General features: G+C 56.9%; 47 protein-coding genes and 2 tRNA genes (1 of these 49 running past the window's edge). 15 read left to right on the plus strand and 34 right to left on the minus strand.

Annotated features, from left to right (window positions below; all coding sequences use genetic code 11):
- From EDC30_RS02955 to EDC30_RS02980, 6 genes are all read left to right on the plus strand, one after another.
- Positions 1-1282: the 3' portion of an FAD-binding oxidoreductase gene (locus EDC30_RS02955; RefSeq protein WP_132257098.1), read on the plus strand. Its footprint begins 125 nt before the window's first position; the window shows 1282 of its 1407 coding nt (coding positions 126-1407); its start codon lies beyond the left edge, outside the window; it ends in the stop codon at positions 1280-1282.
- Between the two features lie 23 nt (positions 1283-1305).
- Positions 1306-1749, plus strand: a complete 444-nt coding sequence (locus tag EDC30_RS02960; RefSeq protein ID WP_132257100.1) for a DUF4124 domain-containing protein — start codon at positions 1306-1308, stop codon at positions 1747-1749.
- 149 nt (positions 1750-1898) lie between these two features.
- A complete protein-coding gene (locus EDC30_RS02965) occupies positions 1899-2372 on the plus strand; it encodes a YbhB/YbcL family Raf kinase inhibitor-like protein (protein WP_132257102.1) in 474 nt (157 codons plus the stop codon).
- A gap of 206 nt (positions 2373-2578) precedes the next feature.
- On the plus strand, positions 2579-3220 hold the full coding sequence (locus EDC30_RS02970; protein ID WP_341539858.1) for a phosphoribosyltransferase: 642 nt from the start codon (positions 2579-2581) through the stop codon (positions 3218-3220).
- Between the two features lie 42 nt (positions 3221-3262).
- Positions 3263-4444: an SRPBCC family protein gene (locus EDC30_RS19400; RefSeq protein WP_165973705.1), complete on the plus strand. Its 1182-nt coding sequence runs from the start codon at positions 3263-3265 to the stop codon at positions 4442-4444.
- 51 nt (positions 4445-4495) lie between these two features.
- On the plus strand, positions 4496-5845 hold the full coding sequence (locus EDC30_RS02980) for an erythromycin esterase family protein (RefSeq protein WP_132257106.1): 1350 nt from the start codon (positions 4496-4498) through the stop codon (positions 5843-5845).
- Between the two features lie 69 nt (positions 5846-5914).
- On the opposite strand, the gene EDC30_RS02985 is transcribed toward EDC30_RS02980, so the two are convergent.
- Complete coding sequence (locus tag EDC30_RS02985; protein ID WP_132257108.1) at positions 5915-7444, minus strand: acetyl-CoA hydrolase/transferase family protein; 1530 nt, start codon at positions 7442-7444, stop codon at positions 5915-5917.
- Positions 7445-7626: 182 nt separating this feature from the next.
- Here EDC30_RS02985 and hpaR point away from each other — a divergent pair, with 182 nt between their 5' ends.
- Positions 7627-8133, plus strand: a complete 507-nt coding sequence (gene hpaR / locus EDC30_RS02990) for a homoprotocatechuate degradation operon regulator HpaR (RefSeq protein ID WP_132257110.1) — start codon at positions 7627-7629, stop codon at positions 8131-8133.
- A 64-nt stretch (positions 8134-8197) separates the two neighbouring features.
- On the opposite strand, the gene EDC30_RS02995 is transcribed toward hpaR, so the two are convergent.
- The 10 genes from EDC30_RS02995 to EDC30_RS03040 form a co-directional block, all read right to left on the minus strand.
- Positions 8198-9298 carry a DUF294 nucleotidyltransferase-like domain-containing protein gene (locus EDC30_RS02995; protein WP_132257112.1) on the minus strand — a complete coding sequence of 367 codons (1101 nt, stop codon included), beginning with the start codon at positions 9296-9298 and terminating at the stop codon, positions 8198-8200.
- 26 nt (positions 9299-9324) lie between these two features.
- Positions 9325-10845: a 3'-5' exonuclease gene (locus EDC30_RS03000; RefSeq protein WP_132257114.1), complete on the minus strand. Its 1521-nt coding sequence runs from the start codon at positions 10843-10845 to the stop codon at positions 9325-9327.
- A 71-nt stretch (positions 10846-10916) separates the two neighbouring features.
- A complete protein-coding gene (locus EDC30_RS03005; RefSeq protein WP_132257259.1) occupies positions 10917-12578 on the minus strand; it encodes a cation acetate symporter in 1662 nt (553 codons plus the stop codon).
- Positions 12579-12580: 2 nt separating this feature from the next.
- On the minus strand, positions 12581-12886 hold the full coding sequence (locus EDC30_RS03010) for a DUF485 domain-containing protein (protein WP_132257116.1): 306 nt from the start codon (positions 12884-12886) through the stop codon (positions 12581-12583).
- 244 nt (positions 12887-13130) lie between these two features.
- A tRNA-Arg gene (locus EDC30_RS03015) sits at positions 13131-13207 on the minus strand.
- 52 nt (positions 13208-13259) lie between these two features.
- Positions 13260-13336 (minus strand) — tRNA-Pro (locus EDC30_RS03020).
- Between the two features lie 61 nt (positions 13337-13397).
- Positions 13398-14732 carry a phosphoglucosamine mutase gene (gene glmM / locus EDC30_RS03025; protein WP_132257118.1) on the minus strand — a complete coding sequence of 445 codons (1335 nt, stop codon included), beginning with the start codon at positions 14730-14732 and terminating at the stop codon, positions 13398-13400.
- Between the two features lie 54 nt (positions 14733-14786).
- Entirely contained in the window at positions 14787-15623 is an 837-nt protein-coding gene (gene folP, locus EDC30_RS03030; RefSeq protein ID WP_132257120.1) for a dihydropteroate synthase, read from the minus strand.
- 130 nt (positions 15624-15753) lie between these two features.
- Positions 15754-17634 carry an ATP-dependent zinc metalloprotease FtsH gene (ftsH, locus tag EDC30_RS03035; RefSeq protein ID WP_132257121.1) on the minus strand — a complete coding sequence of 627 codons (1881 nt, stop codon included), beginning with the start codon at positions 17632-17634 and terminating at the stop codon, positions 15754-15756.
- Positions 17635-17802: 168 nt separating this feature from the next.
- Entirely contained in the window at positions 17803-18447 is a 645-nt protein-coding gene (locus EDC30_RS03040) for an RlmE family RNA methyltransferase (RefSeq protein WP_132257123.1), read from the minus strand.
- A gap of 37 nt (positions 18448-18484) precedes the next feature.
- Here EDC30_RS03040 and yhbY point away from each other — a divergent pair, with 37 nt between their 5' ends.
- Positions 18485-18958, plus strand: coding sequence for a ribosome assembly RNA-binding protein YhbY (yhbY, locus tag EDC30_RS03045; protein ID WP_132257124.1), 474 nt, complete (start codon positions 18485-18487; stop codon positions 18956-18958).
- Between the two features lie 183 nt (positions 18959-19141).
- On the opposite strand, the gene EDC30_RS03050 is transcribed toward yhbY, so the two are convergent.
- The 5 genes from EDC30_RS03050 to EDC30_RS03070 all read right to left on the minus strand — a co-directional run bounded on the left by EDC30_RS03050 (position 19142) and on the right by EDC30_RS03070 (position 25905).
- Positions 19142-19600 (minus strand): DUF4149 domain-containing protein, encoded by a 459-nt coding sequence (locus EDC30_RS03050; RefSeq protein WP_132257126.1) that lies wholly within the window; start codon positions 19598-19600, stop codon positions 19142-19144.
- A 2-nt stretch (positions 19601-19602) separates the two neighbouring features.
- Positions 19603-20079 (minus strand): transcription elongation factor GreA, encoded by a 477-nt coding sequence (greA, locus tag EDC30_RS03055; RefSeq protein WP_132257128.1) that lies wholly within the window; start codon positions 20077-20079, stop codon positions 19603-19605.
- A gap of 88 nt (positions 20080-20167) precedes the next feature.
- On the minus strand, positions 20168-23398 hold the full coding sequence (carB, locus tag EDC30_RS03060) for a carbamoyl-phosphate synthase large subunit (protein WP_132257130.1): 3231 nt from the start codon (positions 23396-23398) through the stop codon (positions 20168-20170).
- Positions 23391-24572 carry a glutamine-hydrolyzing carbamoyl-phosphate synthase small subunit gene (gene carA, locus EDC30_RS03065; RefSeq protein WP_132257132.1) on the minus strand — a complete coding sequence of 394 codons (1182 nt, stop codon included), beginning with the start codon at positions 24570-24572 and terminating at the stop codon, positions 23391-23393. The genes carB and carA overlap by 8 nt, the downstream gene beginning before the upstream one ends.
- A 187-nt stretch (positions 24573-24759) precedes the next feature.
- Complete coding sequence (locus EDC30_RS03070) at positions 24760-25905, minus strand: response regulator (RefSeq protein WP_424446894.1); 1146 nt, start codon at positions 25903-25905, stop codon at positions 24760-24762.
- A gap of 325 nt (positions 25906-26230) precedes the next feature.
- On the opposite strand from EDC30_RS03070, the gene EDC30_RS03075 reads away from it, so the two are divergent.
- A complete protein-coding gene (locus tag EDC30_RS03075; protein WP_243656633.1) occupies positions 26231-26683 on the plus strand; it encodes a C40 family peptidase in 453 nt (150 codons plus the stop codon).
- A 28-nt stretch (positions 26684-26711) separates the two neighbouring features.
- Here the strand turns inward: EDC30_RS03075 and EDC30_RS03080 are convergent, their stop codons facing one another.
- The 7 genes from EDC30_RS03080 to pstC form a co-directional block, all read right to left on the minus strand.
- Positions 26712-27647, minus strand: coding sequence for a patatin-like phospholipase family protein (locus EDC30_RS03080; RefSeq protein ID WP_132257135.1), 936 nt, complete (start codon positions 27645-27647; stop codon positions 26712-26714).
- Positions 27648-27759: 112 nt separating this feature from the next.
- Positions 27760-29079 carry a phosphate regulon sensor histidine kinase PhoR gene (gene phoR, locus EDC30_RS03085; protein WP_132257137.1) on the minus strand — a complete coding sequence of 440 codons (1320 nt, stop codon included), beginning with the start codon at positions 29077-29079 and terminating at the stop codon, positions 27760-27762.
- Entirely contained in the window at positions 29076-29765 is a 690-nt protein-coding gene (phoB, locus tag EDC30_RS03090; RefSeq protein ID WP_132257139.1) for a phosphate regulon transcriptional regulator PhoB, read from the minus strand. The genes phoR and phoB overlap by 4 nt, the downstream gene beginning before the upstream one ends.
- A gap of 9 nt (positions 29766-29774) precedes the next feature.
- On the minus strand, positions 29775-30470 hold the full coding sequence (phoU, locus tag EDC30_RS03095) for a phosphate signaling complex protein PhoU (protein WP_132257141.1): 696 nt from the start codon (positions 30468-30470) through the stop codon (positions 29775-29777).
- A 30-nt stretch (positions 30471-30500) separates the two neighbouring features.
- On the minus strand, positions 30501-31265 hold the full coding sequence (gene pstB / locus EDC30_RS03100) for a phosphate ABC transporter ATP-binding protein PstB (protein ID WP_243656625.1): 765 nt from the start codon (positions 31263-31265) through the stop codon (positions 30501-30503).
- A gap of 33 nt (positions 31266-31298) precedes the next feature.
- The gene (gene pstA / locus EDC30_RS03105) at positions 31299-32171 is read right to left on the minus strand and encodes a phosphate ABC transporter permease PstA (RefSeq protein ID WP_132257145.1); all 873 of its coding nucleotides are present in this window, start codon (positions 32169-32171) and stop codon (positions 31299-31301) included.
- 2 nt (positions 32172-32173) lie between these two features.
- Positions 32174-33103, minus strand: coding sequence for a phosphate ABC transporter permease subunit PstC (gene pstC, locus EDC30_RS03110; RefSeq protein ID WP_243656634.1), 930 nt, complete (start codon positions 33101-33103; stop codon positions 32174-32176).
- A gap of 91 nt (positions 33104-33194) precedes the next feature.
- On the opposite strand from pstC, the gene EDC30_RS03115 reads away from it, so the two are divergent.
- On the plus strand, positions 33195-33374 hold the full coding sequence (locus EDC30_RS03115; RefSeq protein ID WP_132257148.1) for a hypothetical protein: 180 nt from the start codon (positions 33195-33197) through the stop codon (positions 33372-33374).
- 174 nt (positions 33375-33548) lie between these two features.
- On the opposite strand, the gene EDC30_RS03120 is transcribed toward EDC30_RS03115, so the two are convergent.
- Both EDC30_RS03120 and EDC30_RS03125 read right to left on the minus strand, forming a co-directional pair.
- The gene (locus EDC30_RS03120) at positions 33549-34805 is read right to left on the minus strand and encodes a DUF445 domain-containing protein (protein WP_243656626.1); all 1257 of its coding nucleotides are present in this window, start codon (positions 34803-34805) and stop codon (positions 33549-33551) included.
- Between the two features lie 94 nt (positions 34806-34899).
- Positions 34900-37566, minus strand: coding sequence for a sensor domain-containing protein (locus tag EDC30_RS03125; protein WP_132257151.1), 2667 nt, complete (start codon positions 37564-37566; stop codon positions 34900-34902).
- Positions 37567-37739: 173 nt separating this feature from the next.
- Between EDC30_RS03125 and galE the strand changes: the two genes are divergently transcribed.
- A complete protein-coding gene (gene galE, locus EDC30_RS03130) occupies positions 37740-38765 on the plus strand; it encodes a UDP-glucose 4-epimerase GalE (RefSeq protein WP_132257153.1) in 1026 nt (341 codons plus the stop codon).
- Between the two features lie 440 nt (positions 38766-39205).
- Here galE and EDC30_RS03135 read toward each other — a convergent pair whose 3' ends face one another.
- Positions 39206-39973, minus strand: coding sequence for a TerC family protein (locus EDC30_RS03135; RefSeq protein ID WP_132257155.1), 768 nt, complete (start codon positions 39971-39973; stop codon positions 39206-39208).
- 105 nt (positions 39974-40078) lie between these two features.
- On the opposite strand from EDC30_RS03135, the gene nhaR reads away from it, so the two are divergent.
- Positions 40079-40975 (plus strand): transcriptional activator NhaR, encoded by an 897-nt coding sequence (nhaR, locus tag EDC30_RS03140; RefSeq protein ID WP_132257157.1) that lies wholly within the window; start codon positions 40079-40081, stop codon positions 40973-40975.
- 83 nt (positions 40976-41058) lie between these two features.
- On the opposite strand, the gene EDC30_RS19405 is transcribed toward nhaR, so the two are convergent.
- Complete coding sequence (locus EDC30_RS19405) at positions 41059-41328, minus strand: hypothetical protein (RefSeq protein ID WP_165973706.1); 270 nt, start codon at positions 41326-41328, stop codon at positions 41059-41061.
- Here EDC30_RS19405 and EDC30_RS03145 point away from each other — a divergent pair.
- Together EDC30_RS03145 and EDC30_RS03150 are read left to right on the plus strand one after the other, a co-directional pair.
- Positions 41327-42169, plus strand: coding sequence for a HEAT repeat domain-containing protein (locus EDC30_RS03145; protein WP_165973707.1), 843 nt, complete (start codon positions 41327-41329; stop codon positions 42167-42169). The genes EDC30_RS19405 and EDC30_RS03145 overlap by 2 nt on opposite strands.
- A 15-nt stretch (positions 42170-42184) precedes the next feature.
- Positions 42185-43036, plus strand: a complete 852-nt coding sequence (locus EDC30_RS03150) for a helix-turn-helix transcriptional regulator (RefSeq protein ID WP_132257160.1) — start codon at positions 42185-42187, stop codon at positions 43034-43036.
- Positions 43037-43552: 516 nt separating this feature from the next.
- Here the strand turns inward: EDC30_RS03150 and EDC30_RS03155 are convergent.
- The 5 genes from EDC30_RS03155 to EDC30_RS03175 form a co-directional block, all read right to left on the minus strand.
- Positions 43553-45064 carry a tyrosinase family protein gene (locus EDC30_RS03155; RefSeq protein WP_132257162.1) on the minus strand — a complete coding sequence of 504 codons (1512 nt, stop codon included), beginning with the start codon at positions 45062-45064 and terminating at the stop codon, positions 43553-43555.
- A gap of 269 nt (positions 45065-45333) precedes the next feature.
- Complete coding sequence (fghA, locus tag EDC30_RS03160; protein WP_132257164.1) at positions 45334-46164, minus strand: S-formylglutathione hydrolase; 831 nt, start codon at positions 46162-46164, stop codon at positions 45334-45336.
- A gap of 16 nt (positions 46165-46180) precedes the next feature.
- The gene (locus tag EDC30_RS03165; protein WP_132257166.1) at positions 46181-47290 is read right to left on the minus strand and encodes an S-(hydroxymethyl)glutathione dehydrogenase/class III alcohol dehydrogenase; all 1110 of its coding nucleotides are present in this window, start codon (positions 47288-47290) and stop codon (positions 46181-46183) included.
- Between the two features lie 66 nt (positions 47291-47356).
- On the minus strand, positions 47357-47632 hold the full coding sequence (frmR, locus tag EDC30_RS03170) for a formaldehyde-responsive transcriptional repressor FrmR (protein WP_132257168.1): 276 nt from the start codon (positions 47630-47632) through the stop codon (positions 47357-47359).
- Positions 47633-47730: 98 nt separating this feature from the next.
- Positions 47731-49167 (minus strand): tyrosinase family protein, encoded by a 1437-nt coding sequence (locus EDC30_RS03175; RefSeq protein WP_207907195.1) that lies wholly within the window; start codon positions 49165-49167, stop codon positions 47731-47733.
- Positions 49168-49973: 806 nt separating this feature from the next.
- Here EDC30_RS03175 and EDC30_RS03180 point away from each other — a divergent pair.
- Positions 49974-50153 (plus strand): hypothetical protein, encoded by a 180-nt coding sequence (locus EDC30_RS03180; protein WP_132257171.1) that lies wholly within the window; start codon positions 49974-49976, stop codon positions 50151-50153.
- Positions 50154-50418: 265 nt separating this feature from the next.
- On the opposite strand, the gene EDC30_RS03185 is transcribed toward EDC30_RS03180, so the two are convergent.
- Both EDC30_RS03185 and EDC30_RS03190 read right to left on the minus strand, forming a co-directional pair.
- On the minus strand, positions 50419-51018 hold the full coding sequence (locus tag EDC30_RS03185) for an AP2 domain-containing protein (RefSeq protein ID WP_132257173.1): 600 nt from the start codon (positions 51016-51018) through the stop codon (positions 50419-50421).
- A 727-nt stretch (positions 51019-51745) separates the two neighbouring features.
- On the minus strand, positions 51746-52156 hold the full coding sequence (locus EDC30_RS03190) for a hypothetical protein (RefSeq protein ID WP_132257174.1): 411 nt from the start codon (positions 52154-52156) through the stop codon (positions 51746-51748).
- Positions 52157-52309 lie beyond the last annotated feature (153 nt).

The following is a 52309-nucleotide window of genomic DNA, read 5'->3' on the forward strand; positions in this document are numbered from 1 at the left end:
GGTAAGGCCCGGCAATACCGAGGAAGTGGCTGCTATCGTGCGCCTGTGTCAACAACACCGGGTGCCGATTGTGCCGCAGGGTGGCAATACCGGCCTGGTACTGGGCAGCGTGCCGGATACCAGCGGCAATGCACTCGTTCTCTCGCTGACTCGCCTTAACCGTATCCGCGGCATCGACACGGTCAACGATACGCTGATCGCCGAGGCTGGCTGCATTCTCAAAAATGTGCAGGATGCCGCCGCCGACGCTGGCCGGCTGTTTCCGCTTTCGCTGGCTTCCGAAGGCAGCTGCACCATCGGCGGCAACTTGTCCAGCAATGCCGGCGGCACAGCCGTGCTCCGCTATGGCAATGCCCGCGAGTTATGCCTGGGGCTGGAAGTGGTCACCGCCGAGGGTGAAATATGGGATGGCTTGCGCGGACTGCGCAAGGATAATACCGGGTACGACTTGCGTGACCTGTTCATCGGCGCGGAAGGCACGCTCGGCATCATCTCTGCAGCCGTATTGAAAATCTATCCGCGCCCGCGTGCGCAATTGACGGCGCTTGCCGCCGTGCGCAATCCGGCTGCCGCCCTCGCCTTGCTGGCATCGGCCCGCGAGCACTGCGGCGACACGCTGACAGGATTCGAGTTGATGTCGGAAATCTGCCTGCAGCTCGTGCAGAAACATTTTCCCGAACTGCACTCACCCTTTTCGCAACGCCATCCCCACTATGTGCTGCTGGAATTATCCGACCAGGAATCGGAACAGCATGCTTCCCAATTGCTGGAAACCGTTATCGGCAACGCCCTGGAAGCAGGCTTGATCGAGGATGCCGTGGTGGCGACTTCTATGGCGCAATCGGCGCAGTTATGGAAATTGCGCGAACATATCTCGGCGGCGCAGGCAGCCGAAGGAAAGAATATCAAGCACGACATCGCCGTGCCGATTTCGCGCATCGGCGACTTCATCGACACCACCGATCGCTTGCTTGCCGAGGCATTCCCCGGCTGCCGGCTGGTCACGTTCGGGCACCTTGGCGACGGCAATTTGCATTACAACGTGTCCGCGCCGGAAGGCATGCCGGACGATCTCTTTCTGGCCCGCCAGGCCGCGGTCAATCGCGTCGTGCATGACAGCGTGCACCGTTATGACGGCTCGATCTCGGCGGAACATGGACTGGGCGCGCTGAAGCGGGAAGAAATCCTGCGCTACAAGTCGCCGGTCGAACTGCGGCTGCAACACGCCATCAAGAATGCGCTCGACCCGCTAAATCTCATGAATCCCGGCAAACTCATTTAATCCTCGACCAAGGAGCCTGTGCCATGCGCCTGCTGATCTGTGTTGCGATGCTCGTTTTTCCTCTCTCCGCGATGGCCGTGTACAAGTGTGAGCAGGGAAAAGCAGGCAGCGGAACCAAATCCGTGACCTACAGCGATACGCCATGCCAGGGCGGCAAGTCGGTGGTCATCGATTCCTCAGAGAATACGCTCAGCGTGGTGCATGAAACAGGCGACTCTCGCCTTGCCCATCAAAAAGAAGAAGCGCGACGCCTTGAGCAGGAGCGCCATCGTCGCGAGGCGCAACAGGACAAGGAGGCGATGAAATTCGCCCGTGCAAACGCCGCGAAGAAAAAGACATGCGCTCGGCTGGCGCAGAAACAAAAATGGCGCGAGGAAGATGCCGCGAAAGCTGTCGGCAAAAACGCCGAGCGCGCACGATTGACCGCTCGACGCGCAGCGGAAGCCTATCAACTGGAATGCGGTTAATATGCCATGCCGAAGAAAACCGCGGATTTGAGCCAGCTCAGAATCCGGCAAGGGCTGGCACGAATGCGGCAACCGGCTCCACGCATGAAGGTCCAATGGGATTGTAATAATCTGCAGCAGTATCCGATTGACCTGCTGCCACCCAAGCCATGTCACTCTCCCTTGTATCCAGCGCTTTCCGCGACGGTACGGATATGCCATCGCGCCATACCTGTGATGGCCAGGACATCTCCCCTGCATTGTCATGGAGCGGCGTGCCACCCAACGCCAAAAGCCTGGGATTGATTGTCGACGACCCCGACGCTCCCGACCCGGCCGCACCGCAGCGTACATGGGTGCATTGGGTCCTATACAACCTGCCGCCGCAATCCGGCGAACTGGCAGAGGCCGTCACATCGCACAATTTACCCAAAGGCACAAAGCTTGGCACGAATGACTGGCATCGCAACGGCTATGGCGGTCCCTGTCCGCCTATCGGACGTCACCGCTATTTTTTCAAGCTGTACGCGCTCGATATCGAACTGCCCGAATTGCCTACGCCTGACAAGCAACATCTTGAAAAAGCCATGGAGGGTCATGTCATCGAACAAGCTCATCTGATCGGGCTTTACCAGCGTTCATAAAACCAGCGTTCATAAAAATTTTGCATATTAGCGACCTATCTTGCAGAAGCATAGTCCAACAGATACAAAAACGGTGGACGTGCAGGACTGCAAGTGGATTGCGAGTTTCCTGCGGCCGGCAAAGACAGTAATGATGATGCCGATGGGGAAATTGAAAGCCTATGGTTCTCTTGCATCGATTTAAAAATCGAAGCGAGGCGGGAGCCTTGCTGGCGCAACGCCTTACTTCTTATTCGCAACGAAACGATGTCATCGTGCTGGCCTTGCCGAGAGGCGGCGTACCGGTTGCCTTTGCCATTGCTCAGGCGCTTGATGTGCCGCTCGATATCCTTCTGGTCCGCAAGCTGGGAGTGCCGGGACATGAAGAATATGCCATGGGCGCCATCGCCAGCGGCGGCTGGAAGGTCTTGCATCAGGACGTCGTCGATACCCTGGGCATATCAAAGGCAGCCATTGATGACGTAACCCGCAACGAATCGGCCGAACTCATCAGGCGCGAGCAGCTTTATCGCGGAAGCCGTCCGGCGCCCAGGCTGCAGGGGCGCACTGTCATCCTGGTCGACGACGGCCTCGCCACCGGCGCCAGCATGCAGGTCGCGCTCCAGGCAGTGAAAGCCGAAAACCCGGCGCACGTCATCGTCGCGGTACCGGTTTCCCCTCCCGAGACGCTGCAAAGCCTGCGTACCCAGGCAGATGAGATCGTCTGCCTCCTGAGCCCGGAAGCGTTTCGCGCCGTCGGCCTGTGGTACGAGCATTTCGACCAGACCAGCGATGAGGAAGTCATCGATTTGCTTGCCCAAGTCGAACGTTCGCGTGCCGGGCGCAGTGCAGGCACATCGGATCAATAAGCACACGAAAGGTTCTGCCATATCAACAACAAGGAGCACAGCATGGAAAAAGAAAAAGCCGCGAGTGGATTGGCAATGTGGTTGGCTGGCGCAGCCGTCGGTGCTGCGGCCATGTATTTCTCCGATCCGAGACAAGGCAGGCGCAGGCGTGCGCTGTTGCGCGACAAGCTGTATAGCCTGGGCCTCGATGCGCTCGATACCCGCGACGCGAAAATGCGCGATATCGGCAACCGGATCGAGGGAATGCGGGCGAAGTTCCGGAATGCGCTGGAAGGCAGCGGACCTCCTCCCAGCGAACAGGTGCTGTGCGCCCGTCTGCGCACGCTGATGGGCCGACTGGTATCGCATCCGCATGCCATTACGGTGACGGCCAACGGCGGCCACGTGGTATTCAGCGGCGCGATCCTCGCCGACGAACGGGAAATATTGCTGGCCGAAGCCTACAAGGTGCCCGGCGTGACAATGATTGAAGACCGCCTGAGCGCATACGCCAGTCCTATCGGCGTACCGTCGCTCCAGGGCCACCATCAGACGCCCAGCCAGCCAAGCTGGAACCCGGCATTGAAGGCGATGGCCGGCGCCGGTGGAATCCTTGGCGCATTCGGGCTGACGCGCCGCAGTCCAGGCGGCCTGCTTCTGGCGGGAGCCGGACTGGCGGTGCTGGGGCGGGCCTTGATTGCGTTACGCCACGATGACCAGCATTCGCCGCAGCATCTGCCGGTCCGTCATGAATCCATGCGCAGCCACCTGGAACGCTCGATCGAGGTGCTGGCTTCGCCCGAGGTCGTGTTCGATGCCTGGAGCGACTTCGATAATTTCCCCCATTTCTTTGCCAAGCTGCTGACCGCCACTTCCGTGGATAACCGGCGCTCTCGCTGGGTGCTACAGGAATCGGCGAATGCCAAGCTGGAAGCGAATGTCGCCTGGAGCAAGCGCGAACGCCCGGTCATGCTGGCATGGCAAAGCGAAGACGACACGACATTCCGGCTTGCCGGAAGCGTGACGCTCGAGCCCACCAGGCGCGGCACGCAGGTAAGGCTAAGCCTGAGCATGCCACCGAAAGCAGGCGCCGCGCCGAGCGCGGCTGACATTGCGCTGTTCAAGGGATTCGAGCGCGAGCTGGAAAAAGACTTGATACGGATGAAAAGTTTTATCGAAAGCGGCGTCGTGCCGCACCATGCAACCGGGTCGACACGGCCTGAGGGCGGGCAGCTATTGCATTGACGCCCCGCCGCTTCTTGCCGGCAGACCGCAATTTATACAGGACGATGCATCATGTCCCCTCATATTGATACCCGCATTACCGATGCGGTTGCGGCTTCGGCAATACCACTGCGCGGCGCGGCGGCGGAATACGATCCGCTGCTGCAATTGATCGGCAATGCCCGCTTCGTGCTGCTGGGAGAAGCCAGCCATGGCACGCACGAGTTCTACCGCGAACGCGCCCGCATCACCCAGCGCCTGATTGCCGAGCATGGCTTCACGGCAGTGGCGGTCGAAGCCGACTGGCCGGATGCCTATCGCGTCAACCGCTACGTGCGCGGCAACGGCGAAGATCGCGACAGCGATGCCGCGCTGAGCGGCTTCAAGCGCTTCCCAACCTGGATGTGGCGCAACCAAGATGTGGTGGAATTCGTCGACTGGCTGCATGACTGGAACCGCAAGCAGCCTTCCGGCGCAACGCGGGTAGGCTTCTACGGCCTGGACCTGTACAGCCTCTTCACTTCGATCTCGGAAGTGCTGCGCTATATGCAGCGCGTGGACCCCGAGGCGGCGCTGCAAGCCCGCAAGCGCTATGCCTGTTTCGACCATTATGACCGCGACAGCCAGCGCTATGGATACAGCGCCAGCGTCGAGGCGGCGGCGTCCTGCGAAGATCAGGTCATTGCGCAGCTTCATCAACTGCAGGATCGCGCTTTCGACTATGTCCGGCGTGAGGAAAGCGATGCCGCCGAAGCCTATTTTTATGCGCAACAGAACGCCCGCCTGGTGGTGAATGCCGAGGAATACTATCGCACCATGTTCCGTGGCCGGGTCTCATCCTGGAATTTGCGCGACCGCCATATGGCCGACACGCTCGACGCCCTTTCTCAACATTTGTCGCACACCACAGGCAAGCCTGCCCATATCGTCGTGTGGGAACACAATTCGCACATCGGCGACGCCCGCGCCACCGAAGTGGGCCAGCAGGGAGAATGGACACTTGGGCAGCTGGCCCGTGAAGCCTATGGCGACGATGCCGTGCTGATCGGCTTCTCGACTCATCACGGCACTGTCACCGCCGCATCCGACTGGGACGCCCCTGCTGAGCGCAAGCGCGTGCGCCCTGCACTTTCAGGGAGCATCGAATCGGCATTCCACCACAGTGGCATCGAGCGCTTCCTGTTGCCGCTAAAGAGCACCAATCGCGCCGTGCTGGCGTTATCTGAACCGCATCTGCAACGCGCCATCGGCGTGATCTACCGGCCGCAGACGGAGCGGCACAGCCATTACTTCTATACGCGTTTGCCCCGGCAATTCGACGCCATCCTGCATTTCGATGAGACGCGCGCCGTCGTCCCGCTGGAACCGACCGGCGGCTGGCATGCCGGCGAAGCGCCGGAGACTTATCCGGAGGGTACATAGATTCAGTATCAGAACATGAAAAAAGGCGCGGATTTCCACGCCTTCTTGTCTGGTATGAATCCGTGCTGCTTAGGCAACCTTGATCGTCGTTACTTCCGCCTCCGGCAGCATGCTGCCAGTCTGCTGGAAGCGCACATGCCACGACAATGCCTTCTCCAGCACGTGCGGTGTCTGGCCGCCGCGCGCATTGGCTTCGGCTACGTAATCCTTCAGCATCTGACGATACGGTTCAGCCACGCAATTGTTGATGATGGCTTGCGCCCTTTCCCGTGGCGCCAGGCCGCGCAGGTCGGCGAGGCCGATCTCCGTGACGAGAATGTCGACATCCTGCGAAGCATGGTCGCAATGGGCCACCATGGGAACGATGCTGGAAATCTTGCCGCCCTTTGCTACCGATTTGGTGGCGAATACCGACAGATAGGCATTGCGCGCAAAATCGCCCGAGCCGCCGATACCGTTCATCATGTTCGAGCCCATGACATGCGTGGAGTTGACGTTGCCGTAAATGTCGGCTTCCAGCGCGGTATTAACCGCGATGATGCCCAGGCGGCGAATGATTTCCGGATAATTGCTGATTTCCTGGGGACGCAACACCAGGCGATCCTTGTATTTAGTGAAATTACTGAACACATCCGCAGCCTTGCGCGGCGATAGCGTGATCGACGAGCCGGAAGCGAAATCCATCTTGCCGGCATCCATCAATTCAAATGTCGAATCCTGCAGCACTTCCGAATACATGGTCAGGTGCTTGAACGGGCTATCGATCAAGCCCGACATCACGGCATTGGCGATCGTGCCGATGCCAGCCTGCAGCGGCATGAGACTTTCCGACAGGCGTCCGGCTTTGACCTCGTTCATGAAGAACTTCACCAGGTGAGCGGCAATGGCAGCGGTTTCTTCATCTGGCGGCAAATTCGGCGACGTGCTGTCCGACCGGTCAGTGATGACGATGGCGACGATTTTTTCCGGCGGAATGTCAATGGCCGTCATGCCGACACGGTCTGATGCCTTCAATACCGGCGCAGGTTCGCGCAATGGACGCCGCTTCGGAATAAAGATGTCATGCACGCCTTCCAGGTCCAGGGAATGTGCCAGGTTGATTTCCACGATGACCTTGTCGGCCAGAATGGCAAAACTGGCGCTGTTGCCTACCGAAGTCGTCGGCACGATGCCGCCTGTTTCAGTGATTGCCACGGCCTCGACGATGGCGACATCGATCGGCGCAATCTGGCCGCTGCGGAGGAATTCCACGGTTTCGGACAGGTGCTGATCGACGTACATCACTTCGCCGCGGTTGATTGCCGCGCGCAGGGTCGGATCGCCCTGGAAAGGCATGCGGCGCACCAGCGCACCCGCCTCGGTCAATTGCCGTTCCGCGTCGCCGCCGAGCGAAGCGCCGGTAAGCAAGGTGACTTTCAAGGGCTCATGGCGCGCACGGTCGGCCAAGGCCAGCGGCACTACCTTGGCATCGCCGGCACGGGTAAAGCCGCTCATGCCGATAGTCGTGCCATTTTTAATCCACTTGGCCGCAGTGGCAGCGTCGGTGATCTTGTCGCGCAAGCGCGGAATACGAATTCTTTGTTTCAGCTGATCTGACATGCTTGTGTCCTCTTTTCGATTCATTGGCATTTCGATACCGGCGCCTGCGGCCCTGCGCTCTTTTCGCTTCTGAGTAGAGATCACTCACTACTATATTAGTAATATTAATCACTAATATCTTAACGAGTCAAGAAATATAGGCTGGATGGTCTACAATCTGACAAAAATACCAAGGAGTTCCCATGCAGCCCCGCATCACCTCTCGCAACCTGCCGCTACTTTTACTCAAGGCGCGCGACCGCCTCATGTCGAACTTCCGGCCCACTCTGAACAGCTTCGGCGTGACGGAACAACAATGGCGCATCTTGCGTGTTCTCGACGAATACGGGCAATTGGAGCCCCGCGAAATCTGCGAGATGTGCCAGATCCTCAGTCCGAGCATGGCTGGCGTGCTGGCACGCATGGAAGAAGTCGGCCTGATCAAGCGCAATCGCGTACAGGAAGACCAGCGGCGTGTCATGGTCCGCCTGGCGGCGAAAGGCGACAAGCTGATTACGGAAATCGCCCCCTTGATCGACGCGCGCTACCGCGAGCTGGAAGAGGCGTTCGGTAAGAAAGCGTTTGATGAGCTTTTCAGGGTATTGGAAAGTTTCATCGAGGCGGATGCGCAGCTGCCGACTACGGCGAAGCAGCCTCCGGCACTGAAGGAAGATGCGACTCCGGCATCGGCAAAGCGACGCAAGGCATGAACTTATACTCTATATTGTCCATCCAGTTCTCATCTCTGCCTCAACTCCCAATGCCAATTGCCGACTAAGCGCTGCCGGGATAGCTTTGCGCCAGCCGCTTCTGCAGCGCTTTCGCCTGCCCTAACGCATCCAGCAAGGCGTGCCGTTCGCTCTCATCCAATGCTACGGGATCGATGTGGTTATGCATGCTCTCGCCGCGTAATTCGCTGGCATGCTGGCATTTGAGACGCAGCCTTTCAATGAAATAGAAAGCTCCTATCCATGATTCGGCTTCATCCTGTTCGATGAGCCGCGCAGCCGCAGCGTGTCGTAGGCGGTCGGCCGTGTTACGCGCAAAGCTGCCGCAGGCGAGACCAAGCACGCGCGCCGCATCCACAAAAAGTGTCGCGGCCTGCAGCTTGAGGTCGATCGTTCCGGCGAAATCGCCATGCCTGTCCACCACGATGTTGTGCAGGAAGCCAAGAGGCACGCCGCGGCGCAAGGCATTGGCCGCCATCCTTAACAAAAAACCCGGATTATCGCGCGAGTTAGCCGCCAGCCATTCCGCCAGCAATGACGCCGGTTCATGCTTGCCATACAGCGGCCGGAAATCGAAGAAGATGCTGGCGTTAAGCAGCGCCTGCGCATCGCTTTCAAATATCCAGTCGGCGAAACGGCCGCGCCACTCGTGCAAGCCCAGGCAGCACTCAGGATTGCTTGCCATGATGTTGCCGCGGCAGAGAGTGAACCCGCAGTCGGCCAGCACATGATTGATGTGGAGCGCCAACGGCAGGAACCTGGCGCGCTGCGCATCGGCATTACAGCCTTCGGCAAAAATGATTCCGTTATCCTGATCGCTTGAAAAAGTTTGTTCCTTCCTTCCCTCGCTGCCGAGCGCAATCCAGCACCAGTCGGAGGAGTCGATTTGAAACCGCGCGCAGGCCAATTCAATTACGCGGCAAGTGAGCGCGTCGTTCAGCGTCGAGATCAGCCTCGTCAAAACTTCAGCCGGCGCCAGGTCAAGCGCCTGGTGCACCAGCTTTCTGATATTGACGCCAATCGCCGGCATCGCCGCTTCATCTTGCGCGACAGCGAGAGCCTGACGTATTTGCGTAATCTCGCCGGAAAAGAAACGAGCAGCCGCCTGGTATTCGCCGAAAGCAGCTTCAAAGTCCAATTCCTCCATCGCCGCTATCTCCGCCTCACTGCAAATCAATACCGAAGTCGTGCATACCTGGTCTGCCGCTCGGCCTCATGCGCCTGCCCGAGGGTGCGAATCCCCTTTTCAGCCAATAACGGCAGCATGCGCAAAAACACTTCCCCGGTAACGATGGCATCGCCCAGTGCCGTATGGCGCCCGACGATTTCCACGCCCATCCGGCCGGCAATCGCTTCCAGGCTATGCTCCGTCTGGTTCGGATGGAGCACCTGCGACAAGAGCAGCGTATCGAGCACCGGTTGCCGCAACCTGATTCCGGTTTGCTCTTCCTGCATTTGCAAAAAGCGCAGATCGAATGCCGCATTGTGCGCCACCAGCACCGTATCCTCCGCAAAACGGGCAAACTGCGGCAACACCACTTCGCTGCGCGGTTGATCCTTCAGCATCGTCTCGGTAATGCCGTGGATCGCGACCGACGCCTCGCTGATGGCACAGCGGGGCCGTATCAGGCAGTCGAAATATTCCTGCAGGAGCAAGCGGCCATTGACAATGCGTACCGCGCCGATGGCAACGATCTCGTCGCCCTCTGCCGGATTCAAGCCCGTGGTCTCGCTATCGAATGCGGTATAGCTGAGTTGCGCAAGCGATTGCGTAGCAAGGCTTTGCTCCAGTCCTGTCTGCTTGAACAGATCGAAATCATAGAAAATCGGGCGTTCAGTCGTTTTCGCGCGCATGACTGATGAACGGTCGATGGTCGTTCTGGCTTCGAAGCGCCCTGTCTCCTCTTCACCGATTTCATCCAATACCAATACAAACCCGTCCAGCGCCCTGGACTCATCAAGCACTGGCGACAAGCGCACCCGCAATGCCCTTCCCCCGGCAAGAATAATGACAAAGCTTGCAGAAGCTTGCGGCGGGTCTTCGTCTGTGTGTGGCTGGTTCACTGCTTCCAGCTGGTGCCGGACCTGTTCGAGCGCCTGCATTACCGATGCCCGTTCAATCATGCCGTACAGTGAGCGGCCCAGCCCAACTGGCGCGGCAGGCAGCGAAGGCTCCGCAACATGGCGCTCCAGCAGTTGCCTGGCACGACGGTTGTACAGCAGGATGCGGCCATCCAGGTTACAGACAAGGACGCCGGAGGCCAGATCGGCAATCAATGCGGCAAGGCGATTTCTTTCTTCTGTCAGCGCATGATTGGCACACGCTATTCTGGCCTGACTGTCGGCTTCCAAAGCTTGGTAAGCACAAGCAAATCCGTTGATTTTATCAATGAGATCTTGAAGTGATTGCGCGCCCAGTGGCGCAATGCGATGAGCGGGGTTCGCCGGCAGCAGTGCCAGTTCTTCAGTTAGGCGGGATAGCGAGGTCCAATAAGCAGCAAGCAAGTACTTCAGGCCGACGCTCAATATGGTGATGGTCGCAACTGCCAAGGCTGCCAGCATGCCCCAGCGTTGCGGCGGTTGCGTCCTGCTTCCGGCAATCAGCCATACCGCCGCTATTACCGCTAGCTGCAGCGCGCACAACAAGCTCAGCAACAGGGCGAAACGATATCCGGTGAACTTCCTCGCAGGCATAGTACCCCGCTTTTCACTAGGATGTAATGCCAACCGTATCGCTTGCCCTGTCGTCTCGCATCCGTCGCTTGTCAGTGACCCGAAGCAGCGGCAGCGCCGATGCCGGTTTCGGAACGCACACGCTGCGCCTCGTAACCAGCCCGATCAAGACGAGCACGTTCGCTATTGTCCAGGATCGAGAACAGCCAGATGCCGACGAAGCCTGCAATCATCGAAAACAATGCCGGCGACGTATAGGGGAAGATCGCTTTTTCATTGTGCAGCACGTCCACCCATACCGACTTCGATAGAATCGTCAGCACCACGGCGGTGATCAGACCGATGAAGCCGCCGATGGTCGCGCCGCGCGTGGTGCAATTCTTCCACAGCACGGACAGGAACAACACCGGGAAGTTGGCCGAAGCCGCAACCGCGAATGCCAGCGACACCATGAAGGCGATGTTCTGCTTTTCAAACACAATCCCCAGGATTACGGCAACGATGCCCAGCGCCACGGTGGTCATCTTCGACACCCGCAATTCGTCCGCGCTGCTGGCCTTGCCATGCTTGAACACGGTGGAATACAGGTCGTGCGACACGGCCGACGCTCCTGACAAGGTCAGACCAGCGACCACGGCCAGGATGGTGGCAAAGGCCACGGCCGAGATAAAGCCGAGGAAAATATTGCCGCCCACGGCATTGGCAAGGTGCACCGCCGACATATTGTCGCCGCCAAGGAGCTTGCCCGCCGCATCCTTGAATACCGGGTTGGTGCTGACCAGCACGATCGCGCCGAAGCCGATGATGAAGGTCAGAATATAGAAGTAACCGATCCAGGTGGTGGCCCAGAACACCGACTTGCGCGCTTCCTTGGCGCTCGGCACGGTAAAAAAGCGCATCAGGATATGCGGCAAGCCAGCGGTGCCGAACATCAGCGCCATGCCAAAGGAAATCGCCGAGATCGGATCCTTGATGAAGCCGCCCGGTCCCATGATGGCATCCTTCTTGGCGTGCACTTCCACGGCTTTGGCAAACAGGCGTTCCGGACTGAAGTTAAACTGCCACAGCACCATGATGACCATGAACGTCGCCCCTGCCAGCAGCAAGATCGCCTTGATGATCTGCACCCAGGTGGTGGCAGTCATGCCGCCAAAGAGCACGTAAATCATCATCAGCGCACCGACGATGACCACGGCAACCCAGTACTCCAGTCCGAACAAGAGCTTGATGAGCTGGCCCGCGCCGACCATCTGCGCGATCAGGTAAAACAACACCACCACCAGCGTACCGGATGCGGCAAATACGCGGATCGGCGTTTGCTGAAAGCGGTAAGCCGCGACGTCGGCAAAGGTAAAGCGGCCGAGGTTACGCAAGCGTTCCGCAAGCAGGAATGTCAGTACCGGCCAGCCGACCAGGAAGCCGATCGAATAGATCAAACCGTCATAACCATTGGCATACACGGCAGCGGAAATGCCGAGGAAGGATGCAGCCGACATGTAATCGCCGGCAATCGCCAGGCCATTCTGGAAACCGGTGATGCCGCCGCCGGCAGTATAAAAGTCGGCGGCAGATTTGGTCCTGGCTGCTGCCCACTTGGTGATGAACAGGGTCAGTACCACGAACACGGCAAACATGATGATTGCCGTCCAGTTGGTTGCCTGCTTGGTTGCCTGGCCTAAATCACCGCCCGCGGCAAGGGCACTGCCTGCGGTTGCCAGCAGGAGCAAAGAGCCGAACACGAAAGGAAGGCGCATCATCACATCACCTCCTTGCGGATGGTTGCAGCCAGCTCGTCGAATTCGCTATTGGCGCGCCAAACGTAAATCCCGGTAACAACAATGGTAAATATGATGACGAACAGACCAATGGGAATTCCCCATGTCATGACACCCTCTCCAATCTTTCGGGCAAGCAGTTCCTTGTCAAAAGCGATCAGCAGAATGTATCCGTAATAGACGATCAGCATGAGCACGGCCAGTGTCCAGCCGAAGCCTGAACGAACGGCGACGAGCTTTTGATAACGGGGATTGGATACGATTCTTCGAACGAGATCTTCTTCCATTGCCTGCCTCCAGATTATTGTGTTTTTCCTGATGGCCAGGCCTGAACATTAACCATTACAGTGCAATGCACAGGCACAAGAGCCGACATTTGTAACTACATACTACTGGCAAGCATCGACAAATTCGCAACAGGCCAAGCGCATTAATTGATATTGGACAAACAAGAGAATTGACTCTGGCAGCCACATACTGCAGTCAATATGACGCAAAAAAGAAGAGTCGAAGACAGGAAGAAGGACTGGATGGCCTGCCCAGCAGGAGTCGAACCTGCGACCTACGGCTTAGAAGGCCGTTGCTCTATCCAGCTGAGCTATGGGCAGTGGCTTGAAATGAAAACGGGCTGTCCTGGGACAGCCCGCGTTCGGGTATTACTGGTCGGAGTACAAGGATTCGAACCTTGGACCCCCTGCTCCCAAAGCAGGTGCGCTACCGGGCTGCGCTACACTCCGAGGACTGGCAATTATACAAGGGCATTACCAGCGGGTCAAACTCATTATTCACTTAATCGATTCAGGCAGCCTGGACCTTGTCCGCCAGCCGGCGTGCCAGCGTCTCCGCCACCTTGGCATTTCTCGCTTCAACCATCACCCGCAACAGGGGCTCCGTTCCCGATGCCCGAATCAGCACGCGGCCCGACTCGCCCAACTCGCGCTCGGCAATGCTCTTCTCTTCCATCACGGCCGCATTTTTTTGCCAGTCGAAGCCGGGCGTCACTTTGACGTTGATGAGCGTTTGCGGGAACATCGAAATCCCTGCTGTTGCCTCCTTCAGCGTTTTACCGCTGCGGCACAAGGCTGACAGGACTTGCAATGCCGAGATGATGCCGTCGCCCGTGGTGTGCTTGTCAAGGAACAGCAAGTGACCCGAACCTTCACCGCCAACCAGCCATCCGCGCTCCTGCAAGACTTCCAGCACGTAACGGTCGCCAACCTTGGCGCGGGCAAAACCGATTCCCATTTCCTTGCATGCCACTTCCAGTGCCATGTTGGTCATCAGGGTGCCGACCGCGCCCTGCAAGCCGCCATTGGCCATGCGATCCTTGACCATCACGTAGAGCAACTCATCGCCGTTATAGATACGGCCCTCGCCGTCGACCATGATCAGACGGTCCGCGTCGCCATCGAGCGCGATGCCGAGATCGGCCTGATGCTCCTTGACTGCTTCAGAAAGGGCTTGCGGCGCGGTCGCACCGACGCCGTCGTTGATGTTCAAGCCATTCGGCTGATTACCGATGGCGATCACTTCGGCACCCAGCTCATGGAAAACATGCGGTGCGATGTGATATGCGGCGCCATGCGCGCAATCGACCACGATTTTCATGCCGCGCAAATCCAGTTCGTTCGGGAACGTGCTCTTGCAAAATTCGATATAACGGCCCTGCGCATCGTCCAGGCGCTTGGCTTTGCCAAGCTTTTCGGATGGCACGCAGTCAATCGGCGTTTCCAGCGCTTCTTCGATTGCCGCCTCCGTTGCATCCGGCAGCTTGTTGCCCTGCGAAGAAAAGAACTTGATGCCGTTGTCGTGATAAGGATTATGCGACGCCGAAATGACCACCCCAGCCGAAAGCCGCAAGGCGCGTGTCAGATAGGCGACCGCAGGCGTCGGCACCGGACCGGCCAGCATGACATCGACACCGGCGGCGGAAAATCCAGCTTCAAGAGCAGCTTCCAGCATGTAGCCGGAAATCCGCGTGTCTTTGCCGATCAGGACGGTTTTCTTGCCGACCTCCCCCTGTGCCAGCACCTTGCCGGCGGCATAACCGAGGCGCATGACGAAACCAGGAGTGATCGGCAATTCGCCTACACGGCCGCGTACGCCATCGGTGCCAAAATATTTGCGTGACATTTTTGTATTCCCGTTTGTTCGAACTTGTTTACATTATTTTGATGAGTTGCTGCTCTACCTGGCAGCATGCCAAACCTTGATCGCATCCACTGTCGCAGCCACATCATGCACACGCACGATGCGCGCTCCGTGCTCTGCCGCCACCAGCGCAGCGGCAACGCTTCCCGCCATGCGATCCTCGACTGGCTTGCCGGTTATCGCACCGATCATGGACTTTCGTGACATGCCGGCCAGCAGCGGCACTTCGGCTTTCTGGATGAGCGACTCGAGATTTTTTAGCAATTCAAGATTATGCGCAAGGCTTTTACCGAAACCGAAACCAGGATCGATACACAGACGGGAACGCGCGATACCTGCGGCACTCATTTCTTCCACGCGTTGCGATAAATAATCGCCAACCTCCCCCACCACGTCATCATAGTGTGGCGCAGCCTGCATGGTTTGCGGATTGCGTTGCATGTGCATAATACATAGTCCGCAATCAGCATCCTTGACTGCACTCAATGCTCCGGGGGCATTAAACCCATTGATATCATTGATCATGTCTGCGCCTGCCAATAGCGCTTCCTGCATGACTTCCGGCTTGTAGGTATCGATCGACAAGGGCTTGCCGCAGTCGCGCAGGGCATAGATGACGGGGATGACACGCCGCAGTTCTTCTTCCAGGGGCACGACCGGTGCGCCAGGGCGTGTCGATTCGCCGCCGATATCGATCATGTCGACGCCTTCGGCAATCATTTGCTCGACCCGCTCCAGCGCCGATTCCAGCGGCATGAACTGGCCGCTGTCGGAAAACGAATCCGGCGTTACGTTCAAAATTCCCATGACCAGCGGACGATCTTCCCGGCCTAGCCGAAGCCGGTAACGCCCGCACTGCAAAATCTCTTGCATACCTCTCCATTCAAAAAACGAAATCTGAATACCTTTCCTTGGCAGGCTCAGCGAACCTGATTTCAAAATAAAAAGGGTGAGGACAATGCCTCACCCTAATGGAAAACACAGTTGTTTAACGCATCACGGATTAAGCCGGTGCCGTAGCGTTCGGCGAGACGCCGCCCGACGCATCGGTCGGAGTACGCTTCACCGGAATGCCAGCCTTCGGCGGACGCGGTTCGTGACCTGCCATGATGTCGTTGATTTGATCGGCATCGATGGTTTCCCATTCCAGCAGGGTCTTGGCCATCATCTCCACCTTGTCGCTGTTTTCCTCGATCAGCTTGCGGGACAATGCATATTGCGTATCCAGGATATTGCGAATTTCGGCGTCAACCTTTTGCTGCGTCGCTTCCGAAATGGTCTTGGACGTGCCGCCGAAGTAACCGTCGTTCTGGTTATCTTCGTACACCATCGTGCCCAAGGATTCGGACATCCCGTAGCGCGTCACCATCGCACGCGCCAACTTGGTCGCGCGCTCGAAGTCGTTCGATGCGCCGGTGGACATCTGATGCATGAACACTTCCTCAGCGATACGGCCGGCGAACAGGATGGCGATTTCCTCCAGCATCTTGTCCTTGTACATGTTCACGCGGTCATGCTCCGGGAGTTGCCAAGTAAGGCCCAATGCATAGCCGCGCGGCATGATCGTAACCTTATGCACCGGGTCAGCCTTCGGCAAGAGCTTCGCCACCACTGCATGACCGGACTCGTGGTATGCAGTATTGACGCGCTCCTCTTCGCGCATGACAGCGGACTTTCGCTCGGGACCCATGACGATCTTGTCCTTGGCATCCTCGAAATCCTGCATTTCCACCAGGCGCTTGCCACGGCGAGCGGCAAATAGCGCAGCTTCGTTGACCAGGTTGGCCAGATCGGCACCGGAGAACCCGGGGGTACCGCGTGCCAGAACATCGGCCTTGACGTCAGGAGCGATGGGCACCTTGCGCATGTGCACGTACAGGATCTGCTCGCGGCCACGGATATCCGGCAAGCCGACCATCACCTGGCGGTCGAAGCGACCCGGACGCAGCAATGCTTTATCCAGCACATCGGCACGGTTGGTCGCAGCGATAACGATAACGCCCTGGTTGGCTTCGAAGCCATCCATCTCGACCAGCAACTGGTTCAGGGTTTGCTCGCGTTCGTCGTTGCCGCCGCCCATGCCGGCGCCGCGATGGCGACCGACGGCGTCGATCTCATCGATGAACACGATACAAGGCGAATGCTTCTTGGCATTCTCGAACATGTCGCGCACGCGGGAAGCGCCCACGCCGACAAACATTTCAACGAAGTCGGAACCGGAAATGGTAAAGAACGGCACCTTGGCTTCGCCGGCGATGGCACGCGCCAGCAGGGTCTTACCGGTGCCCGGCGGACCGACCATCAGCACGCCGCGCGGGATACGTCCACCCAGCTTCTGGAACTTGGTCGGATCACGCAGGAAATCGACCAATTCCTGCACTTCTTCCTTGGCTTCGTCGCAGCCGGCCACGTCGGCAAAGGTGATCGCATTGTTGTTCTCATCCAGCATGCGTGCCTTCGACTTGCCGAACGAGAAAGCACCGCCCTTGCCGCCACCCTGCATCTGGCGCATGAAGAAAATCCACACGCCGATCAGCAAGAGCATCGGGAACCAGGAAATGAAGACTTGCGACAGGAAGGAAGGCTCTTCCGGCTGGCGCACGTCGAATTTGACGCCATTGTTGATCAGATCGCCGATCAGACCGCGGTCAAGATAGGTAATGGCAGTCTTGATTTTCTTGCCATCGGTCGTGGTTGCCACCAAAGTCCGCTCCTCGATGGTCGCTTCCTTGATGTGCTTGGCCTTGACCTCGTCGAGGAATTCCGAGTAGGGAATCGGCGTTGCGCCATTGGCCAGAGAACGCCCGTCGAACTGTTTAAATACAGTAAACAGCACCAGCGCGATCACCACCCACACAGCGGCTTTGGAAAACATGTTGTTCACTAGGACTCCTTCGGCGCGACATTGCGCCCATTTCGGCTTTTTACAGCGTGCATTTTTACGATTCTACTCGCAATAACAGGCGCTTGCTAGGCAGCATGTGGGGCTGAATATGTTCAAAATCAAGACTCAAATTACAACTCTGCGGCATTTCTTCGCACTTAACAACATTCAGGCAGGATTTTTGAGGGTTTTTCCCAGCAGGAATATCTCGGAAGACTTATCCCTGCTGGCTTTCGGCTTCTTCGATACGACCGTCTTGAACTCGTGCCGAAATTTTTCCAGGATCTCGTTATATCCCGTACCGTTGAAACATTTGACGAGCAAGGCACCTGAAGGTTTCAGGTGGGCCAGGGCAAAATCGAGGGCCAGATCGATAATGTGCTCGACCCGTGCGGCATCGGCCACGGCTACGCCGGACAGGTTGGGCGCCATGTCCGACAAGACGAGATCCACCTTGCGCCCGATGACCAGCTCTTCCAGCTGCGCCAGCACGGAATCTTCGCGAAAATCGCCCTGGATGAAATGCACATCGGCGATCGGCTCCATTGGCAGAATGTCCAAACCGATAATCGTGCCGTTGATGCCGCCTCCGGCCTGCCCGGCCAGCTTGTTGCGCACGTACTGCGACCAGCTGCCCGGCGTGCAGCCCAGGTCGACGATGATCTGGCCCGGCTTGATCAGCTTCTCGGCCTCGTCGATTTCCTTGAGCTTGTATACGGCCCGCGCCCGGTAACCCTCTTTCTGCGCCTGTTTGACGAAAGGGTCGTTAACGTGGTCGTGGATCCAGTTCTTGTTGAATTTATTTTTTGCCATTCGCGTAGAATACTGCTTTTAAAGGATATTTAAATTTATGCTGAACCTAACCCCAGCCGAACGCAGCGCCTTGCGCGCCGAGGCCCACGCTCTCAATCCGGTAGTCATCATTGGCGAATCCGGCCTGACCCCGGCGGTCATGAAGGAAATCGATGCCAGCCTGAATGCCCATGGCCTTATCAAGGTCCGGGTATTCGGCGACGAGCGCGAAGAGCGCATCGCGATTTACGACACCATTTGCAAAGAACTCGATGCCGCACCGGTGCAGCATATCGGCAAACTGCTGGTGATTTACCGCCCCAAGAAGGAAAAAGCCAAGGAAGCCAGCGAGAAACGCGGCAAGGGCATGCGTGAAGTTACCATCGTCAAGCCCAGCCGTACCGGCACCAAGAAGCCTTCGGTAACCAAGGTTCTTCTGAAGGGTAATGAACGCGTCACCGCGGGCGGCTCGGTCAAGCGCGCCAAGCCGCGCCAGACCAGCACGAAGAAAGCACTCTCCAGTCGCGGCTAAAGCGGTTGCAGCCATTGTGCCAACCGGGCTTTTCGCCCGGCGCACCGCGATATCGCCGCACCGGCCTGTTCGCATTGTTTGCTGCCGATATATGCTGACACGAGGCTTTCCAGCGACTGCCTTTCTACCGGGCCCGGTCCATGGACACCGGATCAGAGATACTGTCACCCACTGTTTCGCGCCCTACTTCACGCGAAACAATTTCAGAACCAGCACCAGGCCCAGCATGCTTTGCACCAGGTAGATTCCGCTCGATGCGCCATGCAGCTTGCCGAACCTGGCGGCGGTTTCTGCATTCATGACCCCGCCTGCCGGCACGCTTGCCCGTAGCTCGGCCATGAATGGCTGGATGCCGAAATGGCTGATGACAGTGCACAGCAGCATTAAGACGATGACAATCAGGAGATGCTTGCGCTGAAGCGACTCATACGCCTCGCCTGCGCGCATGACCAGAATCGCCAGCATCACTGCGCAAGCAATGGTAATCCACGCTTCGACCTGGAACATCCGGCCGGCAAGCGTTCCTGCCAGTCCGCGGTCCTCCAGGGTCGCGAACAAGGTCGGCGCGACGATATAGCCGATAGTCCACAGGCTGCCGACCCAAAGCGTGGCCAGCACCACCCGTGCGCGAGCCTCCACCATGCTCAGATGTACTTTACTTCCAGAATTTCGTATTCGCGCGGACCGGAAGGCGCATTGACCTCGACGACGTCGCCGGCATACTTGCCGATCAGGGCGCGTGCGATCGGCGAAGTCACGGAAATCTTCAATTCTTTCAGGTCCGCCTCGTCTTCACCAACGATCTGATAAGTGACTTTCTGGCCGCTTTCGAGGTCTTCCAGGTCCACCGTGGAAGCAAACACGACGCGGCCTTCCGCATCGAGCGTCGTCGGATCGATGATCTGCGCTGCGGAAAGCTTGCCTTCCAGCTCTGCGATACGGCCTTCGATAAAGCTTTGCTTTTCCTTGGCGGCATCGTACTCGGCGTTCTCCGACAGGTCGCCCTGCGCGCGTGCCTCGGCGATGGCATTGATGACGGCCGGACGCTCCTTGGTCTTCAGACGATGCAATTCCTCTTTCAGCAATTCGGCGCCGCGCTTGGTGATCGGTACTGTGCTCATATTTTTATACTCTTAAAGAAAACACAGAGGTCACAAACCGTGTCCTAAGACACTTTCTGTGACCTCTGTGAAGATATTTCAGGTTAAGTTAGTGTAAAGACTTATGCAAGCCTTGTAAATCGTAGACGTGCAAGGCATTAAGATGGCGCATGCCTTCCACCGCAGCTTCCGCGCCGGCAATGGTGGTAAAAGTCGTCACGCGAGCCGCCAGCGCCGAGGTACGGATGGCGCGCGAATCGACGATGGCATTACGCTTTTCTTCGACCGTGTTGATCACCAGGGCAATTTCATTGTTCTTGATGATATCGACAATGTGCGGACGGCCTTCGACTACCTTGTTAATCGTCGTCACTGACACGCCGGCAGCTTCGATCGCTGCGGCAGTGCCCTTGGTCGCCACGATCTGGAAGCCCATCTGCACTAGGTCACGCGCAACCTGAACAGCGCGCGGCTTATCTCCTGCTTTAACCGACAGGAACACTTTGCCGGAAGTCGGCAGCTTGACGCCGGCGCCCAGTTGCGACTTGACGAAGGCTTCGCCGAAGGTCTTGCCCACGCCCATGACTTCGCCGGTCGATTTCATTTCCGGGCCGAGGATGGTGTCGACGCCCGGAAATTTCACGAACGGGAACACGGCTTCCTTGACGCTGAAATACGGCGGCACGACTTCATTGCCGATGCCCTGGCTTTCCAGCGACTGGCCGACCATGCAGCGCGCGGCGATTTTCGCCAGCTGCAGGCCGGTGGCCTTGGAGACGAACGGCACGGTGCGCGAAGCGCGCGGGTTCACTTCCAGCACGTAGACGATGTCTTCGACCTTGCCATCCACTTCCTGCTGCTGGATGGCGAACTGGACGTTCATCAAGCCCACGACGTTCAAGCCCTTGGCCATGGCCGCTGTCTGGCGCTTGAGTTCGTCAATGGTTTCCTGCTTGAGCGAATACGGCGGCAGCGAGCAAGCCGAGTCGCCCGAGTGCACGCCGGCTTGTTCGATGTGCTCCATGACGCCGCCGATGAAGGTCCGCTTGCCATCGGAGAGGCAATCCACGTCACATTCGATGGCATCATTCAGGAAGCGATCCAGCAGCACCGGCGATTCGTTCGACACCTTGACCGCTTCACGCATATAACGCTCGAGGTCGCGCTGCTCATGGACGATTTCCATGGCGCGGCCGCCCAGAACATACGACGGACGCACCACCAGCGGATAGCCAATTTCCTGCGCCAGCTTCAAGGCCTCCTCTTCGGTGCGCGCGGTACGGTTGGGCGGCTGACGCAAGCCAAGGTCGTTCAGCAGCTTCTGGAAGCGCTCGCGGTCTTCGGCAGCATCGATCATATCCGGCGACGTGCCGACGATGGGCACGCCGTTGGCTTCGAGGTCCAGTGCCAGCTTCAGCGGGGTTTGGCCGCCGTACTGCACGATCACGCCGTGGGGTTTTTCCTTGTCGACGATTTCCAGCACGTCTTCCAGCGTCAGCGGCTCGAAGTACAAACGGTCGGAGGTATCGTAGTCGGTCGACACGGTTTCCGGATTACAGTTGACCATGATGGTTTCATAGCCATCTTCGCGCATCGCCAGCGCCGCGTGCACGCAGCAATAGTCGAACTCGATGCCCTGGCCGATGCGGTTCGGACCGCCGCCCAGCACCATGATCTTCTTCTTGTCGGTCGGATTCGACTCGCACTCTTCATCGTAGGTCGAGTACATGTAAGCGGTGTTCGTGGCGAACTCGCCGGCACAGGTATCGACGCGCTTGAATACCGGGCGAACATTGAGCGCACGGCGCTTTTCGCGCACAGCGGTATCGGTCGTCTTCAGCAACTTGGCCAGGCGACGGTCAGCAAAGCCCTTTTGTTTCAGGCGGAACAGGGTGTCACGGTCGAGCGCGTCCAGTGTCTGGGTTTCCAGCCACAGTTCGATATCGACGATTTCCTTGATCTGCACGAGGAACCATGGGTCGATCGAGGTCAGCTGATGCACTTCTTCCAGCGAGAAGCCATGTGCGAACGCATCGCCGACGTACCAGATGCGCTCCGGCCCCGGCGCGCCCAGCTCTTCCTCGATTTTTTCGCGGTCGGTGGTTTTCTCGTTCATGCCGTCGACGCCGACTTCCAGGCCGCGCAGGGCTTTCTGGAAGGATTCCTGGAAGGTGCGGCCGATCGCCATCACCTCGCCCACCGATTTCATCTGGGTGGTCAGGTGATCGTCGGCAGTCGGGAATTTCTCGAAGGCGAAGCGCGGGATCTTGGTGACGACGTAATCGATCGACGGCTCGAAGGATGCCGGGGTAGCGCCGCCGGTGATTTCGTTACGCAATTCATCCAGCGTGAAGCCCACGGCCAGCTTGGCAGCGATCTTGGCGATCGGGAAGCCGGTTGCCTTGGATGCCAGCGCCGAGGAACGCGAGACGCGCGGGTTCATCTCGATGACGATCATGCGGCCGTCTTTCGGATTGACCGAGAACTGAACGTTGGAGCCGCCGGTATCCACGCCGATCTCGCGCAGCACCGCCAGCGAGGCGTTGCGCATGATCTGGTATTCCTTGTCCGTCAGGGTCTGCGCCGGCGCCACGGTGATGGAGTCGCCGGTGTGCACGCCCATCGGATCGAGGTTTTCGATCGAGCAGACGATGATGCAGTTGTCTTTCTTGTCGCGCACCACTTCCATCTCGTACTCTTTCCAGCCGAGGAGCGATTCCTCGATCAGGAGTTCCGAGGTGGGCGAAGCTTCCAGGCCGCGCTTGCAGATGGTTTCGAATTCTTCGGCATTATAGGCAATGCCGCCGCCAGTGCCACCCATGGTGAAGGACGGACGAATGATGACAGGGAAACCGATTTCCTTCTGCACGGCCCAGGATTCTTCCAGAGTATGGGCAATGCCCGAGCGTGCCGAGCCCAGGCCGATCTTGGTCATCGCATCCTTGAACTTGGAGCGGTCCTCGGCCTTGTCGATGGCTTCCGGGGTCGCGCCGATCAGCTCGCACTTGTACTTGTCGAGCACGCCGTTGCGCCACAGGTCCAGCGCGCAGTTCAGCGCGGTCTGGCCGCCCATGGTCGGCAGGATCGCGTCCGGACGTTCCTTGTCGATGATGCGCTCCACCACTTGCCAGGTGATCGGCTCGATGTAGGTCACATCGGCCATTTCCGGGTCGGTCATGATGGTGGCCGGGTTGCTGTTGACCAGGATGACCTTGTAGCCTTCCTCGCGCAGGGCCTTGCAGGCCTGGGCGCCGGAATAGTCGAATTCGCACGCCTGGCCGATGATGATCGGGCCGGCGCCAATGATTAGAATGCTTTTAATGTCTGTGCGCTTAGGCATGTTTCTGTTTCTCCGTCTTTGCCTGCTTGGTTGCGTCCGCCATGAGCGCGATAAAGCGATCGAACAAGGGTGCAATATCAGTTGGGCCGGGCGAGGCTTCCGGGTGGCCCTGGAAGCAGAATGCCGGGCGATCGGTGCGCTCGAAACCTTGCAGCGTGCCGTCGAACAGCGACACATGGGTGACGCGGCAATTGGCCGGCAAGGTCTCGGTATCGACTGCAAAGCCGTGATTTTGCGAGGTGATCATCACCTGCTTGGTATCGACGTCGAGCACCGGGTGATTGGCGCCGTGGTGGCCGGTTTTCATCTTGACGGTCTTGGCGCCGCAGGCCAGCGCCATGATCTGGTGACCCAAGCAGATGCCGAAAGTCGGAAGGCCACGGTCAATCAGCTCACGGGTGGCAGCAATCGCGTAATCGCATGGCTCCGGATCGCCGGGGCCGTTGGACAGGAAGATGCCGTCCGGGTTCAGTGCCAGCGCGTCGGCGGCGGTTGATTGCGCCGGCAGCACCGTCACCTTGCAGCCGCGTTCGGCCAGCATGCGCAGGATGTTGTACTTGACGCCATAGTCGAAAGCGACCACGTGGTATTTCGGCGCGATCTGCTTGCCGTAGCCTTCGCCCAGCTTCCACTCCGTCTCGTTCCAGACATACGGCTTGGTGACCGACACGACTTTTGCCAGGTCCATGCCTGCCAGTCCAGGGAAGGACTGCGCCAGGTCGATAGCCTGTTCTGCTGAGATGCCGTGCCCGGCGATGATGGCGCCGTTCTGCGCGCCTTTGTCGCGCAGGAGTCGGGTCAGCTTGCGGGTGTCGATACCGGCGATGCCGACGACGCCTTCAGCCTTGAGGTATTCCGACAAGGTCTGGCGCGAACGGAAGTTCGAAGCCAGCAGCGGCAGATCCTTGATGATCAGGCCGGCCGCATGGATACGGGAAGCTTCGACGTCCTCGGGATTGATGCCGACATTGCCGATGTGGGGATAAGTCAGTGTGACAATCTGACGGTTGTAGCTGGGGTCGGTCAGGATTTCCTGGTAGCCAGTGATGGAAGTGTTGAACACCACTTCCCCGATGGTCTGCCCGGGAGCGCCGATGGAATAGCCCTGAAAAATCGACCCGTCTGCGAGAGCCAGGATGGCCGGTACTGTTTGGCCAGAAGAAAAAGGCAGCAAGGGTAACTCCTGAAATGTTACCGTCGCTGCGCCGTGCCTGCTCGACCCGTCACCGCGCACGAAAACGTGCGGGCAAAATACAGGCCGCTCGGGGACGATGGGAAGGGGGTTATGCGCTACGACGGTGGAAATTAGTTAAACCGTACGATTATAGCGCAAAAGCCCTTTTCGAGCAAAGCTGGTGGTTCTAATTCTGCCCTTGAGCTTGCCGCATCAGCAGCTCGACGAGAGGCTGCAGCTCATCAGACAATTCCTGCATATGTTGCAATACCTTGTCCTGCTTGCCTTCTTTAATCCAGCGCACCAGGGTCGATAATTCAATCGGCTCCGCCGGCTGATTATCTTGCGCGTCCTGCGGCTGATGAAATGACAGGGTGGAGCGCACAACAACCGCGCCCTGCTCTTCTTTTGTGGCGACCGGCGCCTCAACCGGAAGAACAGCCGGCAGGCGACCATCCCGGCCGAACGCCAGTTCTTCTTCGGTGCCCACTACGCCCGTAGTAGCCAGATTCAGGCCCAGTTGCGCCCGGCGTTTAGCAGTTTCTTTCAATTCCGCCAGACTCGGCCTGACTTCGCCTTCTTCGTAACGCTCCGACAGGGACGCCACTCCACAGCTGGCGATGAACGACATATGCTCGTCGCGCACCATGTTGGCATTGGAAATTGCGCGGCAGATGCGCTGGGCGAAATTGCGCGCCGCGTCGAAGTGAATACTGCCGGTCGCCAGCGTGAATTCCGCCTCGCCAGTCTGTGCAACTCGGTCGGACTGGCGGATGGTACGCTGCAATAACTGGCCAACGGCATGCACGACAGAAGGAGGCGGCATCATGACCTGGCCGTCAAGCTGGTTGTGCCGCAAGCCGACCATGACATTCAGGATGACGAAGTTCTTCCGGTTGCCTAAAGCGATGGTCAACGCCTTTTGCGCATGCGAATCCAGGCCTTCCGGCGTTGCCAGCTGCAATTGGGGGGCGGAATTGACGTTCTTGGCCAGCACTTCCAGGCTGCGCTCGAATTCGCGCTGCGTATTCACCAGCTTGGCCAGTACATCCAGGCGCGACAATAACTGCGCCGTATCGATGCCTTTGGTGATCAGATCATTGGCGCCCGCGGCCTTGGCACGATCGCGTTCGGATTGTTCGTCGCTTCCCGATACAACCACGACAGGGAGGTTACGGATCCGGCTGATTTCCGAAGAGCGGATACGCTTGAGCAAGCCGTAGCCATCCAGCCGAGGCATGGACAGGTCGGTAATGACGACGCGGATATTCGGGTCGATCAGCAAAGTTTCCCAGGCTTCTTCGCCGTTCAGCGCTTCGCGGAAGTCGAACATGCCCTGGATATGCTTGATTAGCGTTGCCCGTACGATCCTGGAATCATCTGCGATCAGGACGCGAGGCTTGACCGGAATGTCATTTGGAGGATGTCTAAGCATGCTACACGGAAACATTAACTATGCTGGCACTCTATATGGAAGGAAATTGATTGGCAACAATTTTTGACAGTAACAACGCTTTCGCTTACATTCGCTGTGTCAATTTGCATAAATTATCAAAATGATAATTTTCAATCATTCTCATCGATTTCGTCATTGCGTGCTGTATTCGGTGCTGGCGGGCGCTATGCTGGTCAGCCAACCGGCTGCGGCTGTCGAGAGCATGGATGATCCGATGTTGCCGCAGTTGAGCGCACCGGTCAGCAGATTCAAGGAATTCACCAATCGCGCATCGGAAGTAGCTTTGCAAGCCATGAGCATGATCGGCATAAGGTACAAGATGGGCGGCAATTCGCCGGAGACCGGACTCGATTGCAGCGGACTGGTACGCCACGTTTTCAAGCAAGCCTGGGGAACGGTATTGCCCCGTACGGCGGAAGAAATCAGCCGGGCCGGTGAGCAGGTGGACCGGCATGAGCTGCGCCCCGGCGACCTGGTGTTCTTTAACACCCTGCGCCGCAGCTTTTCCCATGTCGGAATCTATCTGGGAAATAACAAGTTCATTCACTCGCCTTCCGCCGGCGGCCAGGTGCGCATCGAAGATATGGATGTGGCCTATTGGAAGGCGCGATTCAATGGCGCCCGCCGCATCAACGAGCCTGAAAGCAGCAATTAAGCTGCTTTAATTTCCGACATCGCTTCCTTTAACGCTGGCGCATTGCCTGCAGTTTTTGCCTGATTTCAGCCAGCTGGGCCAGCGCCGCCTGTTCGCCGGCCAGAATCGCCAAATTGCGTCCGCCGAAATCGGCCCCCTTCATCGTACCCAGGTTCGGCTTGATCACTACGTCAGCCTCTTTCAGCTCGTACTGATTGATGCTCTGCCCCATGATTGCAAACGTCTGCAGCAAGACTTCCAGAGAAGAGGAAGCAGGCTGGACGTTCGGCTGCGAGGAAATATTCACGGCGATGACAAAGTCGGCCCCCATTTCACGGGCGATCCGCACCGGCACCGGCGAGACAAGGCCACCATCGACATAAGTATGGGTTCCGACCTGCACCGGCTGGAACACGCTGGGCACCGCCGAGGAAGCGCGCACCGCGAGGCCGGTATTCCCCTTGCGGAACACCATCGGCGTACCGCTACGCAAATCGGTAGCCACCGCACCGAAAGGAATTTTCATTTTTTCCAGCGGCAGGTCGTGCACGGCCTTATTGATATAGTTTTGCAGGGCCTCGCCTTTGAAAACACCACTCGAGCGCGAGAAGAGCGGGACGGACCAATCCGAAATGGCTCCCTCCTCCATTTCCAGCGCCATCTTTTGCAAGGTAAAGCCGTTGTTACCTGCGGCATAAAGCGCGCCGACCACGCTGCCCGCACTGGTGCCGACGACGATATCCGGAACGATGCCCTGCGATTCCAGTATCTTGATGACGCCGATGTGGGCAAACCCGCGCGCGGCTCCGCCTCCCAGCGCCAAACCGATCTTTACAGGGCGGGGAGGCTTGGGTTGCGCAATTGCTACTGGCAGCGCCGTCGACGGCGGAGCGCTCGACACGATGGGAGCGGGAGTGCTGCAGGCACCAAGTACGGCAATAAGGGAAAACAGGATAGAAAAAACACGAATGCGAACAAATAACATGGCAGCACGGCTATCGCGGAAATGCGATTAAGCAAGAAAAGAATACCTGAATTGTGCTGCGTAGAAACGAAACGCGCAATCTTGCTGTCAATGCAAGACTCCGCTCGGCGGATTATCCCTTGTGTTCCGGGAGTCGGCCATTTTCATAATAAATACTATTTTTCTGGAACTTGGCGATGAATACACTGCCTTCTTCGGCGATCGATTCAATCGCAAGCGTGGCATTGTGGCGCAGCAAGGTATGCTTGACGATGGCGAGTCCCAATCCCGTGCCCTGCGTTTCCCGTGAACGGCTTTTATCCACGCGATAGAAGCGCTCGGTCAGCCGAGCGAGGTGTTCGGGACTGATGCCAATGCCGGAATCGCGCACGGAAAACTGCGGCCCCTCCTCCGTCTCTGCCCACACCAGATCGATCTTTCCGGAAGCCGGCGTATAACGAATGGCATTCGTCACGAGATTGGTGAAAGCGCTGCGCAGTTCTTCGACATTGCCCTTGATATCCGGCCCGGTCACGGTGAGGCTTATGACATGACGACCTCCCGACAGCACGTTCGCTTCGCGATGGATTTGTTCCAGCAATGCCTTGATGTCGACCCGTTCCGCATGCAGCGGCAGATCGGCGGACTCCAGGCGGCTTAGCGTCAGCATGTCTTCCACCAGGTTCTGCATGCGCTGGCCCTGCTCGCTCATCAGCTTGATGTGCGCCTGGCGCGTGGCGGGATCGAGATTCGGCTGGGCGGCGATTTCGAGGAAGCCGTTAATCACGGTCAGCGGCGTGCGCAATTCATGCGAAGCATTGGCGATGAAGTCGCGGCGCATCTTGTCGATCCGCTCGGATTCGGTGGCATCGTGCGTCACCAGGATCTGCCGGCGATTTTCGAAGGGAATGATATGGGCCACCAGCTTGCGGCCGCGCAGGGTAAGCGTCAGCGGCTCGTCGTAACGCCCCAGGATGATGTAATCCATGAATGCCGGATGGCGGACGAGATTGGTGACGCGCATGCCCTTGTCGCGCTCCAGGTCAAGCCCGAGATGCGCCTGCGCGACGGGGTTGCACCATTCCAGAAACAGGACGTCATCCATGATGACCACGCCATCGGGGAGCAGACTCATGGCCTGCCGAAATCGCGCCAGCCATTCCGCCAGTTCGGCCTGGTTACGTTCGTCGTCGCGCCGCATCTTGTACAGGCGCGCAAAGACGTCCGTCCAGGCACCGAACCCATCCGGCATTTTTTTGCTTTCCGGATTATCCAGCCAGTTGTCGAGCCGGTTCAAATAGTACAACTGCAGAAAAGCCAGCACCGTCACAGCCAGAAAAGCAAAAGCCAGGCCCGTTATCGGGCCGAAAAATGCCCATACGATGCCTGCGCCGATAATGACTAGCAGCAGCCGTAGTGCGGCGGGAATCCAGAACAGCAGTTGCGGGTTCATTTTTCAGAAAGCATGTAGCCGACGCTGCGCACCGTCTTGATCAGGGATTCGGCATCCTTCAGCGCCTTGCGCAGGCGCAGCACATGCACATCGACCGTGCGTTCTTCAATCACGGCATGGTCGCCCCAGACCTTGTCGAGAAGCTGGTTGCGTGAGAAGACGCGTTCCGGATGCACCATGAAGAACTTCAACAGGCGGTATTCGGCATGGCCGATCTCGATCTTTTCTCCATTCAGCGTGACGGTGTGGCTGCCCGGATCGAGCGTGACCGGGCCGATGGAAATCAGGTCTTGCGCATGCTCAGGGCTCTTGCGGCGCAACAGCGCCTTGATACGCGCCGCCAGTTCGCGCGGCGAGAATGGCTTGGTGATGTAATCGTCGGCCCCCTGGTCGAGCCCGGCGACCTTGTCTTCTTCCATGCTTTTCGCCGTCAGCATGATGACTGGCAGCGACTGCAGCTGGCGGTCGGCACGGATGCGCGACAGCAGGCGGATGCCGGCCTGGTCGGGCAGCATCCAGTCCAGCAACACCAGGTGCGGCGTACGGCGCTGCAGACATTCCCAGGCTTCGCCGGCGGTATGCACGGCGAGCGTTTGCCAGCCAGCCTCTTTCAGGGTAAAACTGACCAGCTCGACGATCGAGGGTTCGTCTTCGACAATGAGAATCGTGGTTTTATCGGCCGACATAAATTTCGGTCATTGTTCCAGTTTGGTAGTGACGTAGTCGCTGTGCCGGATATCCTTGCCTTCGACGACATAAACTACGTATTCCGCAATGTTCGTGGCATGGTCGCCGATACGCTCGATCGCCTTCGCCACCCAGATAGCGTCCAGGGCCGTCGAAATCGTGCGAGGATCTTCCATCATGTAAGTGATCAGGCTGCGCATGATGATACTGTATTCATGATCGATGATGGCATCTTGCGCGATCAGCCTGGTCGCCTGCTTTTCATCCTTGCGGGCGAAGGCATCCAGCGCTTCGTGCAACAACTCCTTCGCGCGTTCGGCGATGACGCGCACGAATTCGTACTGGTTCAGCCCATTGCCGCGCTCAGCCTGGTTCGATGCTACCCGCGCGATCTTCACGGCTTCGTCGCCGATGCGTTCGAGATCGGTGATTATCTTGACGGTCGACATCACCATGCGCAAATCGTTAGCAGCCGGCTGGCGCTTGACGATGAGGTGGTTGCAGGTATCGTCAAGCAGGATTTCGAGGCGATTGACCTGCTCATCCCCATTGATCACCTGCTGCGCCAGCTCCCTGTCGCCGTTGCGGAAGCTGCGCATCGCATCCTGGAACTGGCTTTCCACCAGCCCGCCCATCTGCAAGACCCTGGAACGGATGGTTTCCAGATCCATGTCGTATTGTTTGGAAGAGTGCTCGCCCGTCATATCCCTGCTCCTTGCATCTCGTTGGCCGGCTTAACCGAAACGGCCGGTGATGTAATCCTGGGTCTCTTTCTTTACCGGATTCATGAAAATCTGATCCGTCTCGCCGAATTCCACCAGCTCGCCCAGGTACATGTAGGCGGTATAGTCGGAACAGCGGGCTGCCTGCTGCATATTATGGGTGACGATGATGATGGTGTAATCCTCCTTGAGTTCGCCGATCAGTTCCTCGATCTTGACGGTCGAGATCGGGTCCAATGCCGAGGTCGGCTCGTCCAGCAGCAACACCTCGGGCTTGACCGCCACGCCGCGCGCGATGCACAGGCGCTGCTGCTGGCCGCCGGACAGCGACAGGCCGCTCTTGTTGAGCTTGTCCTTGACCTCACTCCACAGCGCCGCCTTTTTCAAGGCCCATTCGACGCGCTCATCCATCTCGCCCTTGGAAAGGTTTTCATACAGGCGCACGCCGAAGGCGATGTTTTCATACACCGACATCGGGAACGGCGTCGGCTTCTGGAACACCATGCCGATCTTGGCACGCAGCATGTTAACGTCCAAGCCTGCATCCAGAATGTTATGGCCGCGGTACATGATCCTGCCCTCGGCACGCTGGCCCGAATACAGGTCATACATGCGGTTCATTGTCCGCAACAGGGTCGACTTGCCGCAGCCGGACGGGCCGATGAATGCGGTGACTTTTTTCTCATGGATGTCCAGGTTGATGTTCTTTAAGCCCTGGAAACCCCCGTAGTAAAAATTCAGATTGCCGATTTCGATGGTCTTGACAGTGTCAGACATCGTTGCGAGATCACTCATCATAAATTGGTCGTCTTATCGTTGCGTTTTTTGGCTGAACACCGTGCGCGCGAGAATATTCAGGGCCAGCACGCTGAAGGTCACCAGCAAGGCGCCGCCCCAAGCCAGGGAACGCCAGTTCTCATACGGGCTCATGGCGAACTGGTAAATCACCACCGGCAGATTGGCCATTGGCTTGTTCATGTCGGCGTTGAAGAATTGATTGTTCAGTGCGGTAAAGAGCAGCGGCGCGGTTTCGCCGGAAATGCGGGCCACCGCCAGCAGCACGCCCGTTACCACCCCAGCCTTGACCGCGCGCAGGCGCACCATCATCGCCACCTTCCAGCGCGGCGCACCCAAAGCAAACGCCGCTTCGCGCAGGCTGTTGGGAACCAGCTTGAGCATGTTGTCCGTCGTGCGCACCACCACCGGAATGGCAATCAGCGAAATCGCGAAGGTGCCGGCCCAGCCGGAGAAGTGCTTGACGTTGGCGACATACACCGCATACACGAACAGGCCGATGACGATCGACGGCGCCGACAGCATGATGTCGGTAACGAAGCGCGTGACCTGGGCAAACCAGCTTTCCTCGCCGTACTCGGCCAAATAGATGCCGGCGAGGATGCCGACCGGCGTGCTGATCAGGGTGGATGCACCCACCATCAGGAGGCTGCCGACTATCGCATTCATCAGGCCGCCGCCATCGCTATCCGGCGAAGGCGTCGTCTGCGTGAACAGGTCGACGCTGATGCCGCCGATCCCCTTGACCAGCAAGGTCCCGAGGATCCATATCAGAAATGCCAGTCCAATCAGCATCGCCATGAACGACAGCGCGATGCCAACGCGATGCATCAGCAGGCGCTTGCGATAGACTGGATTGCCTATGCGCGAATTGAATGTGCTGCTCATGCTCAAGCTCCTTCCTTGCGCGCCATGCCCAGCAACATCAGTTTTGCCGCCGATAACACGATGAACGTAATCGCAAACAGGATCAGGGCCAGCGCAAACAGCGATGAAATATGTAGCTCGGAGGATGCTTCCGCGAACTCATTGGCCAGGGTCGACGCGATGCTGTTCCCCGGCGAGAAGAGCGACCACGACAGCTTGTGGGCATTGCCGATGACGAAAGTGACGGCCATGGTTTCGCCCAGCGCGCGTCCCAGGCCCAGCATGACGCCGCCGACCACGCCGTTTTTCGTATAAGGCAGGACGATCTTGCGCACCACTTCCCACTTGGTGCAACCGAGTCCATATGCCGATTCCTTCAGCATGGTGGGTACGACTTCAAACACGTCGCGCATCACCGAGGAAATGAAGGGAATGATCATGACCGCAAGGATGAGTCCGGCAGTCAGGATGCCCATGCCCATCATCGGCCCCGAAAACAGCACGCCGACTACCGGCAATTGTCCGAGCGTGTGTTTCAGAAAAGGCTGGGCATATTCGGCAAACAGAGGGGCGAATACGAACAAGCCCCACATGCCGTAAATGATGCTGGGCACGCCGGCAAGCAATTCGACTGCGGTCCCGAGCGGGCGCTTCAGCCATGCCGGACAAATCTCTGTCAGGAAGAGCGCGATGCCGAAACTCAAAGGAAAGGCGATCAACAGCGCGATGATAGAGGTGGCCAGCGTACCGGCGATGGCGATCAACGCGCCGTACTGGTCATTGACCGGATCCCATTCGACGGTGGTAATGAATTTCAAGCCGAATTCGCGAAACGCAGGCAAGGAGCCGATCACCAGCGAGACAATATTCCCGGCCAGCACCAGCAGCACCAGCAGGGCAAAGCCCATGGTAATTTTATGAAACAGGAAATCCTGCCAGCGCTGCCGTCGCATGACACCGGCTAGCGCGGCGCTGCCGATGCCGGAACGCTGAGCAGGAATGGATGGCTTGGACGCTGCCATGCTGAAAGAGGAAGGATCGTTCATGATCAGCCTGCTTGCTGACTGCGATTCGGCCGGCATGGATTTACCCGACGGCCTTGCCGAAAGCAATTACTGCCAGGGATTTGGTATAGGAAGCGAGTCGCATGGAGTACACCTGAAAGAAGATTGTTCTTTGACAGGAGGTACTCTAAATGGCAAATATGACGACTTCATGACATGAAAATTACCGGAAACGGCAAGATGACAAGCCAGCAAAGACTTGTCATCTTTCTGTCATATGTCGACTTCGGCATTTTTTCCGCGCTGGCATGGCATCCAGGGCCATATTTCCCGCTGCAGGCACTTCGGCAGAATGGCAGGCCGGCAGCAATTACGTTGCAAGAAACTCCGATTACTAGCCAAGCACCATTGCGGCAAGATGCAAAAACAGGCCGACCAAGCCCCCCACCACCGTGCCGTTAATGCGGATATATTGCAGATCCTTGCCCACATGGACTTCTACTTTTCGTGAAATCGTGTCGGCATCCCACTTATTGATCACCCGCTTCACCAGCTCGGCAATTTCCCCGCGCCGCTGCACAATCGTTTCGGTTGCAAAGGTCCTGATCCAGCGGTTCAGTTTCTCAGTGACGGCCTGATTCTGCTCCAGCGCACGTGCAAATGCAGTCAATGCCTGCTCCAGGCGCAGCACGGCCTTGGAATCCTCTTCGCCTGCATCGCGCATCAATCTTTCCTTGATGTCGTGCCATAGCTGGATCAGGTAGGCGCGGAATTCTTTCTGTTCCAGGGTCTGCCTGACCATGCGGGCCAGATTTTCTTCGTATTCCGGCGAAGTCTTCAACTTGTCGATCAGGTCTAGCGTGGCAATTTCAAAGCGCCCGCGCCATTCGCTGTCCTCGTCGCGCATCTCGTCAAGAATATTGTTCAACTCTTCCAGAAGGCGCTCGAAGAATTTTTCATCGATCGAACGCGGCAGCCAGCGTGGCGAGGCGTCATGGATCTTTTGCCGGATGTACGGACGATTATGGTCGAGCGCATCCGCCGCCAGTTCGATGACATGATCGAACACGCGCTGGTGCTGCCCCCCTGCCCTCAGGATTGCTAGCAATTCGCCCAGGAGCGGCGCGAACTGGACTTCTTTCAGTGCGGCCGTGGCACGCTGTTGAATGAACTGGCCGATGTCCTCATCCTCGACCATGCGCAACAGGGCTGGAATGGCGCCGGCAAGATGACGCGCCAGGTGACGGCTGTTATCGGGATGCTCCAGCCACACGGTCATCGCGGCAGCGAAATTCACGTCACGCAATTCGTCACTGATCACATCGCGCGTCATGAAGTTATGTTCGAGGAAGTTGGCGATGCTGGCGCCGATGCGGTCCTTGTTTTTCCTGATGATGGCGGTATGCGGGATTGGCAAGCCGAGCGGATGCTTGAACAGCGCCGTCACGGCAAACCAGTCCGCCAGCGCGCCGACCATGGCAGCTTCGGCAAACGCCCGCACCAAGGAAATCCAGGGATATGCCACCTCGTATCGCTTGGCAATGATATAAATCACCGCCATTAGAATCAACAAGCCGGTGGCGAAACGGCGCACTTTCGCCAACTGAGCAAACTGTTCCTGCTCAAGGATAGAAACGGGATCCATGTTCATGGGGGATGACGCTCTCTGCAATGAAATGGGCGATCAACAAACCGCCCGATGCTGCAATCAGTGCTGAAGCGTGCGAGGCTTGCCGGCTGAACCTTTACCGGCCTGCCGCCAGCAAGCGCGCGAAGTCTTCGGCCGCAACCGGCTTGCTATAATAGTTACCTTGCATTTCGCAACAACCCGCTTCTTGCAAGAAACGCATTTGCTGCTCATCCTCGACACCTTCAGCTGTTACCGTCAGTGTAAGCGCGTTAGCCATGGCAATGATGGTTTGGGTCAAGGCAACGGAATCCCGGTTGGATGGAATACCGTTGATAAAGGAACGATCAATCTTCAGATTGGAAATCGGAAAACGCTGGAGGTAAGAAAGCGAGGAGTAACCTGTGCCAAAATCATCCAGGGAAAACACCACGCCGAGTGCCGTGAGAGCATCGAACATCGGCTTGAGCTTGTCCGTATCGCCGATCAACAGGCTTTCGGTAATTTCCAGTTCCAGCGCATGAGCAGGCAGGCCTGTTTCCCGGATTAAATCACCGATGACCTCAACCAGTTGGTCATCCTGGAATTGGCGCGGAGAAAGATTCACGGAAATTCGCAAGTCAGGTGCAAAATCGCGTCGCCATGTCGCAGCCTGCCGGCATGCCTGTTCGAGTACCCAGCGGCCGATCGGCACAATCAGGCCGGTCTCTTCGGCGATCGGAATGAAATCCTCGGGAGATACCAAACCAAGGTCCGGATGATTCCAGCGCAACAAGCCTTCGGCGCCAACAATCTTCCCGTCTTGCAAGTTGATCTTGGGCTGGTAATGCACTACGAATTGGCCGGTGCTTAATGCATGCCGCAAATTCTTTTCCAGGTGATACCGGCGCTGGCTGCGCGCGTTCATTTCCTGCGTATAGAACTGATAATTATTGCGCCCGCTTTCCTTGGCCGCATACATGGCGGAATCTGCACATCGCAACAGGGTCATGCCATCGTCGCCATCGTCCGGATGCACGCTGATGCCGATCGACACCCCCAGATAATATTCATAACCGCGCAAGCGGAAAGGTTCCGATATGGCGCTCAAAATGCGTTCGGCCAAGCTGGTGAGATATTCGGGATCATCAAACCCTTCAGCCAGCACCACGAATTCATCACCGCCCAGGCGAGCCAGCGTATCCGTCTCGCGGATACATGCCGACAGTCTTGACGTGACGGTTTGCAGCAACTGGTCGCCGGCTTCATGGCCGATCGTGTCGTTGACATGCTTGAAGCGGTCAAGATCCAGGAACATCAGGGCGATCCGGTGGTTCTGCCGCTGCGCCAGCGACAGGGCATGCCCCAGGCGCTCGACCAGGAACGCGCGATTGGGCAAACCCGTCAGCGTATCGTGCGTCGCCAGGAACTTGAGGCGCTGCTGCGCTTCCTTGACGGCGGTAACGTCGGTAAAGGAAATCAGCACCGAACTGACTTCCTGTTCGCCGGCCTGCCTGATCGGCAAAACGTTCTGCGATACCCAGACCGTGGCACCTTCGGCGGTTTCCACGCCCATGGTCAAATTCAGAATCGCCTCTCCGCGCCGCAAGGCCACGCGGCTGGGCAAGTCTTCCTGCGAAATCTCGTTGCCATCCTCGGTGAACATGCGGCGCACGCCGAGGAGCTTGTTACCGATCACGCTCCCTGACGGCAACCGCAGGATGCGCTCGGCGCTCGGGTTGCAGGCGACTATGGTGCCATCGCGCGACTGCACCATGATGCCTTCGGCCAGGCAGTTCACCACCGAACGATAGCGCTCTTCGCTTTCCTGCAAGCTGCGTTCGACACGGTCTTTTTGAATCGCGACACCGACGAGGTGGGTAATATTGCTGACGAAATTCAGCTCTTCTCGTCCGGGGGCCTGCGGCTCATAGAAATACGCATCCAGCGCTCCCAGCACCGCGCCGGACGCCGCCCTGATCGGCACCGACCAGCAGGCGCGTAAGCCATGCGCCAGCGCATCGCCACGAAACTCTTCCCATCGCGGATCGCTTGCTATGTCGGAGGTGATGATCGGCTGATTCAGGAAAATCGCGGCGCCTGAGCAAGCCGCCTGCGGTCCGATCGCCATGCCATTCATCACCTTGACGTAAGCTTCCGGCAGCGAAGGCGCGGCGACGACCTGGATATGATTGCCTCCGGCATCAAGCAGGGAAATCGAACAGCAGATTTGCCCGACGATCCATTCAATCCCGAGACAGACTTCACGCAGAATATCCTTGAGCGGCTCATCGAGCGCGATCATTTCCAGGATAATTTTCTCGTGGTGCAGAGAGTCTTTTGCGCGCGTCGCTTCCAATGCCGCCTGGCGATGCCGTTCTTCGCTCAGATGCAGCGCCTGCTCGGCTGCCTTGCGCGCCGTGATATCGCGTGCCAGCACCTGGATCGCAGGCTTGCCAAGATACATGAAAGGCGCAGAGCGAACTTCGACATCGATCGCGGTGCCATCCCGCTGCATATACTTCTGTTCGATGGAAGGCGCCTGCTTCCATGTGCTCAGCATCTTGGCTACCCGCGCCTCGGATTTGGCCAGATAATCGGGGTGCAGCATGTCTGCCATCGGCATGCCAAGCAGTTCTTCCACTGACTGGGCCTTCAGCAGACGCACGCCGGCGTTGTTGACGTATACCAGCTTGCCATCTTGCAATAGATACAAGGCGTCCGGTGACAGTTGCACCAGCATCTCATAGCGATCGTCATTGGCGAGCGTTTCTGCTGGCAGGGAAAGATTCTGAGTAGAAGCCATGCTTGGATTCTATCTCTTGCCTTTCGAAAATTGTTAATGAGAAGGCAAAAAGCTCCTATGAGAATGGCTTTGTTTTATTTTTACTAAGATCCCCTGTTGCTTTTCGTCTAAACTTTGACAATCGCCGTTCATTCTTATATAGACACGTAGCGCACAGCTATCCACTACTAAACATGACTGCAAAGAAAACCATCCTCGTCACCGGTGCCACCGGCTACATCGGCTCCCATACTTGCGTAGAATTGCTCGAAGCCGGCCATGCTGTCATCGGGCTCGATAATCTTGCCAACAGCTCGCGGGCATCGCTGGAGCGCATCGAGCAAATTACCGGCACATCCTTTCCCTTTCATTGCGCCGATGTGCGCGACCGGGCAGCATTGGACGCGATTTTTACGCAGTACCAGATCGATGCGGTCGTGCATTTCGCCGGATTAAAGGCAGTTGGTGAATCGGTGCAGATACCGCTTGCCTACTTCGATAACAACGTCAACGGCAGCCTCACCCTGCTGCAAGCCATGCAGCAGGCCGGCGTGCGCAAGTTTGTCTTCAGCTCTTCCGCCACCGTCTATGGCGACCCGGAGAGCGTGCCCATTGCAGAGACGGCCCGTCTTTCGGTCACCAATCCATATGGCCGCACCAAGCTCATGGTGGAGCAAATCCTGGGGGACCTGTCGCAGAGCGATTCCTCGTGGGCCGTCGGCGTGCTGCGCTACTTCAACCCGGTAGGCGCGCACCCGAGCGGTTTGATCGGTGAGGATCCGGCGGGAATCCCGAACAACCTGATGCCTTTCGTTGCCCAGGTCGCGGTGGGACGGCGCCCGCGCCTGTCAGTGTTCGGCGGGGATTATCCGACCCCGGACGGCACCGGCGTACGGGACTATATCCATGTCGTCGACCTGGCGCGCGGTCATGTCGCGGCGCTGGATCGCCTTTTTGCCGCAAACCAGGGATTTACCGTCAACCTTGGCACCGGGCAAGGATATAGCGTGCTGGAAATTGTGCGTGCGTTCGAAGCCGCCAGCGGTCGTCCTGTGCCGTACGACATTGTCGGCCGGCGCCCGGGCGATATCGCGGTGTGCTATGCAAACCCTGTCATGGCCCGCGAAGTCCTCGGGTGGCAGGCGAAGAAAGGTTTGGAAGAAATGTGCGCCGATAATTGGCGCTGGCAAAGCATGAATCCCCAAGGATTCGGCAAATAAGGGCAAAGCAAAGCCGGCGTGCCGTAACGCCAGTGAATTGACTCATTTCCCGTGCAATCAATAGCTCAGCAAAGTCCCTTGATCGCTTGGGTGGGTGGGCAATAACCTTCTTGCCCCGGTTTTGCCGCGCCGCCATGAGGAATAAGCGGAGCGGCTTCGCGCGTTGCACATGCAGATAGCAGGCTGCCGACCAAGACCAGCAGAACCGTAAGTTTTGTCATAAATAAATCCAGAATTGGCACTGGCTTGTATCTAGCCAGTGCCAGCAATCTTGCCAAACAGCGAATACCTATTCGACTTCCATCACCGCAGACGGCGCACTACGCGAATGGCCGTGCGCCGAGTCATTTCTGCCGAACGATATTTTCGTCCACCAATACTGGTTCTGCCAACCGTTTTTTTGCAAACAACCCGATGATTTTCATACGCTTTTTACAATATCAAGCTTGTTTATCCGGGACATTTTCACTTGTATAAGAAGGATGCAAATGCACCGGGTTAGCCGAACGTTTGCGCAGGCGAATATTCAGCATCTCGACCACCACTGAAAAGGCCATCGCGCTGTAGATATATCCTTTTGGAATATGATGATCGAATCCTTCCGCGATCAGCACGACCGCCACCACGACCAGGAAAGACAGCGCCAGCATCTTGATTGTCGGATGCGCCGAGACGAATCGTCCGATCGGCCCGGCAAACAGCATCATCAGGCCAACGGACACGATCACCGCAGCAATCATGACTTCAACCTGGTCGACCATGCCCACGGCAGTAATGATCGAATCGAGGGAGAACACGAGGTCCACCACCATGATCTGCAAAATCACGGCAGTCATCGTCGCTTTCACCGCCTGTGAAGCAACTCCCTCTTCTCCTTCCAGTGACTGATGGATTTCACCCACGCTCTTCCACAGCAGGAACAAGCCACCCGCAATCAGAACCAGGTCGCGGCCGGAAATCTCTTGCCCGAAGATGGTTAAGAGCGGCGCGGTGAGCCCTACAATCCATGACAGAATCAACAGCAGGCCGATTCGCATAAACATGGCGATGAACAAGCCGAGCTTGCGAGCGAATTCGCGTTTCTCCAGCGGCAACTTGTCCACCAGGATGGAAATAAAAATAATGTTATCGATGCCGAGTACGAGTTCCAGCGCCGTTAATGTGGCAAATGCGATCCATACTTGTGGGTCCGCTAATAATTCGATCATTGTGTTAGTAAATATTTTTTAGGAAAGGCGCAATCGTAATCTACTTGAATTTCATGTAAAAGCGAAGATAATAGAATTCTTGCTTCGAAAAAACCGAATAAATCAATGAAAACCACCGGATTGAATTATCGCCACCTCTATTTCTTCTGGGTGGTCGCCAAGGAAGGCAGCATTACACAGGCAGCAGAACGCCTCGGATTGGCAATTCAGACAATCAGTACTCAACTGGGTTTGCTGGAACAATCCCTCGGCAAATCCTTGTTTGCTCCGCAGGGGCGGCGCCTTGTCCTCACCGAAGCCGGACGCCTGGCATTGCGGTATGCGGACCAGATCTTTTTACTTGGCGAACAACTTCAGGAAGCGCTGAGCGATTCTGAAATCGGCCGCACCATGCGCCTGACCGTTGGCTTGTCCGACTCCCTGCCTAAGCTGATTGCTTCCCGTGTTTTGCAGGCAGCTTTACGGTTGCCCGAAAAAATCAAGCTAGTTTGCTACGAAGACCGTTTCGAAACCCTGCTGGGTGACCTTTCCGTGCACAAGCTCGATGTCGTGCTGGCTGACCGCCCGGTGCAATCCGGCACGACCCTGCGGGTATTCAGCCACCTGCTGGGCGAAAGCGACATCATGCTGTTCGGCGTAGCCAACCTTGCGGAAAAATACCGTCCGGGATTTCCGGATAGCCTGAATGGCGCGCCGCTTCTTTTGCCGACACGTAACAATGCGATCCGCGGGCGTATCGACCACTGGTTCGAAACCCAGAACCTGCGCCCGGATATCGTGGGTGAATTCGATGACAATGCCTTGCTGAATACATTCGGCCGTAGCGGCATGGGGCTTTTCCCAGCGCCATCCGCCTTGGCTACCGATGTGGCGGCGCAATTCGATGCCGCACCGGTCGGCTCGCTGCAGAATGTACACGAGCAGTTTTACGCCATTTCCAATGAAAGAAAAATCAAGCATCCGGCAGTGGAGGCGATCATCGCGGCGATTCATGGAGAATAAATCGCCAATGACCACCCAGATTCTTGTAGGAAATGGACTATTTGCATTGCCGGTGAATTGCAGTAGTATCTATCGCACAATTATCAAATATAAAAATTAATCAGGAGACATTCATGCTGGACGTTGCTGACCGCAGCGATTAGCCCGGTCGCCTTTTTCTCATTTGATTCCGATCGTAACCGGCACTCCGCTTGACCACAGCGTGCAGACCGGAAGGGAAAACTTGTCTGCTCAAGGAAGATGATTGCCATGAAAATTTCTGTGCCAGTATTGTTTGCTTGTAGCGGCATTAGCTTTGCACTTGGCGTTTTCGTGGCATGGCAAATGCTGCCCACGGCGGCTTCCGGCGACATGGCTGCAACTCCGGCCACGCAAACCGTCTCTGCCGCCGCAACCAATGGCAACCAGGTTGCGGAATTATGGAATGCACGCAGCACACAGCATGCAGGAACCTCTCAACCGTCGGCTTTAGATGCGCAACGCGTCGCCGCGCCATCCGGCAATGAGGAACAAAAGATGCGCGAACGGGCGCAATCCGACTCAGCCTATTTGCGGACGCTGATCCAGCGTTTCGAGAGCGAGCGCGATCCGGAAGCGCGCGAACTGATCAAGTCGGTCCTGGCTACCGTGCAGAAGCCCGAGGCGATGGCATTTTTCGCCCGCATGGCACATAGCAGCGACCCGAACCAGCGCAAGGAAGGCTATGCGATGCTCCAGCAAATGGGACCGGACACGCCGGAAATGCGCAATCTGCTGAAGCAGGCCCTGTCCACCGAACAATCGCCGGAACTGCTGGCGCAGGCGATTGCCGCGCTCCGCCCGAGTGCCACCGATCCTGCCGAAGCCGAGGCCATCCTCGCGCAACTGGGGAATCTGACGCAGCATGCCGATCCGGCCGTACGCAGTCAAAGCGTGCTGCAACTCGGGCAATGGGATAAAACCGGCGCCAATCAGGGACGACTCGCGCAGGCATTGACCGACCCGGCGCCGGAAGTGCGCCAGGCAGCCGTTTTTGCCGTCGCCCAGTCGGGCGCGCGCAGCGATGCGCTGAAATCGGCGCTGATGGGCATCGTGAATAATGCCAATGAAAGCAAAGCAGTCAAAGGCAGCGCTTTGCAGGTATTGGAACGTTTTTCTTTGAGTAAGGACGAGTATGCCCGCTACATGCAGGCACGTACGCAGGCCGGTCTTTAAATCAGGGGAGTAAATATGCCGACGACACGAACTGCTTCGGAAAAATGCATGGAAGACGATTGCCAGCAAGAGGTGTCAAGTTGCAACTCGCCGATTTTCAGCGGCGACCTCGACAAGCGCATTCTTGCTGTAATTCTGGAAAGCGCCGACGTCCAGAATGAAGTCGAATTGACTCATCTCGTCAACGGTACGCTGCGCGATGTCCTTCCGCATGAAATGCTGGTGTGCGGCATTGGCGGCATCAGCCCCCAAGGAAATTTCGTCCGCAAATTTTTACAGTTCAACTGCCCGTTCGAGTGTTATGAGTATTACAGTGAAATGCTCAATGCCGAAGGCAGGGTCAATAGTCCCCTCATTCAGAAATGGCGCGAGCGGCAGGAACCGGTGTATTTTCAGAGCGGCCGTGACGACGACCAGTTTCCGGCGGAATGGGTGCAACTGTTTAACAAGTACAAGATGCGCAACATCCTCGGCCATGGCGTCGTGGACCTGACCGGTTCGCAATCGAGCTATTTCATTTTTTCTCGCCTCGCTGGCAGTGTCGGTCCGGAACAGGCATTTTTACTTAAGATCCTGACGCCGCACTTGCACCTCGCCCTCGCGCGCGCCATCGCCAATGTGCAGGAATATCAGGCCTATGTCGGCAAGACCGGTAAGCCGCTGAGCGAGCGGCAGAGCGAAATTCTCTACTGGATGCACGAAGGAAAAACCAATTGGGAAATCGCGAAAATTCTGAATCTCACGGAATTGAACGTGAAGTATCACATCGATCAGATCTTCTCGAAGCTGGATGTACGCAGCCGCGTGAATGCCGTCGCAAAAGCTCATGAGCTCGGGCTCGTCAAGCCACCGAAAAATCAGGCCTGACACGCCGTTGACATATTTTTTATCAGCAATAAATAGAAACGTAAAAACAGTGACTTAGCGTCAACCGCCCACACTTATCCACAGATTTGTCCACGATAAATGTGGGTAAGATTGGTGAGCTTTTCGCAGTGCATCTTTTGCGCCAGCTTGGGGATAGAAGGTTTGTGTTGCGGACAAGGCACAACCCGTGGAATTTCCACACAGAAATTTATTGGCTATGCTACAGTAGTTCCAACAAACACCAAAATCGCTTGGTAATACCCGAGATGATTCAATAGAGTCGGCGCCACTTTTCACCGATAGAACTGGGTTCCGCGAATCGTCTCTGGTATTGCCAAGTTCAAAATCAAAACCTCGCCCACGCGAGGTTTTTTATTTTTGCCGGCAAGGTAAAAGCACTTGGATTTCTTGTCGATGCATATGGCACCGGAGTGACTGGAAAGGGACGTCACAATGCACAAAGGCTCCTTGCGGAGCCTTTGGAAACCGGCCTACAGCGAGCCAATCAATCTTGATTCAACGCTTGTATGGACTGCCTGCCGGAGCAGGTGCATTCGGCGTCGTGTCGTATGGCTCATCCGTCGAAGCCTCTACCCGTACTTCGCCGACTGAAATGGCGCGGCCTTTCGGCGCATTGTCGCCGCTTACCCGCACCAGCGAGACCGTCAGGTTTTTATATTCGTCTGCCGAAATATTGGCGAGCGCCTCGGTTGCCGGGAACACCAGTTGTGGCGCGCCGCTTCCGGATTGCCCTCCATGGTGAGCATGATGAGTCGCAGCCCCGACTTCAAAGGCGCCGACAGTGCCAAGAAGATGCCTGGATTCCGTATCGGAGGAATCTCCATTTTCCGGCAGATTCAGATACACCTTGTAGAAATATCCGCCTGCCTTGCCTGCCGGGAGTACCTTGATATCGTCCAGCACGATACTGATCGACTTATAACCAGTGCTTGGAAACGGCTTGCCTGCTTTTTTCCCCCGCGCTCTGATCGCAATCGTTTGTACGGTATCGGTTTCCGCTCCTCTGAGCGGCACTTGCACGCTGACCGAGTTTTCCGATAAGCCGATATCCCGCGCTCCGCCGAGCGAACGGCGGCCGGCATCGATCGCCCGCGGCCCCGTCGTGGCAAAGTCGCCGATCGGAGGACGGCCGCGCCGCCTGCCCGCCTGCGCCTGCACACGAATGACTCTGCCCTTCGTCATTGCCTGCGCCGGCAATGCAGTCGGCAACGCCGTGCTCGAATAATCGCTTCCCAACCAGTTCGGGTGATAGCACTGCGCTCTCGGCACCGCCCAGTCGGAGGTAACGCGATAGCTGCCGGACCAGTACGGCGACGATGTCCAGGGAATGCCTTTACCGTCCGGCATGGCCCAGGCATGCCACAGGCGGTCGATATTCGCATGATGGAGGAAGAACAATATATCCTGCGGCGCCTGCGCGACGGAGCCCATGATGCCGCCGATGATGTTGTGCACCGGATTATGTGGAGCATCCTCGAGCAGCGGTTCGAATGCATTGCTGGTGCCGCGCTGGAAGTTCCGTATGTTCGATGCGAATGGCGCCAGCGACAAGGCGTTGAACACATTGGTGTTCATGCGCGGCATATACAGCGGATTGCCGGTTGCCGGATCGGTGAACTCTGCCGGTATCTGCGGATTGCGGTAGTAATCCCAGTATGGCACCACCAAACTGTTATTGCCGGATACGATGCGCAACTGCTGCTCGAAAGCGTACAGGAAGGCGCGATGCCATCCGAGAAAATGCGGTGCCGAATGCAGGCCAAAGGCGCCATGTGCATCGGCCCAGTACTGCAGACTCGCCCTGCTGCTGGCATTCGTATTCGCACGCATCGTCCGAATGGCGTCAATGAATGAGGCATATGCCGACGTGCCCCTGAATTCCTGCCACTCCGGACGAACCCTGACAGCATTCTGGGCGAATGCCGGCAGGCTGGGAAGCGATGAAAGCGCCAAGGCAGATACCGAGCCCTGCAGGAAGGCCCGGCGGCTAAAGCGATGAACGGTCATGAATTACTCCTGAAACGGTAAACAGCTCTGGAAACAGCTTGTAACGAAAGCGAACAGGACACGTTGATGTATTCGCCGCCTGTCTGCCATGCCCGTATAAGGCCATGCGTATGAATCCGAGTATGTTGGATACTGGTGCTCGCGCTTTGAGTTGAGTCAGACTGCTCCCGCAGGAATTCAGGAGTAATGTAAGCAAAGATTTCAGGAAGAAGTGAAGTGCATCATTGTTGTTACACGCCGTGATGACACTTCACTAATGCTGATTTATTTCAGGCCTTGAGCGCACGGGCATGGTATGCGACGTGCTCGCCGATGAAGCTGGCAATGAAGTAGTAACTATGGTCATAGCCGGGCTGCATGCGCAGCGTCAGCGGATGCTGCACTGCTTCGGCCGTCGCCTGAAGAAGTTGCGGCTTGAGCTGCGAGTCGAGAAATTCATCGGCATCGCCCTGGTCGATCAGCAGCGGCAAGCGTTCCTGCGCCGTTTTCATCAGTTCGACAGAATCAAATGCACGCCAGGCCTCGCGGTTCTCGCCGAGGTAGGCGGTAAAAGCCTTTTCTCCCCATGGCACCTGGGACGGCGCGACGATCGGCGAGAATGCCGACACGCTGCGATAGCGACCCGGATTGCTCAGCGCGGCGACCAGCGCGCCATGGCCTCCCATGGAATGGCCGCTGATGGCGCGCACCTCAGTGACGGGAAAGTGCTCTTCCACGAGAGCCGGCAACTCGCGTGTCACATAATCGTACATGCGGTAATGCCGCTCCCACGGCGCGCGGGTGGCATTGACATAAAATCCGGCGCCGCAGCCAAGATCATAGGCGTCGGCATCGGACACATCCGGGCCGCGCGGGCTGGTATCCGGGGCGACCAGCACGACACCGTGCTCGGCGGCATAACGCTGGGCGCCGGCCTTGGTGATGAAATTCTGTTCGGTGCACGTCAGTCCCGAGAGCCAGTACAGGACCGGCAGTTTTTCACTTGCCGCTTGCGGCGGCAGGTATACGGCAAACTGCATGGTGCAGTTCAGTGTCGATGACTCATGCCTGTAGACGTCCTGCCAGCCGCCGAAACAGGCGCGGTGTTCCACTCTTTCCATGTGCGTGCTCCCGGATTTAATAATGGATCACCGTGCGAATGGACTTCCCTTCGTGCATAAGATCGAACGCTTCATTGATGCGTTCCAGCGGCAGGTTATGCGTGATATACGGATCGAGGTCGATTTCGCCGCGCATGGACTGCTCGACCATGCCAGGCAACTGGCTGCGTCCCTTCACGCCTCCAAACGCGCTGCCGCGCCAGACGCGGCCCGTCACAAGCTGGAACGGCCTCGTGCAGATTTCCTGACCGGCGCCGGCCACGCCGATGATCACGCTTTCGCCCCAGCCCTTGTGGCAGCATTCGAGCGCGGCGCGCATGACGTTGACATTGCCGATGCATTCGAAGCTGAAATCCACGCCGCCATCGGTCATCTCGACGATGACTTCCTGGATCGGCTTATCATGGTCTTTCGGATTGACCGTATCGGTTGCGCCCATCTTGCGCGCCAGCTCGAACTTGCCCGGATTCAGGTCGATGCCGATGATGCGCCCGGCCTTGGCCTGCGCGGCGCCCTGGATAACGGCCAGGCCGATCCCGCCGAGGCCAAATACCGCAACCGTATCGCCTTCCTTGACCTTGGCGGTATTGTGGACCGCGCCGATGCCGGTCGTCACGCCGCAGCCGAACAGGCAGACTTTTTCAAGCGGTGCGGCAGGATTGATTTTTGCCACCGACACTTCAGCCACCACTGTGTATTCGCTGAAGGTGCTGGTGCCCATGTAGTGGTAGATCGGCTGGCCGTTATAGGAAAAGCGCGTTGTTCCATCTGGCATCAGGCCTTTACCCTGTGTCGCACGCACCGACGAGCAAAGATTGGTTTTGCCGGATTTGCAGAATTTGCACTGGCCGCACTCGGCCGTGTAAAGCGGAATCACGTGGTCGCCCGGCTTGACGCTGGTGACGCCCTCGCCCACTTCCACCACGATGCCGCCGCCTTCGTGCCCCAGCACTGCGGGAAACACGCCTTCCGGATCGTCGCCGGACAGGGTGAAGGCATCCGTGTGACAAACGCCGGTATGCGTGATCTTGATCAGCACTTCGCCTTTTCTCGGGGGGGCGACATCGATCTCAACGACTTGCAATGGTTTGCCTGGCTCGAAGGCTACGGCAGCACGTGACTTCATGAAATTCTCCGGAATGAACTGTAGGGATGAGAAAACAACTGCCGCAGCGAACAGCGGCAGTCAGCATTACTTGAGATATGAGCGCACCAGCAAGACCATTTCATTCACCTGCCGCTCACGCACGTTCGGCGAATCCGCAGCCTGACTGAACTCTTCGCGGATATGGGCTTCCATCACTTCCGACATCAGGCCGTTGACGGCGCCGCGGATGGCGGCGATCTGCTGCAGCACCGCAGCACATTCGACTCCTTCGTTCAGGGCGCGTTCCAGTGCATCGGTTTGGCCGCGGATACGGCGCACGCGTGCAAGCACGCGCTTTTTTTCCTGAGGTGAATGCGGCATGGCTAGTCTATTTAGTATACTGGGGTACAGTATATTTCATCTTGCCTTGTTTCTCAATACAAAAAAGCCTCGCTGGCGCGAGGCTGTCCCGGATTATCTTAATTCGATGAGCGATAAGGGCTGTCGGCTGGCGCTGGCGCCGGCGGCGTCAAGTCAAAAGGTTCTTGCGTCGACAGTTCCACGCGCAATTCACCGATGGTGACCACCCTGCCGCGCGGCGAATTGTCGCCGTTGACGCGTACCAGCGAAACGGTCACTTCCCTGATGTCATTGGTCATGATGCTGACCAGACGTTCAGTCGCGGGGAAGCTTAACTGGACTGTGCCGCCTCCATGGTGTCCGCCGCCGCGATGCGATGCCGCATCGATTTCAAAAGCACCCAGGGTGCCAAGATAATAGGCTTCGGAAGAGGACGTGGCGCCACCTGCCGGCAAATTCAAATAAACCTTGTAGTAAAAGCCGCCCAGCCGCCCCGGCGGCAGGAGATTCACATTATCGAGCGTGATATCGACAGACTTGTATGTCTCCGGAGCCGCCGCTGGCGCCGCGCGGTTTCCGCGAGCGTGCGCGACGATGGTTTGCAACGCGTCGCTGTCCTGTTTTTGGACCGGCACACGCACGCTGACCGAGCTTTCCGACAGGCCGACATCGCTTGCGCCGCCGATCGAACGACGTCCGGCGCCGAGGCCTTTCGGTGCCGTGGATTTAAATGCACCTACGGGCGGGCGTGCAACGCCACGGGCTTGCTGTGATTGCACGCGAATCACCTCGCCCTTCAGCATTGCCTGAGGCGGCAATGAAGTAGGAGGCGAATTATCCGCATAATCGGTGCCGACCCAGTTCGGGTGGTAGCACTGTGAACGCGGCAGCGTCAGGTTTGGCGCATAGGTGAAATTGCCCGACCAGTACGGCGACGATGTCCAGGGAATGCCCTTGCCGTCAGGCAGAGCCCAGGCATGCCACAGGCGGTCGATATTCGCATGATGCAGATAGAAGATCGGGTCCTGCGGCGACTGCATGGTCTGCATGACGCCGCCGATGATGTTATGCACGGGGTTATGGGGAGCATCTTCCAGGAAGGTCTCGAAGGCATTGGCCGTGCCGCGCTGGAAATTCCATACGTTTGATCCGAATGGCGTAAGCGTAAGGGCGTTATAGACATTGGTATTGACTCGCGCGACATACAAGGGATTACCTCTCGCCGGGTCGGTGAATTCCGCAGGTATGCGCGGATTCCGGTAGTAATCCCAATACGGCAGCACCAGGTTGTTATTGCCTGAAACGATACGCAGTTGCTGCTCGAAGTAGTACAGGTAGCCGCGATGCCAGGCAAGGAAATAAGGGGCGCCATGCGGGCAATAGTTCACATGGACGTTGACCCAGTATTGCCAGCTGGACGGAGAGCTTGCATTCGTATTGGCGCGCATCAGGCGAATCGCATCGATGAAGGATGCATAGTTCGCGCTGTTACGGAATTGTTGCCACTCGGGGCGGACGCGAATGGTCGTCTGGGCAAACGAGAATTTGACTGGCATCGTGGACAAGGCTAACAGTGATGCCGACCCTTTGATGAATGCTCTTCGACTTAGCTGGTTAAATTTCATGTTGACTCCCGGGACATTAAGTACGCGCTGACTGAATGTATGGATGCAAGAAATGTCGTAACAGTATTGCTGTTACGACGCCAAGCGACGAGGATAAAGGGGGATAGATTTATGCACTGGAAAATATGCGAACGCTTTGCGTTCAGTCATATTTTTCTTTTTTGAAAATTGCCTTGAAGCGAAAGCACAAATGCATGCCATCTCCCATGGAACAGCACAGAGCCCGCACATACAGACTTTGCATTTCGATGATCGATGTAAAAGTTCCCAACCAAGATAAAAATTCGTTTGCTTAGAATCAAAGCCAATAATCATTGGCCACTATTACCATGATAATTATCATGTCAACAACATTCGGTTAACTGAACCATCAGGCGTGACAACTGAATGTGTCAACTGACACAAGAAGTGGAGCGATGGCTCCCCTACGGCATCACAAGAAGACGGAGATCTGTGCATGCAAAAGGAGAATCCCTCGGCGCTGCACTCCCGCATCGCTAAATCGGCTTGACCCTGATGCCAGGTGCAAGCGCCATGACTGCCTCTGCAGCATGGCCGGCAGCCGGAATACGCAGCCCGCGACTTTGTCCACGCATCCCACCTGGATCCATACGCCATCCACCTCCCCGGCACACGGCAAGCGCGCCCTGCTGGTGGTCTTGCATGGTGGAGAACAGAGCATTGACCAGCTGAAGTAATGGGGCAATCTCGCATCGGATGTCGAAGCCAAGGGCGCAGTGACTGCAATTCCCTGGATGGGCAGCTGCCAGATGGACGCCATCTCCGATAACGCCGGCTTCACTACCCAGATCGCCAGCCTGGGCTACGGGGAAATGGACAAGAATGCCGTGAGGCCGGGCTGCAGTTATTCTTCAGGAAGCACCTCCTGCCTCAGCACCTATCAATTTGTTTTGTAGCGCGTTCATGCAGTGAGGCTGGAGAAGGAAAATCCAGACCCGAGTAAAAATCGATTTCAACCCGGCGGGATAATGCCCAATCAATTTTTGAATGGCAGAAAATATACCGTGAAAACAAACAAGCGCCCCTAAAGGCGCTTGTTTGCTACATCTTTGGCGGAGAGGGAGGGATTCCTCGATGAAACAAAAAACCCTTTGAAATCAAGCTACATATTATAAGATTGAAATATCGTTTTGTACCTAAGTCATGGTTCTATTTTTGTACCTAAATGAAGTCAACATTGACTGCACTAGCCACGTGCTTTTTCTGCTTTAACGGCAGTACATAACCTTTGACTTCCTTTACGAATGCCTCGCGTGCCTCGAGCGCCAACTCAAAGGCTCGTTGCTCACCATATTTGCGAATAGAGAACAATCGTTGTTTGTTTTTGCCTGATTCAGTACGACAGTAGGCCATCCAGGCTAGCCTCCTAACCGGCTTATTGTTGTTATTTCTAATTTCTCTATCGACGCGTATTACGCCTGGTATGCCCGACGCATTGGTGCTAGCCTTGACAATTTGCACCCAGTCTCGCTTTGCCATGGGCAGATGGTTTTTGACGATTTGGTCCCGATACGCTTTGGCTGCTTCAAGCGATTTATCCTTGTCGCCGTATACATCGTCCCGGAAGGATTTGCGAAATCCCTCTCCTTGCCTTTGCAGGGTCACCCGCCATTGTGCATATTTCACATTACGGCTAACTTCCTGGCGTCCAATCCCATAGAACTCATCCAAAGCTGGCAGGCTTGAGGTATCGTTATTGTCTTTTGTCAGGAGCGGCAGTGATGGCAGTCTAAGGTAATGCTTAATATCGCGGATGGACATACCAGTTTCTTCATGCAGCCGAAGAATCAAAGACGGGCCAAACGCCAAATCTCCCTTTCTCAATTTGCATATGATCGGCGGTGTCACACCTAGCCTGATCGCCAAAGCTGCATCGTTTTCAAGCCCAATTTGGTAATTGCTTCATTAAGTAGCAAATTACAGCTGACTATCGTATTTTGGACCTGATCCGTAGCTGGCAACCGAGGCTTCATTGTGGATTCACTTGGGAGGTCGACTTTTTGACCATATCTATGGCATGCATGGTTATGACAACGCTCTCTTTTACGATAAGCGCCCAATAATCGCTGAGTTTTTCCGATTTCCTGGCTACTAGCGAGAGTGACTTACCGGGGGCTTCAGGAAAATGCAAATTACACCGCATGCTATCGCAGGAAGAAACCAGATAGTCATCATGTAAGTCAGCATGCCTTGAGAATACCTGTCTGTTACTGGTAGAAATAGGTACCTGTAAATCAGAATCAGAATAAGAATCAACGAAACAACTTCTATGTGCCACCAGAAAAAAACAGATTTCGTGGTTCTACCAAAATGCCCCTTGAATTTTTGATACAACAAGAAAATTGTTCCGATTGCACTTAACAATGTTGCAATCATCAACGCCAGACCCAGTAACCGAAAAACTAGTTCATTTTCCAATTCAATTTCCTAAAGTAGTAGGAGAAATCAATACTGCGTCGATTGTTCATCGAAGTCGCTTACTTACACATCAACTAGGTATCGTGGATGGACGATTTGCGTTTGTATCCGCAGGATTTTCTGCAATTAGTTGAGACATCCCCAGTGGTGGAGTAGGCGTCTTATTTTCTGCCTTACCCCAATCAAGCGGCATCTCTACTAGAAAGCCTTTTACTGATGTGCGAAGCTCTTTGATCGCTTTGGCGATATCGTGCTGCTTGTTAATCATATATTGCGATTGTAAGTCAGGCATCTTGGAAAAGTCATGTTCAGCTGTTGGTTGCTCCACCATCACATAAGGGTCACGGAGACGACCGCTAACGGGATCGACGCTTCCTACTGGGACACCATTGACGTCATAACGCTTTACCTTTTTCATCAGGAGCGGATATTTCTTTCGCCCTTCCAGTAAGGTTCTGAAATTGTCGCGCGGAGTATGCATAAATACTCGGTTATAAGCCATCCGGTTGACAATTGCCTGACTCAGTATGCCATTGATATGGACTACCCCCGGTTCAGTAGACAAATTCCGACCTCACGCTGAGGCGCGTTCAAACGCCTCGGGACTTACCTGGCCCAAATGGCTATGGCGCCG

This window comes from Paucimonas lemoignei (assembly GCF_004342585.1).
Taxonomy (GTDB): domain Bacteria; phylum Pseudomonadota; class Gammaproteobacteria; order Burkholderiales; family Burkholderiaceae_D; genus Paucimonas; species Paucimonas lemoignei.

Bases quoted from the DNA above. Each gene is read 5' to 3' on its own strand.
- EDC30_RS03125 (WP_132257151.1), bottom strand. From the start codon at position 37,566: ATGGCTTCTACTCAGAATCTTTCCCTGCCAGCAGAAACGCTCGCCAAT.
- EDC30_RS03135 (WP_132257155.1), bottom strand. From the start codon at position 39,973: ATGATCGAATTATTAGCGGACCCACAAGTATGGATCGCATTTGCCACA.
- EDC30_RS03165 (WP_132257166.1), bottom strand. From the start codon at position 47,290: ATGAAGTCACGTGCTGCCGTAGCCTTCGAGCCAGGCAAACCATTGCAA.
- EDC30_RS03080 (WP_132257135.1), bottom strand. From the start codon at position 27,647: ATGTTATTTGTTCGCATTCGTGTTTTTTCTATCCTGTTTTCCCTTATT.
- EDC30_RS02960 (WP_132257100.1), top strand. From the start codon at position 1,306: ATGCGCCTGCTGATCTGTGTTGCGATGCTCGTTTTTCCTCTCTCCGCG.
- EDC30_RS03120 (WP_243656626.1), bottom strand. From the start codon at position 34,805: ATGAACATGGATCCCGTTTCTATCCTTGAGCAGGAACAGTTTGCTCAG.
- nhaR (WP_132257157.1), top strand. From the start codon at position 40,079: ATGAAAACCACCGGATTGAATTATCGCCACCTCTATTTCTTCTGGGTG.
- EDC30_RS03150 (WP_132257160.1), top strand. From the start codon at position 42,185: ATGCCGACGACACGAACTGCTTCGGAAAAATGCATGGAAGACGATTGC.
- glmM (WP_132257118.1), bottom strand. From the start codon at position 14,732: ATGTCACGCAAATATTTTGGCACCGATGGCGTACGCGGCCGTGTAGGC.
- pstC (WP_243656634.1), bottom strand. From the start codon at position 33,103: ATGCGACGGCAGCGCTGGCAGGATTTCCTGTTTCATAAAATTACCATG.
- phoB (WP_132257139.1), bottom strand. From the start codon at position 29,765: ATGTCGGCCGATAAAACCACGATTCTCATTGTCGAAGACGAACCCTCG.
- EDC30_RS03070 (WP_424446894.1), bottom strand. From the start codon at position 25,905: ATGTTCGACTTCCGCGAAGCGCTGAACGGCGAAGAAGCCTGGGAAACT.
- EDC30_RS03190 (WP_132257174.1), bottom strand. From the start codon at position 52,156: ATGCATACTCCGCGCGACAATTTCAGAACCTTACTGGAAGGGCGAAAG.
- EDC30_RS02980 (WP_132257106.1), top strand. From the start codon at position 4,496: ATGTCCCCTCATATTGATACCCGCATTACCGATGCGGTTGCGGCTTCG.
- EDC30_RS03185 (WP_132257173.1), bottom strand. From the start codon at position 51,018: ATGTCCATCCGCGATATTAAGCATTACCTTAGACTGCCATCACTGCCG.
- EDC30_RS03145 (WP_165973707.1), top strand. From the start codon at position 41,327: ATGGCTGCAACTCCGGCCACGCAAACCGTCTCTGCCGCCGCAACCAAT.
- galE (WP_132257153.1), top strand. From the start codon at position 37,740: ATGACTGCAAAGAAAACCATCCTCGTCACCGGTGCCACCGGCTACATC.
- EDC30_RS03050 (WP_132257126.1), bottom strand. From the start codon at position 19,600: ATGGTGGAGGCTCGCGCACGGGTGGTGCTGGCCACGCTTTGGGTCGGC.
- EDC30_RS02965 (WP_132257102.1), top strand. From the start codon at position 1,899: ATGTCACTCTCCCTTGTATCCAGCGCTTTCCGCGACGGTACGGATATG.
- folP (WP_132257120.1), bottom strand. From the start codon at position 15,623: ATGCAAGAGATTTTGCAGTGCGGGCGTTACCGGCTTCGGCTAGGCCGG.
- EDC30_RS19405 (WP_165973706.1), bottom strand. From the start codon at position 41,328: ATGTCGCCGGAAGCCGCCGTGGGCAGCATTTGCCATGCCACGAAAACG.
- frmR (WP_132257168.1), bottom strand. From the start codon at position 47,632: ATGCCGCATTCACCTCAGGAAAAAAAGCGCGTGCTTGCACGCGTGCGC.
- phoU (WP_132257141.1), bottom strand. From the start codon at position 30,470: ATGACGGGCGAGCACTCTTCCAAACAATACGACATGGATCTGGAAACC.
- pstB (WP_243656625.1), bottom strand. From the start codon at position 31,265: ATGTCTGACACTGTCAAGACCATCGAAATCGGCAATCTGAATTTTTAC.
- EDC30_RS03115 (WP_132257148.1), top strand. From the start codon at position 33,195: ATGATCAGCCTGCTTGCTGACTGCGATTCGGCCGGCATGGATTTACCC.
- carB (WP_132257130.1), bottom strand. From the start codon at position 23,398: ATGCCTAAGCGCACAGACATTAAAAGCATTCTAATCATTGGCGCCGGC.
- EDC30_RS02985 (WP_132257108.1), bottom strand. From the start codon at position 7,444: ATGTCAGATCAGCTGAAACAAAGAATTCGTATTCCGCGCTTGCGCGAC.
- fghA (WP_132257164.1), bottom strand. From the start codon at position 46,164: ATGGAAAGAGTGGAACACCGCGCCTGTTTCGGCGGCTGGCAGGACGTC.
- hpaR (WP_132257110.1), top strand. From the start codon at position 7,627: ATGCAGCCCCGCATCACCTCTCGCAACCTGCCGCTACTTTTACTCAAG.
- greA (WP_132257128.1), bottom strand. From the start codon at position 20,079: ATGAGCACAGTACCGATCACCAAGCGCGGCGCCGAATTGCTGAAAGAG.
- EDC30_RS19400 (WP_165973705.1), top strand. From the start codon at position 3,263: ATGGAAAAAGAAAAAGCCGCGAGTGGATTGGCAATGTGGTTGGCTGGC.
- EDC30_RS03010 (WP_132257116.1), bottom strand. From the start codon at position 12,886: ATGGAAGAAGATCTCGTTCGAAGAATCGTATCCAATCCCCGTTATCAA.
- EDC30_RS03175 (WP_207907195.1), bottom strand. From the start codon at position 49,167: ATGCCAGTCAAATTCTCGTTTGCCCAGACGACCATTCGCGTCCGCCCC.
- EDC30_RS03155 (WP_132257162.1), bottom strand. From the start codon at position 45,064: ATGACCGTTCATCGCTTTAGCCGCCGGGCCTTCCTGCAGGGCTCGGTA.
- EDC30_RS02995 (WP_132257112.1), bottom strand. From the start codon at position 9,298: ATGGAGGAATTGGACTTTGAAGCTGCTTTCGGCGAATACCAGGCGGCT.
- pstA (WP_132257145.1), bottom strand. From the start codon at position 32,171: ATGAGCAGCACATTCAATTCGCGCATAGGCAATCCAGTCTATCGCAAG.
- EDC30_RS03000 (WP_132257114.1), bottom strand. From the start codon at position 10,845: ATGCCTGCGAGGAAGTTCACCGGATATCGTTTCGCCCTGTTGCTGAGC.
- EDC30_RS03005 (WP_132257259.1), bottom strand. From the start codon at position 12,578: ATGCGCCTTCCTTTCGTGTTCGGCTCTTTGCTCCTGCTGGCAACCGCA.
- yhbY (WP_132257124.1), top strand. From the start codon at position 18,485: ATGCTGAACCTAACCCCAGCCGAACGCAGCGCCTTGCGCGCCGAGGCC.
- EDC30_RS03075 (WP_243656633.1), top strand. From the start codon at position 26,231: ATGGATGATCCGATGTTGCCGCAGTTGAGCGCACCGGTCAGCAGATTC.
- EDC30_RS03040 (WP_132257123.1), bottom strand. From the start codon at position 18,447: ATGGCAAAAAATAAATTCAACAAGAACTGGATCCACGACCACGTTAAC.
- phoR (WP_132257137.1), bottom strand. From the start codon at position 29,079: ATGAACCCGCAACTGCTGTTCTGGATTCCCGCCGCACTACGGCTGCTG.